Annotated in this window: 49 protein-coding genes, 1 tRNA gene and 1 pseudogene (1 of these 51 only partly in view); 25 read left to right on the forward strand and 26 right to left on the reverse strand. The window is 70.5% G+C overall.

Going from position 1 to position 56,589, the window contains the following annotated elements; all coding sequences use genetic code 11:
* Positions 1–632: 632 nt before the first annotated feature.
* Positions 633–1,259 (reverse strand): annotated as a pseudogene (locus ABH935_RS27035) (TetR family transcriptional regulator); the annotation flags it as partial.
* A gap of 110 nt (positions 1,260–1,369) precedes the next feature.
* Positions 1,370–2,332: an acyl-CoA desaturase gene (locus ABH935_RS27040; RefSeq protein ID WP_370380745.1), complete on the reverse strand. Its 963-nt coding sequence runs from the start codon at positions 2,330–2,332 to the stop codon at positions 1,370–1,372.
* A gap of 233 nt (positions 2,333–2,565) precedes the next feature.
* Between ABH935_RS27040 and ABH935_RS27045 the strand changes: the two genes are divergently transcribed.
* The 9 genes from ABH935_RS27045 (at position 2,566) to ABH935_RS27085 (ending at position 10,963) form a co-directional block, all read left to right on the forward strand.
* A tRNA-Gln gene (locus tag ABH935_RS27045) sits at positions 2,566–2,637 on the forward strand.
* 141 nt (positions 2,638–2,778) lie between these two features.
* Entirely contained in the window at positions 2,779–4,305 is a 1,527-nt protein-coding gene (gene glmU / locus ABH935_RS27050) for a bifunctional UDP-N-acetylglucosamine diphosphorylase/glucosamine-1-phosphate N-acetyltransferase GlmU (RefSeq protein ID WP_370380746.1), read from the forward strand.
* A gap of 63 nt (positions 4,306–4,368) precedes the next feature.
* Complete coding sequence (locus ABH935_RS27055; RefSeq protein ID WP_370346190.1) at positions 4,369–5,349, forward strand: ribose-phosphate diphosphokinase; 981 nt, start codon at positions 4,369–4,371, stop codon at positions 5,347–5,349.
* A gap of 137 nt (positions 5,350–5,486) precedes the next feature.
* Entirely contained in the window at positions 5,487–6,101 is a 615-nt protein-coding gene (locus ABH935_RS27060; protein ID WP_370380747.1) for a 50S ribosomal protein L25/general stress protein Ctc, read from the forward strand.
* A 29-nt stretch (positions 6,102–6,130) separates the two neighbouring features.
* Positions 6,131–6,745, forward strand: coding sequence for an aminoacyl-tRNA hydrolase (gene pth, locus ABH935_RS27065; protein WP_370380748.1), 615 nt, complete (start codon positions 6,131–6,133; stop codon positions 6,743–6,745).
* Positions 6,746–6,856: 111 nt separating this feature from the next.
* A complete protein-coding gene (locus ABH935_RS27070) occupies positions 6,857–7,834 on the forward strand; it encodes an ABC transporter ATP-binding protein (RefSeq protein WP_370380749.1) in 978 nt (325 codons plus the stop codon).
* Complete coding sequence (locus tag ABH935_RS27075) at positions 7,834–8,613, forward strand: ABC transporter permease (protein ID WP_370380750.1); 780 nt, start codon at positions 7,834–7,836, stop codon at positions 8,611–8,613. Before ABH935_RS27070 ends, ABH935_RS27075 begins: the two co-directional genes overlap by 1 nt.
* Positions 8,613–9,839, forward strand: a complete 1,227-nt coding sequence (locus ABH935_RS27080; RefSeq protein WP_370380751.1) for a sensor histidine kinase — start codon at positions 8,613–8,615, stop codon at positions 9,837–9,839. Before ABH935_RS27075 ends, ABH935_RS27080 begins: the two co-directional genes overlap by 1 nt.
* 479 nt (positions 9,840–10,318) lie before the next feature.
* A complete protein-coding gene (locus ABH935_RS27085; RefSeq protein ID WP_370380752.1) occupies positions 10,319–10,963 on the forward strand; it encodes a response regulator in 645 nt (214 codons plus the stop codon).
* Here the strand turns inward: ABH935_RS27085 and ABH935_RS27090 are convergent.
* From ABH935_RS27090 to ppc, 3 genes are all read right to left on the reverse strand, one after another.
* On the reverse strand, positions 10,956–11,294 hold the full coding sequence (locus tag ABH935_RS27090) for a DUF1330 domain-containing protein (protein ID WP_370380753.1): 339 nt from the start codon (positions 11,292–11,294) through the stop codon (positions 10,956–10,958). The genes ABH935_RS27085 and ABH935_RS27090 overlap by 8 nt on opposite strands.
* A gap of 99 nt (positions 11,295–11,393) precedes the next feature.
* Positions 11,394–11,552: a hypothetical protein gene (locus ABH935_RS27095; protein ID WP_370380754.1), complete on the reverse strand. Its 159-nt coding sequence runs from the start codon at positions 11,550–11,552 to the stop codon at positions 11,394–11,396.
* Between the two features lie 145 nt (positions 11,553–11,697).
* Positions 11,698–14,496, reverse strand: coding sequence for a phosphoenolpyruvate carboxylase (ppc, locus tag ABH935_RS27100; RefSeq protein ID WP_370380755.1), 2,799 nt, complete (start codon positions 14,494–14,496; stop codon positions 11,698–11,700).
* 171 nt (positions 14,497–14,667) lie between these two features.
* On the opposite strand from ppc, the gene lepB reads away from it, so the two are divergent.
* The 4 genes from lepB to ABH935_RS27120 all read left to right on the forward strand — a co-directional run bounded on the left by lepB (position 14,668) and on the right by ABH935_RS27120 (position 18,892).
* Positions 14,668–15,582, forward strand: coding sequence for a signal peptidase I (gene lepB / locus ABH935_RS27105; RefSeq protein ID WP_370380756.1), 915 nt, complete (start codon positions 14,668–14,670; stop codon positions 15,580–15,582).
* 99 nt (positions 15,583–15,681) lie between these two features.
* Positions 15,682–17,742, forward strand: a complete 2,061-nt coding sequence (locus tag ABH935_RS27110; RefSeq protein ID WP_370380757.1) for a phosphocholine-specific phospholipase C — start codon at positions 15,682–15,684, stop codon at positions 17,740–17,742.
* A gap of 103 nt (positions 17,743–17,845) precedes the next feature.
* The gene (locus ABH935_RS27115) at positions 17,846–18,145 is read left to right on the forward strand and encodes a hypothetical protein (protein ID WP_370380758.1); all 300 of its coding nucleotides are present in this window, start codon (positions 17,846–17,848) and stop codon (positions 18,143–18,145) included.
* Positions 18,146–18,154: 9 nt separating this feature from the next.
* The gene (locus tag ABH935_RS27120; RefSeq protein ID WP_370380759.1) at positions 18,155–18,892 is read left to right on the forward strand and encodes a hypothetical protein; all 738 of its coding nucleotides are present in this window, start codon (positions 18,155–18,157) and stop codon (positions 18,890–18,892) included.
* Positions 18,893–19,258: 366 nt separating this feature from the next.
* Here ABH935_RS27120 and ABH935_RS27125 read toward each other — a convergent pair whose 3' ends face one another.
* From ABH935_RS27125 to ABH935_RS27145, 5 genes are all read right to left on the reverse strand, one after another.
* Entirely contained in the window at positions 19,259–19,798 is a 540-nt protein-coding gene (locus ABH935_RS27125; protein ID WP_370380760.1) for a hypothetical protein, read from the reverse strand.
* A 408-nt stretch (positions 19,799–20,206) separates the two neighbouring features.
* Positions 20,207–20,653 (reverse strand): hypothetical protein, encoded by a 447-nt coding sequence (locus ABH935_RS27130; protein WP_370380761.1) that lies wholly within the window; start codon positions 20,651–20,653, stop codon positions 20,207–20,209.
* A 63-nt stretch (positions 20,654–20,716) separates the two neighbouring features.
* Positions 20,717–21,391, reverse strand: coding sequence for a hypothetical protein (locus tag ABH935_RS27135; protein ID WP_370380762.1), 675 nt, complete (start codon positions 21,389–21,391; stop codon positions 20,717–20,719).
* Positions 21,392–21,628: 237 nt separating this feature from the next.
* On the reverse strand, positions 21,629–22,108 hold the full coding sequence (locus ABH935_RS27140; RefSeq protein WP_370380763.1) for a carboxymuconolactone decarboxylase family protein: 480 nt from the start codon (positions 22,106–22,108) through the stop codon (positions 21,629–21,631).
* 126 nt (positions 22,109–22,234) lie between these two features.
* Positions 22,235–23,245 carry an SMI1/KNR4 family protein gene (locus ABH935_RS27145; protein ID WP_370380764.1) on the reverse strand — a complete coding sequence of 337 codons (1,011 nt, stop codon included), beginning with the start codon at positions 23,243–23,245 and terminating at the stop codon, positions 22,235–22,237.
* Positions 23,246–23,465: 220 nt separating this feature from the next.
* Here ABH935_RS27145 and mfd point away from each other — a divergent pair, with 220 nt between their 5' ends.
* From mfd to ABH935_RS27160, 3 genes are all read left to right on the forward strand, one after another.
* A complete protein-coding gene (mfd, locus tag ABH935_RS27150) occupies positions 23,466–27,014 on the forward strand; it encodes a transcription-repair coupling factor (protein WP_370380765.1) in 3,549 nt (1,182 codons plus the stop codon).
* A 104-nt stretch (positions 27,015–27,118) separates the two neighbouring features.
* Entirely contained in the window at positions 27,119–28,771 is a 1,653-nt protein-coding gene (locus ABH935_RS27155) for an MFS transporter (RefSeq protein WP_370380766.1), read from the forward strand.
* Between the two features lie 56 nt (positions 28,772–28,827).
* A complete protein-coding gene (locus ABH935_RS27160; RefSeq protein WP_370380767.1) occupies positions 28,828–29,577 on the forward strand; it encodes a hypothetical protein in 750 nt (249 codons plus the stop codon).
* Between the two features lie 76 nt (positions 29,578–29,653).
* On the opposite strand, the gene ABH935_RS27165 is transcribed toward ABH935_RS27160, so the two are convergent.
* Entirely contained in the window at positions 29,654–30,658 is a 1,005-nt protein-coding gene (locus tag ABH935_RS27165) for a hypothetical protein (protein ID WP_370380768.1), read from the reverse strand.
* 60 nt (positions 30,659–30,718) lie between these two features.
* On the reverse strand, positions 30,719–31,468 hold the full coding sequence (locus ABH935_RS27170; protein ID WP_370380769.1) for a VC0807 family protein: 750 nt from the start codon (positions 31,466–31,468) through the stop codon (positions 30,719–30,721).
* Positions 31,469–31,554: 86 nt separating this feature from the next.
* On the opposite strand from ABH935_RS27170, the gene ABH935_RS27175 reads away from it, so the two are divergent.
* From ABH935_RS27175 to tatA, 3 genes are all read left to right on the forward strand, one after another.
* The gene (locus ABH935_RS27175) at positions 31,555–32,202 is read left to right on the forward strand and encodes a TetR/AcrR family transcriptional regulator (protein ID WP_370380770.1); all 648 of its coding nucleotides are present in this window, start codon (positions 31,555–31,557) and stop codon (positions 32,200–32,202) included.
* Positions 32,199–33,245 (forward strand): nucleoside triphosphate pyrophosphohydrolase, encoded by a 1,047-nt coding sequence (locus ABH935_RS27180; protein ID WP_370380771.1) that lies wholly within the window; start codon positions 32,199–32,201, stop codon positions 33,243–33,245. Before ABH935_RS27175 ends, ABH935_RS27180 begins: the two co-directional genes overlap by 4 nt.
* A 90-nt stretch (positions 33,246–33,335) precedes the next feature.
* Entirely contained in the window at positions 33,336–33,602 is a 267-nt protein-coding gene (gene tatA, locus ABH935_RS27185; protein WP_370380772.1) for a Sec-independent protein translocase subunit TatA, read from the forward strand.
* Between the two features lie 108 nt (positions 33,603–33,710).
* On the opposite strand, the gene ABH935_RS27190 is transcribed toward tatA, so the two are convergent.
* The gene (locus ABH935_RS27190) at positions 33,711–34,823 is read right to left on the reverse strand and encodes a hypothetical protein (RefSeq protein ID WP_370380773.1); all 1,113 of its coding nucleotides are present in this window, start codon (positions 34,821–34,823) and stop codon (positions 33,711–33,713) included.
* A gap of 82 nt (positions 34,824–34,905) precedes the next feature.
* On the opposite strand from ABH935_RS27190, the gene ABH935_RS27195 reads away from it, so the two are divergent.
* On the forward strand, positions 34,906–36,615 hold the full coding sequence (locus ABH935_RS27195) for a DUF885 domain-containing protein (protein WP_370380774.1): 1,710 nt from the start codon (positions 34,906–34,908) through the stop codon (positions 36,613–36,615).
* Between the two features lie 21 nt (positions 36,616–36,636).
* Here ABH935_RS27195 and ABH935_RS27200 read toward each other — a convergent pair whose 3' ends face one another.
* Together ABH935_RS27200 and ABH935_RS27205 are read right to left on the reverse strand one after the other, a co-directional pair.
* Positions 36,637–37,293, reverse strand: coding sequence for a response regulator (locus ABH935_RS27200; RefSeq protein ID WP_370380775.1), 657 nt, complete (start codon positions 37,291–37,293; stop codon positions 36,637–36,639).
* Positions 37,269–38,627, reverse strand: a complete 1,359-nt coding sequence (locus ABH935_RS27205; RefSeq protein WP_370380776.1) for a sensor histidine kinase — start codon at positions 38,625–38,627, stop codon at positions 37,269–37,271. The genes ABH935_RS27200 and ABH935_RS27205 overlap by 25 nt, the downstream gene beginning before the upstream one ends.
* A 276-nt stretch (positions 38,628–38,903) precedes the next feature.
* Here ABH935_RS27205 and eno point away from each other — a divergent pair, with 276 nt between their 5' ends.
* Positions 38,904–40,190: a phosphopyruvate hydratase gene (gene eno, locus ABH935_RS27210; protein ID WP_370380777.1), complete on the forward strand. Its 1,287-nt coding sequence runs from the start codon at positions 38,904–38,906 to the stop codon at positions 40,188–40,190.
* Between the two features lie 77 nt (positions 40,191–40,267).
* Positions 40,268–40,864 (forward strand): septum formation initiator family protein, encoded by a 597-nt coding sequence (locus tag ABH935_RS27215; protein ID WP_370380778.1) that lies wholly within the window; start codon positions 40,268–40,270, stop codon positions 40,862–40,864.
* Positions 40,865–40,877: 13 nt separating this feature from the next.
* Here ABH935_RS27215 and ABH935_RS27220 read toward each other — a convergent pair whose 3' ends face one another.
* The 3 genes from ABH935_RS27220 to ABH935_RS27230 all read right to left on the reverse strand — a co-directional run bounded on the left by ABH935_RS27220 (position 40,878) and on the right by ABH935_RS27230 (position 43,288).
* Entirely contained in the window at positions 40,878–41,507 is a 630-nt protein-coding gene (locus ABH935_RS27220; protein ID WP_370380932.1) for a response regulator transcription factor, read from the reverse strand.
* Positions 41,508–41,631: 124 nt separating this feature from the next.
* A complete protein-coding gene (locus tag ABH935_RS27225; protein ID WP_370380779.1) occupies positions 41,632–42,936 on the reverse strand; it encodes a sensor histidine kinase in 1,305 nt (434 codons plus the stop codon).
* Positions 42,937–43,051: 115 nt separating this feature from the next.
* Positions 43,052–43,288, reverse strand: a complete 237-nt coding sequence (locus ABH935_RS27230; protein WP_370380780.1) for a hypothetical protein — start codon at positions 43,286–43,288, stop codon at positions 43,052–43,054.
* Positions 43,289–43,341: 53 nt separating this feature from the next.
* On the opposite strand from ABH935_RS27230, the gene ABH935_RS27235 reads away from it, so the two are divergent.
* Entirely contained in the window at positions 43,342–44,964 is a 1,623-nt protein-coding gene (locus tag ABH935_RS27235) for an AMP-binding protein (protein WP_370380781.1), read from the forward strand.
* Between the two features lie 439 nt (positions 44,965–45,403).
* Here ABH935_RS27235 and ABH935_RS27240 read toward each other — a convergent pair whose 3' ends face one another.
* The 6 genes from ABH935_RS27240 to ABH935_RS27265 all read right to left on the reverse strand — a co-directional run bounded on the left by ABH935_RS27240 (position 45,404) and on the right by ABH935_RS27265 (position 52,046).
* The gene (locus ABH935_RS27240; RefSeq protein ID WP_370380782.1) at positions 45,404–46,840 is read right to left on the reverse strand and encodes a sensor histidine kinase; all 1,437 of its coding nucleotides are present in this window, start codon (positions 46,838–46,840) and stop codon (positions 45,404–45,406) included.
* Positions 46,841–46,998: 158 nt separating this feature from the next.
* Positions 46,999–47,700 carry a response regulator transcription factor gene (locus ABH935_RS27245; RefSeq protein ID WP_370346264.1) on the reverse strand — a complete coding sequence of 234 codons (702 nt, stop codon included), beginning with the start codon at positions 47,698–47,700 and terminating at the stop codon, positions 46,999–47,001.
* Between the two features lie 11 nt (positions 47,701–47,711).
* Positions 47,712–48,347 (reverse strand): hypothetical protein, encoded by a 636-nt coding sequence (locus ABH935_RS27250; RefSeq protein ID WP_370380783.1) that lies wholly within the window; start codon positions 48,345–48,347, stop codon positions 47,712–47,714.
* Between the two features lie 50 nt (positions 48,348–48,397).
* On the reverse strand, positions 48,398–49,627 hold the full coding sequence (locus ABH935_RS27255) for an ABC transporter permease (RefSeq protein WP_370380784.1): 1,230 nt from the start codon (positions 49,625–49,627) through the stop codon (positions 48,398–48,400).
* Positions 49,627–50,379, reverse strand: coding sequence for an ABC transporter ATP-binding protein (locus ABH935_RS27260; protein ID WP_370380785.1), 753 nt, complete (start codon positions 50,377–50,379; stop codon positions 49,627–49,629). Before ABH935_RS27260 ends, ABH935_RS27255 begins: the two co-directional genes overlap by 1 nt.
* A 5-nt stretch (positions 50,380–50,384) precedes the next feature.
* Positions 50,385–52,046, reverse strand: a complete 1,662-nt coding sequence (locus tag ABH935_RS27265; RefSeq protein ID WP_370380786.1) for a biotin/lipoyl-binding protein — start codon at positions 52,044–52,046, stop codon at positions 50,385–50,387.
* A gap of 155 nt (positions 52,047–52,201) precedes the next feature.
* On the opposite strand from ABH935_RS27265, the gene ABH935_RS27270 reads away from it, so the two are divergent.
* Positions 52,202–52,882 (forward strand): hypothetical protein, encoded by a 681-nt coding sequence (locus ABH935_RS27270; protein WP_370380787.1) that lies wholly within the window; start codon positions 52,202–52,204, stop codon positions 52,880–52,882.
* An 82-nt stretch (positions 52,883–52,964) separates the two neighbouring features.
* Here the strand turns inward: ABH935_RS27270 and ABH935_RS27275 are convergent, their stop codons facing one another.
* Together ABH935_RS27275 and ABH935_RS27280 are read right to left on the reverse strand one after the other, a co-directional pair.
* Positions 52,965–53,723, reverse strand: coding sequence for an MBL fold metallo-hydrolase (locus tag ABH935_RS27275; protein WP_370380788.1), 759 nt, complete (start codon positions 53,721–53,723; stop codon positions 52,965–52,967).
* 66 nt (positions 53,724–53,789) lie between these two features.
* On the reverse strand, positions 53,790–55,154 hold the full coding sequence (locus tag ABH935_RS27280) for a serine hydrolase domain-containing protein (RefSeq protein ID WP_370380789.1): 1,365 nt from the start codon (positions 55,152–55,154) through the stop codon (positions 53,790–53,792).
* Between the two features lie 642 nt (positions 55,155–55,796).
* Between ABH935_RS27280 and ABH935_RS27285 the strand changes: the two genes are divergently transcribed.
* Positions 55,797–56,589: the 5' portion of a hypothetical protein gene (locus tag ABH935_RS27285; protein WP_370380790.1), read on the forward strand. 74 nt of this gene lie beyond the right edge of the window; 793 of the gene's 867 nt are visible here — the first part of the coding sequence; it begins with the start codon at positions 55,797–55,799; the stop codon falls past the right edge of the window.

Genomic DNA, 56,589 nt, shown 5'->3' on the forward strand with positions numbered 1-56,589 from the left:
GCGGAAACACACAGCATCACGGCAAGGCCGCCGCCTTGTCAGGGCAATGAGAAACCCCGACATGAAATGATCATGCCGAGGTTAAAGAACAAGCTCAGAGCCTGGAGTGCCCCCGCCGGAGGCGCCTGCTCTTGACTTCAGGCACCCACCACACGCGGCCGCCAGTCGCCCACCTGACGCATGCGCAGTGACCCGGACCCGCGCGCGGTCGTGCCCAGCACCACCGCCGGCCGCCAGCACGACGCCAGGCACACCACCGAACTGCGCCACCCAGCGGATCCTTCTTAAACCCGTGCGAAGCCGTCAGAAAACGCCCTTGACTGTCAACTCACAAACAAACCGCACCCGCCACCAGCACCCACACATAGGTCAGCAGCGCCGATTTTTACTGCTTCGCCAATGGTTGGACCAGCACCCATACTCGTGCCGGGGCGCCGGCGGTACTACTGCTTCGCCGCGGCCTTCTGCGCCCGCCCGCTGGTCTTCCGCGTACGCTCGGCGGTCTTCTGCGTGGGCCCGGGCGCGGCGGCGACCTGGTCGGCCCGCTCGCTCCGCTCTGCCCGCTCAACTTGCTCTGCCCGCTCCGTCTTCCGCGCAGCCCGCCGCACCTTCGCCTCGGCCTGTTCCTGCACGATCAGCCGGGGGTTGCCCTCCAGATGCGACAAGCCGTTCCAGGCGAGGTTCACCAGGTGCGCGGCGACCTCGGCCTTGGGTGGCTTGCGGACGTCGAGCCACCACTGGCCGGTGAGCGCGACCATGCCGACCAGCATCTGCGCGTACATCGGGGCGAGCTTGGGGTCGTAGCCGCGGTGCATGAAGTGCACCCCGAGCAGGTCCTCGACCTGGGAGGCGATGTCGGAGATCAGGGAGGCGAAGTTGCCGGTCGAGGTGGTGACCGGGGAGTCGCGGACCAGGATGCGGAAGCCGTCGGTGCTGGACTCGATGTAGTCCAGCAGCGCGAACGCGGCCTGTTCCAGCAGTTCGCGGGCGTGCTCGCCGGTCAGGCCGGTGGTCACCATCGACAGCAGCTTGGCCATCTCCCGGTCCACCACGACCGCGTACAGGCCTTCTTTGCCGCCGAAGTGCTCGTACACCACCGGCTTGGAGACGCCGGCCTTGGTCGCGATCTCCTCCACCGAGGTGGCGTCGAAGCCGCGCTCGGCGAACAGCGTCCTGCCGATCTCGATGAGTTGTTCCCGCCGTTCCTTGCCGCTCATCCGGGTGCGGGACGCCGGTGCGGTGGTTCGGGAAGTCACCAGGGCATTCTCTCAGGTTTCTCGCGACATGACGCGACCGGGGCGGAGGTTGCCTCCGATTATGCCGGAGAAGTGTCCGGGCATCCCGGCCCCGTGGTCGCGGTGGCGCCGCGTCACGGAGTCGCTTCGCTGCCCAGCTTCATGGCGATCCGCTCCTTGGACGGCCAGCGCACGTCGCGCACCCAGCCGAACTTCTCGAACACCCAGATGATCCGCGCCGAGGAGTCGATCTGCCCGCGCAGCACCCCGTGCCGCGCCGCGGTCGGGTCCGAGTGGTGCAGGTTGTGCCAGGACTCGCCCATCGACAGCACCGCCAGCCACCACACGTTCCCGGACCGGTCGCGGGAGCGGAACGGCCGCTCGCCGACGGCGTGGCAGATCGAGTTGATCGACCAGGTGGTGTGGTGCAGCAGGCTGATGCGGACCAGCGAGCCCCAGAAGAAGGCGGTCAGTATCCCCTGCCAGCTCCAGGTCACCAGGCCACCGACGACCGCCGGCACCAGCAGTGAGGCCAGCGCCAGGTACGGGAAGGCCCGCGAGACGCGCACGATCGCCCGGTCCTTGAGCAGGTCCGGGGCGTACTGCTGCTGGCTGGTCTGCTCCAGGTCGAACAGCCAGCCGATGTGCGCGTGCCACATGCCCTTGATCAGCGCCGGCATGGTCTCGCCGTAGCGCCACGGCGAGTGCGGGTCGCCGTCGCGGTCGCTGTAGCGGTGGTGCTTGCGGTGGTCGGCGACCCAGCGGATCACCGGGCCCTGGACCGCCAGCGAGCCGGCGATCGCCAGCCCCACGCGCAGTGCTTTCTTCGCTTTGAAGGAAGAGTGGGTGAACAGGCGGTGGAAGCCGACCGTGACACCGTGTCCGCTGATCGCGTACATCACCACCGCGATGATCAGATCGGTCCAGGTCAGCCCCCACCCCCAGACCACGGGGACGGCGGCCAACAGGGCCACGAACGGGACTCCGATGAACAGGCTCAGGGCGACCCGCTCCTTGAAGGATTGGGTTTCGCCCCCGAGCGTTCCCAGGGCAGGGGCTTCGGCGGTGGACTGCTGGGGCACTGAGGTTGCTGTCATCGCGATCATGCCTTGAGGGGGAAGCACCCTTGCGGGGCTGGCGGATCGGGCGGGAACTGAGGCGAAACTTACGCTGCCGTAGGTTGGGTGACAAGGATGACACGGCGGGTGACGCCTGGATGTCGGATCGGAGTACGTCTCGGCCGCGTCGGAATCGGACCGGAACCGGACCCGCGCCGACCCGAAACCGCGGCGCGCGAAGACCCCCGGATGTGGGAAACTGGCGGCGACGATCCGCCATGGGGTAATTGGCAGCCCAGCAGACTTTGGATCTGTTTGTCCAGGTTCGAGTCCTGGTGGCGGAGCTCTGGCGGCGTTTCGGACGCTTGGCCTGCTGCGCGATGAGAGCTTCTCGCGAACCCCCGCCCGCGATCGTTACCCTCCTAGGGAACCGACGCCGCCCCCGCGCGGCGCGCAGCATCGCACCCACCGCTAGGAGTCACTTCATGACCGACCAGCACGCGCCGACCGTCATCATCCTGGCCGCCGGCGAGGGCAAGCGGATGAAATCCGCGACGCCGAAGGTGCTGCACGAGCTGTGCGGGCGCACGATGCTCGGCCACGTGGTCGCCGCCGCGCAGGAGCTGGCGCCGCGCCGGCTCGCGGTGGTCGTGGGCAAGGGCCGCGATCTGGTCGCACCGCACGTCGAGGCCATCGCGCCGGAGGCGCGGATCGTCGTGCAGGACCCGCAGAACGGGACCGGGCAGGCAGCGCGGCTGGCGCTGGAGGCGCTGGCCGCCGGCGGCGAGGAGCCCGAGGGCACGGTGCTGGTGCTGCTCGGCGACGGCGCCATGGTCACCGGGGACACGCTGCGGCACCTGATCGCCGTGCACGAGCAGGCCGGGAACGCGGTCACCGACCTGACCGCCGTGGTGCCGGACCCGAAGGGGCTGGGCCGGATCCTGCGCGAGCCGGACGGCACGGCGGAGGGCCGTGTGCTCGGGATCGTGGAGGAGAAGGACTGCACGCCGATCCAGGCCACGATCCACGAGATCAACTCCGGGATCTTCGCCTTCGACGGCAAGATCCTGCGCGAGGCGCTCGGCCGGCTCACCACGGACAACGCGCAGGGCGAGGAGCTGCTGACCGACGTGCTGGCGATCGCCGTCGGGGACGGGCTTTCGGTCGGCGCCGTGGTCGCCGCCGACTACCACGAGGTGCTGGCCGCCAACGACCGCGCGCAGCTGGCCGACCTGCGGCGGCTGATGAACCAGCGGATCACCCGGCGCTGGATGGTCGAGGGCGCGACCATCGTCGACCCCGCGACTACGTGGATCGACGTGCACGTCACCCTGGAGCCGGATGCCACGATCCGTCCGAACACCCAGCTGGAGGGCGCGACCCGGATCGCCTCCGGAGCCGACGTCGGGCCGAACTGCACGCTGAAGGACACCGTCGTCGGCGAGCGCGCGCGGGTCACCAACGCCACGACCGACGGTGCCGAGATCGGCCCGGAGGCGAACGTCGGGCCGTACACCTACCTGCGCCCCGGGACCAAGCTCGGCCGCAAGTCGAAGGCCGGCGGCTTCGTGGAGATGAAGAAGTCGACGATCGGCGACGGCACGAAGGTTCCGCACCTGGCCTACATCGGCGACGCGACGATCGGCGAGGGCTGCAACATCGGCGCCGGCGTCATCACCGCCAACTACGACGGCTACGACAAGTTCCCGACGCGCATCGGGGACCACGCCTTCGTCGGCACCAACACCACGCTGATCGCGCCGGCGGAGGTCGCGGACGGCGCCTACATCGCGGCCGGCTCCGCGGTGAACATGCCGGTGGGTCCCGGCGAACTCGCGGTGGCTCGCGGACGGCAGCGGAACATCGCCGGCTACGTCGCGCGCAAGCGGCCGGGATCGGTCGCGGCGCAGGCGGCGGAGCGTGCGATCGAGCGCGCCGCGGAGTCGGTGCAGACGGCCGTTGAGACGAATCCCACAGGCAGCGAGGCGGAAGCGCAGGGGGACGCGGTCTGAACAGCTCGTTGCGTCTGAGAGTATGAAAGAGCTACGGCCCCTCGTCTCTTAGGAGAACCCACCGTGACCGGCCTCAAGACCACCGGTGAGAAGAAGCTCATGCTCTTCACCGGACGTGCCTACCCCGAGCTGGCCCAGGAAGTCGCCGAAGAGCTGGGGGTCGAGATCGCCCCCATGAAGGCGCACGACTTCGCGAACGGGGAGATCTACACCCGTTTCGAGGAGTCGGTGCGCGGCAGCGACGCCTTCGTGATCCAGTGCCACTCGGCTCCGATCAACCACTCGATCATGGAGCAGCTGATCATGGTGGACGCGCTCAAGCGCGCCTCCGCCAAGCGCATCACCGTCATCACGCCGTTCTACGGCTACGCGCGCCAGGACAAGAAGCACAAGGGCCGCGAGCCGATCTCGGCCCGTCTGATGGCGGACTTCTTCGCCACCGCCGGCGCCGACCGGCTGATGGCCGTGGACCTGCACACCGACCAGATCCAGGGCTACTTCGACGGCCCGGTGGACCACCTGTTCGCGCTGCCGCTGCTGGTGGACTACATCCGGGGCAAGTACGACACGTCGAAGCTGACGGTGGTCTCCCCCGACGCCGGCCGGGTGCGCACCGCCGACCGCTGGACCGACCGCCTGAACACGCCGCTGGCGATCGTGCACAAGCGCCGCGACCCGAACATCCCGAACACGGTCTCGGTCCACGAGATCGTCGGTGACGTCAAGGGCCGCACCTGTGTCCTGGTCGACGACATGGTGGACACCGCCGGCACCATCTGCGCCGCCGCCGAGGCGCTGTTCGAGAACGGCGCCGCCGAGGTCATCATCGCCGCGACGCACGCGGTGCTGTCGGACCCGGCCGTGGACCGGCTGAAGAACTCCCGGATCAGCGAGGTGATCTTCACCAACACGCTGCCGATCCCGGACGAGAAGCGGTTCGACAAGATGACGGTGCTGTCGATCGCGCCGATGCTGGCCCGGGCCATCCGCGAGGTGTTCGAGGACGGTTCGGTCACGTCGATGTTCGACGACCACAAGCACTGACGTTTTTCCCAGTGCTCCGGACCATGGCTGGACCGTGGTCCGGAGCACTGCCTTGTGCAGGCTAAGCTGGACCTTTGTCCGGCGAGGGCGTGGGACGGTCGTCCCGGCGCCGTTATCGACGAAACAAGGAGAACGAAATGGCTGAGATCCGCATAAGCGCAGAAGACCGCACCGAGTTCGGCAAGGGCTTCGCCCGCCGCGCCCGCGCTGCCGGCAAGATCCCGGGTGTCGTCTACGGCCACGGCGAGTCCGTGCGGCACGTGCTGCTGCCGGGCCACGACCTGATGATCGCGCTGCGGACCCCGAACGTCCTGCTGAACCTGGACTTCGGCGACGGCAAGGGCCAGATGGCGCTGCCGAAGGACGTGCAGAAGGACCCGGTCAAGCGGACCCTGGAGCACGTGGACCTGCTGCTGGTGCGCAGCGGCGAGAAGGTCACCGTGGACATCCCGATCACCATCGTCGGCGAAGTCGTCGGCGGCGCGGTCCTGGACCACTCGCTGAACAACCTGACCGTCACCGCCGAGGCCACGCACATCCCGACCGGCATCGAGGTCGACGTGGACCGCAAGGAGGAGGGCTTCCAGCTCTTCGTCCGCGACCTCCCGCTGCCCGCCGGCTCGGAGCTGGTCACCGACGGCGACCAGCTGGTCCTGCAGGTCGTCGTGACCCGCGCCGAGGCCGCCGCCGAGGGTGCCGAGAGCGCCGAGGGCGAGGCCGGCGAGTCCGCGTCCGAGGCGTCTGCGGAGTAAGTACTCCCAGCCCCGCTATTCTGGTCGTCATGACCACCGCCGAGGCCCGCGATCAGCTCTGGTTGATCGTGGGCCTCGGCAACCCCGGGCCCGGTTACGCCGGGAACCGGCACAACGCCGGCTTCATGGTCGTGGACCTGCTGGCCGCGCGCGTCGGCGGCAAGTTCAAGTCGCACAAGGCGCGGGCGGACGTCGTCGAGGGCCGGCTCGGTGTCGGCGGGCCGCGAGTGGTGCTGGCCAAGCCGAAGACGTTCATGAACCTGTCCGGCGGGCCGGTGAAGGCGCTGCGGGACTTCTACAAGATCGAGCCGGCGCAGCCTTTGAAGCCAGTACAGATCATCGTCGTGCACGACGAACTCGATGTGGACTACGGCACGCTGCGGCTGAAGCTCGGCGGCGGCGACAACGGCCACAACGGCCTGCGCTCCATCACCTCGGCGCTCGGGACGAAGGACTACTACCGCGTGCGCTTCGGCGTGGGACGGCCGCCGGGGCGGCAGGATCCCGCGGACTTCGTGCTGAAGGACTTCTCCTCGGTGGAGAAGAAGGAGCTGGACTACAACGTGGACCGGGCCGCGGACGCCGCTGAGGACCTGATCCGGCGCGGGCTCGTGGACGCGCAGAACATCTACCACGCGGCCTGACGGCTGACCCGCATCCACCGATCGGTGGATGCTCCTCCTCCACCGCATCGTCACTCAGGACGAGCTCGCCGGTCGATCCGCCGCAGGGCGTCCGACGGCGAATCTTGAGGCATGGCAGCGATCGAGGTACGGAACCTCACTAAGACCTACGGCGACACCACCGCCGTGGCCGACGTCTCCTTCGAGGTCGGCGCGGGGGAGATCTTCGGGATCCTCGGGCCGAACGGCGCCGGGAAGACGACGACCGTCGAGTGCATCAGTGGCCTGCGGATGCCCGACGGTGGCGAGGTCCGGGTGCTGGGCCTGGACCCGGGCCGGGACCGTGAGGAAGTCCGGCAGCTGCTCGGGGTGCAGCTGCAGGAGAGCCAGCTGCCGGCGAAGATCCAGGTGCGCGAGGCGCTGGAGCTGTACGCGTCGTTCTACCGCGAGCCGGCCGACGTGGGGCGGCTGCTGACGCAGTGGGACCTGACCGCCAAGGCCGGGGCGCGCTTCGGGAAGCTGTCCGGCGGGCAGAAGCAGCGGCTTGCCGTGGCGCTGGCGATGGTGGGCAATCCGCGGGTGGTGGTGCTGGACGAGCTGACCACAGGGCTGGACCCGCACGCGCGGCGGGTCGCGTGGGAGATGGTCGAGCAGGTGCGTGCGGCCGGCGTCACGGTGCTGCTGGTCACCCATTTCATGGAGGAGGCCGAGCGGCTCTGCGACCGGGTCGCGATCATCGACGCCGGGCGCGTGGTGGCCGTGGACACGCCGGCCGGGCTGGCGGCGCGCGGGCCGGCGGCCGGGCAGCGGATGCGGTTCCGGCCCTCGGTTCCGGTGGAGGACGCGCTGTTGTTGGCGCTGCCGGAGGTCCGCGGGGTCGAGCGGCACGGCGCGTACTTGGAGGTGACGGGCACCTCGGAAGTGATCGGCGCGGTCACCGCCTACCTGGCCAGGCGGCAGATCATCGCCGCCGAGCTGCGCGTCGAGCAGAGCAGCCTCGACGACGCCTTCATCGCCCTCACCACCCACACCGCCGCAGCCGCCACGGCCGACGCTGCCGCAGCCGCAGCCGCAGCCGCAGCCGCCAACGACACCGCCGAGGAGTCCTGATGACCACCGCGACCCACGCTCCACGCCTGCTGCCCGAATTCCGCATGACCGGCAACGGATTCCGCACCCTCGTCCGCACCCAGGCCCGCTTGCTGTGGCGGGAGCCGGCGGTGGTCCTGTCCGGGATCGTCCTGCCGATCGCGCTGATCACCGTCTTCGGCTTCATCCCGGCCTTCGGCAAGCCCTCGGCCGCGCTCGGCGGCCGGACGACGCTGGACGTCTACGTCCCCACGTTCGCGATGCTCTCCTCGGTCCTGACCGCGTTCACCGCGCTTCCGGTGACGTTCGCCGATCTGCGGGAGCGCGGGGTGCTGCGGCGTCTGGCGGTCTCGCCGGTGCCGGCCGCCGGACTGCTCGCCGCGCAGGTGGCCGTCATCGCCACGACCGCCGCCGCGACGGCGGCCTCGGTGGTGCTGATCGGCTGCGGCGGGTTCGGCGCCGCGCTGCCGGCCCACCCGCTGACGATGCTGGCGTCCTATGTCCTGGGCACCACCGCGCTGCTCGCGCTGGGCCTGCTGATCTCGGCCCTCGCGCCCTCGGCCGGGGTCGCCACCGGGATCGGAGTGCCCACGATGATCCTGAACTTCTTCTTCGCGGGGGTCTACGTCCCGCTCCAGACGCTCCCGCACGTGCTGCGCACGATCAGCGGATTCGTCCCGTACGGCGCGATCGTGGACACCTGGTCCGGCAGCGGCGCGGCCTGGCAGCATCTGACGGTGTTGGCGGCGTACACGGTCGTCGGCGCGTTGGCGGCGGCCCGAGTGTTCAAGTGGGAGTAATGGAAGCGGAGAAGGTCCAGCGGTGGGTCCCGTACGCGGGCCTGACCATTTCCCTGGTGCTGGCGCTGATCATCGGCCCCCGGACCGCGGTGTACTACGCCGTGGTTCTCGGGGGCTCGGCGGCCGCGGCCCTGTGGTTGCGCCGGGGTGCGTCTCTTGTGCGGCAGCCGGAGCCCCCGGTGGTGCGTGCGACGGTCTACTACGTCGTCTTGCTGGCGCTGCTCGCGATCCTGATCTTGTTCAGCCCGCTCTTCGGCATCTTCGGCTTCACCGGATATCTGCACTCCGTGGTACTGCCGGGCCGCACGAAACTGGCGGGCACCGCGGGTACGGCCGCCCTCATGGCCACCACGCAGATGGGCGGCATCGGCTACATCCATGGCTTCGGCGTCTATCTCTACCTCATCCTGCTCACGGTGAACGTGCTGATCGCCGGTGTCATGACCCTCTCCGGCACGGCCGAGGACGAGCACCGGCGCGAGCTGGCCGAGGCCAACGCGCGGCTGCAGGAGATGCTGGAGGAGAACGCCGGCCTGCACGCGCAGCTGGTCGCGCAGGCCCGCGAGGCCGGCGTCCTGGACGAGCGCCAGCGGCTCGCGGGGGAGATCCACGACACCATCGCGCAGGGTCTGACCGGCATCGTGCGGCAGCTGGAGGTCGTGGAGCGGTTCGACGACCACGCCGATGCCGACAAGCGGCGGCATCACCTCGCCCTGGCCCGGGAGCTGGCGCGCGAGAGCCTGGCCGAGGCGCGCCGCTCGGTGCAGGCGATGCGCCCGGGACCGCTGGCGGCGGCGCAGCTGCCGGAGGCGCTGACCGAGCTGACGGCGTCCTGGTCGCGCACCGCCGGGATCGAGGCGCGGGTCGAGATCAGCGGCGACGCCGTGGCCCTGGCGCCGGACATCGAAGTGGTCCTGTTCCGCGCCGCGCAGGAAGCGCTGGCCAACGCGGGCAAGTACTCCGGCGCCGGCCGCGTCGCGGTCACGCTGTCGTACACGAGCGACGTGGTGGTGTTGGACGTCGTGGACGACGGCGCGGGCTTCGACCCGGGGAACACCGCCGGGTCGGCGAACGGGACCGGCTACGGCCTGACGGCCATGCGGTCGCGGCTGCGACAGATCGGCGGCACGCTCACGATCGAGAGCGAGCCCGGGGACGGGACGACGATCAGTGCGGCGGTGCCGCTGGCAGCGACGGCGCCGATGCCGGTTGCGATCGCGAGCTGAGTGCGAGAGCTTGCTGGGCGGGTGCGAGCCGAGCCGTGCGTGATGGCGCCGATGCCAGTCGCGATCGCGAGCTGAGCGCGAGAGTCTGCCGGGCGGGTGCGAGCCGAGCTGTGCGTGATGGCGCCGATGTCAGTCGCGATCGCGAGCTGAGCGCGAGAGCCTGCCGCGCGCGTCATGTGGCCCGGGGCCCGGGGCCCGGGGCGAGCCGTTCCGGTTCGGGCCGTGGTCGCGAGCTGAGCGGGAGAGTCTGCCAGGCGGGTGTGAGCCGAGCTGTGCGTGATGGCGCTCATGCCGGTTGCGATCGCGAGCTGAGCGCGAGAGCCTGCCGCGCGGGTGCGAGCCGAGCCGTGCGTGATGGCGCCGATGCCAGTCGCCATTGCGAACTGAGCGCGAGAGCCTGCCGCGCGTTAAGGGGCCCGGGGCACAAGCCGAGCCGTTCCGGTTCGGGCCGCGGCCATGGTCGCGAGATGATGGCCAGCATGACGAGCATCCGCCTGCTGATCGTGGACGACCACCCGATCGTCCGCGACGGCCTGCGCGGCGTCTTCGACGGCGAGCCGGGCTTCGAGGTGGTCGGGGAGGCCGGCGACGGGGCGCAGGCGCTGGCCCGGTCCGCCGAGTCGGGTCCCGACGTGGTGCTGATGGATCTGCGGATGCCGACCATGGGCGGCGTCGACGCCATCCGGCGGCTGCGGGTCGAGCAGCCCGGCGTCAGGGTCCTAGTGCTGACCACGTACGACACCGAGTCCGACGTCCTGCCCGCGATCGAAGCCGGCGCCACCGGCTATCTGCTGAAGGACGCCCCGCGCGAAGACCTCATCCGGGCCGTGCGGGCCGCGGCGGCGGGGCAGCCGGTGCTGGCTCCGACGGTCGCGCGGCGCCTGATGACCCGGGTCCAGACTCCTCCCGCGGCCGCCGCGCCGGCCACCGACGTACTGACCGAGCGCGAGCTGGAAGTGCTCCGCCTCGTCGCCGCCGGCACCACGAACCGGGAGACCGCCCGCAGCCTGTTCATCTCCGAGGCCACGGTCAAGACCCATCTCCTGCATGCCTACGCCAAACTCGGCGTTCGTGACCGCGCGGCCGCGGTCTCCGAGGCGTACAAGCGCGGCCTGCTCACATGAGCTTCGCCAGCTTCGCGGCCGTCTCGCCGACCTGGTAGTCCCTCGGCAGCGTGTCGAAGAGCACGATGTCGGCCGCCATGTGGTCGGTCCGCAGGTGCTTGATCGCCTGGTACTCCGGCGAGGTCCACCAGCCGCGCACGGACTCCGTGTCGGGGAACTCGATGAGGATGAGGTCCTGGCTCCACGCCCCCTCGACAACCTCCTTCTCGCCGCCGTGGAACACGAAGCGTCCGCCGAAGGGATCCATCGTCCCCTGGATCCGTTCCAGGTACTCCACGATGTCCGGGCAGAGCTCGACGGAACGAACGTTTGCCAATGCGTAGGCAGTCATCTCGCTGGTCTCCTCAAGCTGTCGTATTCGCTGACGAGATCAAGCTTCGCAGGGCCGTGACTCCTGGCGCGATTACCCGCCAGGTAATAGATTCCTAGATCACGGGGCGGGCCGAAAACAGTGCTTAACCTGGGAGTTGCGGATGTCGTCGATGGGAATGGTCCTGAACGGTTTCATCGCCGCGGCGGTCGGCGGGATCTGTGTGTCGGGACTGTTCAAGCGCGGCAGGGAGCGCCGGGTGTCGCGGGTCAGCGGCACCGCCGAACGGTACGAAGCGCCCGTCAGATAACAGCGGCCGCACCGGCCTCATAGACCTCGACAAGAACACAAGACAAGAACACAAGAAGGCGGTGTCCGTATGGACGCCGCCCTCTGCTTTTCCTGCTGTTACCGCCGCATCCGCTCAGCCGGTGTTCTTCAACCCGGCGGCGATGCCGTTCACCGACAGCAGCAGCGCCCGCGCCAGGTCCGGGTCCACCGGCCGGCCCGCCTTCGCCGCCTCCCGCTGCCGCTTGAGCAGCGAGACCTGCAGGTACGAGATCGGGTCCAGGTACATGTCGCGCACCCGCAGTGTGCGGGCCAGCGTCGCGTTCTGCCCCAGCAGCTCCGACTCGCCGGTGACGCGCAGCACCTCGGCGACCGTGCGCTCGTACTCCTCGGTGATGGTGTCGAAGAAGTGGTGCAGCTCGCGCGGGACCAGGGTCTCGACGTAGTGCCGGGCGATCCGCAGGTCCGTCTTCGCCAGCGTCATCGAGACGTTGCTGAGGAAGTTGCGGAAGAAGTGCCAGCGCTCGTACATGTCCTGCCAGTCCACGCCGGCGAACTCAGGGTTCTGCCGGACCGCGGCCAGCCCGGTGCCGACGCCGAACCAGCCCGGCACGATCTGCCGCGACTGCGTCCAGCCGAACACCCACGGGATCGCGCGCAGGCCGTCGATGCCGGCCGAGGTGTCCGGGCGGCGCGAGGGCCGGGAGCCCAGGTGCAGGTCGCCGAGCAGGTCCACCGGCGTCGAGGCGAAGAAGTAGGCCGGCAGGTCCGGGTGCTCGACCAGCTCCCGGTAGCGGTCCTGGCCCGCCGCCGAGACGCCCTCCATGGTCGCCGACCACGTCGCCAGGTCCTCCGCGGACTGGCGCGGCGCCCGGTGCAGCACCGTGGCCTCCAGCGTCGCGGCGAGCGTCAGCTCCAGGTTCTCCCGGGCCAGCGCCGGGATCGCGTACTTGTCGGAGATGACCTCGCCCTGCTCGGTCACCTTGATCTCGCCGTCCAGCGTGCCCCAGGGCTGGGCCAGGATCGCGTCGTGCGACGGGCCGCCGCCGCGGCCGACGCTGCCGCCGCGGCCGTGGAACAGCCGGATCCGGATGCCGTGCCGCAGCGCGGTGTCGCGCAGCTCGCGCTGCGCGCGGTGGATCTCCCACTGCGAGGTGGAGATCCCGCCCATCTTGTTGGAGTCGCTGTAGCCGAGCATGACCTCCTGCACACCTCCGCGCGCCGCGACGATCGCCGCGTAGGAGGGGTCGGACAGCATCTCGTCCAGGATCGCCCCGGCGATCTTCAGCTCTTCCGGCGTCTCCAGCAGCGGCACGAACCCGATCGCGGCGGTGCGCGCGTGCACGTCCACCAGACCGGCCTCGCGCGCCAGCACCACGGCCGCGAACAGGTCGTCCACGCCGCGGGTCATCGACACGATGTAGGACTCGATGACGTCCGGGCCGTACTTCTCGAACGCCGTGCGGATCGCGGTGAACACCCCGAAGGTCTTCGCCCCGGCGGCGTCCAGGAGGGTCTCGGACGGTACCTGGCCCAGCGGCGACAGCGGCCGGGAGGAGGCCAACTCCTTGGCCAGCAGCCGGGTCCGGTAGTCGCGCGGCAGGTCGGCGTAGCGCCAGGGCTGGTCGCCGAGCCGGTCGAAGAGCTGCGCCAGCACGTGGTGGTGGGCGTCGGCGTGCTCGCGGACGTCCAGTACCGCGTGGTGCAGGCCGAACGCGGCGATGGTGCGGATCGCGGTCTCCAGCTCGCCGGTGGCGATCAGCTCGCCGCGGTCGGCGTGCAGCGAGTCGCGCATCAGGCTCAGGTCGCGCAGCAACTCCGAGGTGCCCAGGTAGTCCCGGCGCGGGTCGTGCCGGCGGCCCTCGGCGATCCGGGTCCGGGTGTTGAGAAGCTTCTGCCGGATCGTCGTCGCCTTGAGCCGGTAGGGCTCCTCGGCGTTGAGCCGCTTGTAGCGGTGCGGGATCTCCGGCAGCGCCTCCAGGTCGGCGTCCAGGGACGCCCGCAGCGCCTCGGTCGGCGCCGCGATCCGCTCGGAGGTGGACAGCAGGTCGCGCAGCGAGTCCATGGTGGCCAGCGCGGTGCGGATCGCGTGCTCGTGCTGGAGCTCCAGCACGTCCAGCGTCATCTGCGGCGTGACGTTCGGGTTGCCGTCCCGGTCGCCGCCGATCCACGAGCCGAAGCTCAGCGGCCGCGCGGACAGCGGCAGCTCGACGCCCAGCCGCCGCAGCTCGAAGGCCAGCTCCTCCAGCACCTCCGGGGCGGCGTGCGCGGCCAGCTCGTCCAGGTAGTAGACGGCGTTGCGGGCCTCGTCGACCGGTTCGGGCCGGGTGATCCGGAGCTCGTCGGTCTGCCACAGCTGCTCGACCGTCTCGGCCAGGCGGCGCTCGTTGTACGCGGTCTGCGGCGCTTCCAGCAGCTCGGCGACCTTGCGCAGCTTGGCGAGCACGGTGCGTCGTGCGGCCTCGGTCGGGTGCGCGGTGAAGACCGGCCGGACCGACAGGTGCGACACCGCGTCGGCGGCCGTGCCGGCCAGCCCGGCGGCCTGGATCCGGTCCACCGCCTGGCCCAGCCACGAGCCCTCGGCGGCCCGGGTGGCGGCCAGCTCGCGCCCGCGGTGCACCTGCTCGGCGGTGTTGGCCAGGTTGAAGTACGCGGTGAACGCCCGGACCAGCATGATGGCCTGCTCGGGGGCCACCGCGGCGAGCAGTTCGGACACGTCCGCGCCCTGCTTGCCCAGCGCGCGCACCGCCTCGACCTGCTCCAGCAGGTCCGGACCGTGCTGGCGGACCAGGGTCTGGCCCAGCAGGTCCCCCAAGCGGCGGATCGCGGCACGCAGCTCGGCGTCGTCGGCCGGGCGCGGGGAATTCTCGGTCGGATGATCTGTCGGGGTCTCTACGGCGGCGTCGTCGTTCTGGGGCGACGGTACGGCGGACACAAGAGCCTCCTGATGCCTGGCTGGATCGTCCCGATTGCTGCCCACTCTAAGCTGGGGTGCGGTTCTTGCCGATCTCCGTCCGGTTACTGGACTGAACCAGTGGGCTCTTCCTAGACCCGGAGATCGGCCATAAAGTGAACCGATATCCCAGGACTGGAAACGGGGGCGCACGTGGCCGCTACTGATCCCGGCGCGGCCGTGGGCTCCCAGCCCGCGGAACCGCCTTTCGGCGACGGCAACGGCTATGGCGGCGGCAACGGCTACGGGAACGGCTATGGCGGCGGCAACGGCTATCGCTACGGTGAGTCAGGCGACATCCACGCGACGTCCGAGGACCTGGTGCCCCAGACCGATCCGGTCGGGGCCGGCGGGGACCCCGGGGACCTCACGACCCCGAGCCGCGGCGGCGGCCGGCGCGCGGCCCGGCAGACGAAGCGCCGCCGGATCCCGGCCTGGCTGGAGATCGTCGGCTATGTGGTCATCTCGCTCACGCTGACCTCGCTGATCAAGACGTTCCTGGTCCAGATGTACTACATCCCCTCGCCGTCGATGGAGCCGACGACGTACAAGGGCGACCGCGTCTTCGTCGACAAGCTGTCCACCTGGGTCGGCGGCGCCCCGGCACGCGACCAGGTGATCGTCTTCCACGACCCGCACAACTGGCTGATGAGCTCGGCCGGCAGCACCGGCGGCGCGATCAACCTGCCGGACGTCCTGGCCGCCGTGGGCATCCTGCCGGACCAGCACGACGACCTGCTCATCAAGCGGATCATCGGCGTGGCCGGCGACACCATCGAGTGCAAGACGCAGGACGGCCCGGTCTACCGCAACGGCGTCGCGCTGGATGAGTCCTCTTTCATCATGAACGGCAAGCAGGGGATGCCCTGTTACAACGGCGTTTACAAGGTGACGGTGCCGGCCGGAAACCTGTGGGTGCTCGGCGACAACCGGGAGCACTCCGGCGACTCGTCGTGGAACTACCTCAAGAAGGGCGGCGACGCGGGCTTCGTGCCGACCAAGAACGTGGTCGGACATGTCGTCGGAGTCGTGTCCTGGCTGCGTGCCGATCATCCCGCGGGTTCGTAGGCCTTTCGGCGAAGTTTTCCCTTGCGGTTGTTGAGTGTTCGTTCGGCTGCACGGACACTTTGGGAGCCCTCCCCTTGAATCGCAAGGAGCTCCGCCCCCATGACCGCAGTGAATCGTCGCAGGTTCCTCCAGATCACCGGCGGTACCGCCGCCGCGACCTCGATGCCGATGCTCACGGCGAGCATCGCCCGCGCCGCCGCCGTGCAGCCCGCCCGGCGCACCGGCACCATCAAGGACATCGAGCACGTGGTGATCCTCATGCAGGAGAACCGCAGCTTCGACCACTACTTCGGCACCCTGCGCGGGGTCCGCGGCTTCGGCGACCCGCGTCCGGCGCGGCTGCCCGACGGCAAGGCGGTCTGGCATCAGAAAGACGCCTCCGGCAACGAGATCCTGCCCTGGCGCCCAGCTGGCGTGCCGGACCTCGGCCTGAAGTTCCTGGACGGCCTGGACCACAGCTGGAACGGCGGCCACCAGGCCTGGAACCACGGCAACTACGACCAGTGGATCCCGGCCAAGGGCCCGGGCACGATGGCGCACTTCGAGCGCGACGACATCCCGTTCCACTTCGCGCTGGCCGACGCCTTCACGGTCTGCGACGCGTACCACTGCTCGCTGATGACCTCGACCGACCCGAACCGCTACTACCTGTGGACCGGCTTCACAGGCAACGACGGCAAGGGCGGCGGCCCGGTCCTGAACAACGCCGAGGCCGGCTACGACTGGACCACCTACCCCGAGCGGCTGCAGGCGGCCGGCGTCTCCTGGAAGATCTACCAGGACATCGGCACCGGCCTGGACGCCCAGGGCTCGTGGGGCTGGACCAACGACGCGTACATCGGCAACTACGGCGACACCTCGGTGCTGTACTTCCACCAGTACCAGAACGCCAAGCCCGGCGACCCGCTGTACGACAACGCCCGTACCGGCACCAACGCCGCGGCCGGGCAGAGCTACTTCGACGTGCTGGCCCAGGACGTGAAGAACGGGAAACTGCCGCAGGTCTCCTGGATCACCGCGCCGGAGGCGTTCAGCGAGCACCCGAACTGGCCGGTGAACTACGGCGCCTGGTACGTCTCGCAGGTCCTGGACATCCTGTCCTCGGACGAGGACCTGTGGAGCAAGACCGCGCTGTTCATCATGTACGACGAGAACGACGGCTTCTTCGACCACGTGGTCCCGCCCTTCGTGCCCGGCGGCCCGGTCGGCGGCGCCTCCACGGTGGACACCTCGACCGAGTACTACTCGGCCGGCGCCGGCTTCGAGGAGGGCTCCTACGGCCTGGGCCTGCGGGTGCCGATGTTCGTGGTCTCGCCCTGGAGCAAGGGTGGCTGGGTCGACTCCGAGACCTTCGACCACACCTCGGTGATCCGCTTCCTGGAGAAGCGGTTCGGCGTGCACGAGCCCAACATCTCGCCCTGGCGCCGCGCCGTCTGCGGCGACCTGACCAGCGCCTTCGACTTCGGGCTGCGCGAGACCGAGGTCCCGGAGCTGCCGAGCACCGCCTTCTACGTGCCGCCGGACCACGCCCGGCACAACAGCTACCCCGTGACCCTGCCGGCGAGCACGGCGCTGCCCAAGCAGGAGGCCGGCCGGCGCCCCGCCCGCCCGTTGCCGTACGACCTGGCGGCGGACGGCCGGATCACGGGCGGGGCGCTGCGGATCGCCTTCGCCAGCCACAGCTCGGCCGGTGCGGCGTTCGTGGTCACCTCGACCACGGACAAGACCGGCCCGTGGAGCTACACGGTCGGCGCCCGGCAGGGGATCGACGGCTCCTGGAAGCTGGCCGGCGCGTACGACTACGACGTGCGTGGCGCCAACGGCTTCCTGCGCGAGTTCAAGGGCGACGCCGCCAAGGCCGGGCTGGAGGTCGTCGCGGAGCACGTCGGCACCAGCCGGAACCTGAAGCTCACGCTGACCAACAACGGCCGGTCCGACGTCACGGTGACCGTCACCGACTCCTACGGCTGCGACGAGCGGGCCACGCACCGGATCCGCGCGGGCAAGCACGTCACGCACGTCGTGAACGCCGGCGAGTCCGACGGCTGGTACGACGCCACGGTCACCTCCGACCACGACGCGGCGTACGTGCGGCGCTTCGCCGGCCACGTGGAGAACGGCCGGCCCAGCGCCAGCGACCCGGCGATCATCACGGGCTGAACGGCATAGAAGACCACACTGAACGCCCCGGGAGATATCTCCCGGGGCGTTTACTTATCCCTTATTGATCGAGGGCTTACCGCGCCCCGGCGACCATCGAGGCATGAAGTCGAGAATCGCTTCGGCCCTGGCCGTCCTGGCCTGTGTGGGCGCCCTGGCCGCGTGCTCGGGCAAAGGCTCGGCCGGCACGGGCGGCACCGCCCCGGCCGGCGCGGGCGTGACAGCCACCACCACCGCTCCGGGCGCGTCGGGAGCATCCAGCGAGAGCAGTGTCGGCCGCACTGACTCGCAAGGGGTGGCAGGCGACCCGGACGGCGATCTGTCGTCGATCGACCAACAGCTGTCGGACATCAACGGTGCGCTGAGCTCGGCCGAGCCGACTCAGACCGCCGGTGACAACTAGGAGATCCCCATGTCTTTCCGTACCCGCCTGAGTGCCGCAGCCGTCGGCGCTCTCATCGCCGTCGGCGCCGTCGCGCTGCCCGCCAACGCCGCCACCACCACCTCGTCCGGCGCCGCCGACACCCCCGCCGCGCTGACCAAGGCGAAGACCACGGTCACCGACGGCATCACCGACCGCCTGACCACGCTGGGCAAGCTCCAGACGGCGCTGGCCGCCTACAAGGACGTGCCGGACGCCACGCGGACCACGCTCTCCCAGGTCCTCTCCTCCGATGTCAGCGGCCTGACGGCGCTGAAGACGAAGGTGGCCGGCGAGACGACGGTGGCCGCGGTCCGCGCGGACGGCAAGGCGATGGTCGACGACTACCGTGTCTACGTCCTGGTCGCGCCGAAGGTCCACCTCACGCACGTGCTGGACGTCGAGACCACCGCGCTGGCCCGCCTGGTGAAGGTGCACGACGCGCTGGCCGACCGGCTGGCCAAGGACCCGGCCGCGGACACCGCGGCGAACAAGGACCTGCTGGCCGACATGACCACGGTGATCCAGGCGGCGGACGCCCGGATCGACGGCAAGGCCGCCGCGCTGCTGGCGCTCACGCCCGGCCCGGACGGCAAGGCCCTGACGGCGTCGGTGAAGGACGTCAGCGGCGCCGCCAAGGACGCTCGGGACGACATCAAGAAGGCCGTGACGGACGCCAAGACGGTGCGGGCCGCGCTGAAGAACGCCCCGAAGGCCGCCAACGGCTGACGGCGGTTGACGGCGCCGTCCGCACGGCTGGCAGTGCCTCGTGAGAGTCTCCGCGGTGAGCCGGGTCGGGACGCCCGGCACGCCGTACGAGTGCGGAGTCACCAGGGAACGGCCGTGCGTGACAACTGAATCAGTGAACTGAGCACCGCGCTCGCCGGACCTCCGGCCGGCGGAGACGATGCCAGAGCATGGAAAAGGCCCCGCGGTACGCGTCCCGCGGGGCCTTTCATACGGTGAGAATCACTCCGGCGAGCGATATCGGACTTTCGTCCGATCGAGCGACGAGGGGAGATCAGTCCCCGTCGCTGCCCGCCGGGGCGTGCCGGAGCGGACTCCGGCACGCTTCATCAAAGCAGGAGCGTGGACTTAGAGGTCCAGGCCGCCCTTGCCCAGGATGCCCGAGGAGCCGATCAGGCCGCCCGCGCCGGCACCCGCGCCGTTGTTCTGCGAGCCGGCGCCGTTGCCGGTGGCGTGCGAGCTGCTGCTGTCGCCCGCGCCGACCGAGCCGTGGCTGTTGTTGCCGGCCTGCGACGAACCCTGGTTCGAGGTGCAGGAGTTGTCGTAGGTGTCGGTGGTGATGTTGCCGTTGCTCAGCACGTTCAGGTTCGCGTGCTCCAGCAGGTGGTTCAGGCTCACGCCGACCGGCACGACGCCGACCAGGCCCTGCGCGGTCAGGTCCGGCACGGTGTGGTCCGCCAGGCAGCCCAGGTTCGGGGCGACGTTGACGTTGTTCAGCGCGTTGACCGGGATCAGACCGCCCTGGCCGACGTTGTTGTCGCCGGCCTTGTGGTGCTCGCTGCCGCCGTTCCAGGCGTCGTCGGCCGCCGCGGAGGCGATGCCGGCCATGCCCACGACACCCGCGCTGGCCAGCGCGGCGATAACGGTGGCGTGCTTCAGAAATGCCATGTTGATCGTTCTTCCTTGTCGATGTGGATCGATGGTGACCTGACGGGCGAGGAATCCAAAGCCCGCCACCTTGTTGCTTTGAACCATACTGCCATTCGCGAAGAATCGTATATCAAGTCGGGAGGCGCGCGGCCCAAGACACTGACGAGTGATTGATTGGACGTCATTCTTCGTACTTTCCACGATGACTGAGCAAGGCATCCAAGCAGGTCAGACGAACCTTTGGCATCTCACTGGTGGTGCAGATCAATGCCGTCGAAGGGTGGTCGGCCGACGATATTCCGTCTTTGTCGACCCGTTGGAGGGCCTAGGACGGGACCGCTGACCGGCGGATTCGGTGTGACTAACGATTCGCCTGACAAAATGCATTGGCCCGGACGGAGTGGAAGGTGGAAGGAATTGCGGCGTTCAGAACGTGGCCTGAACGCCCGCGACGGACACGTTGCGCAGGATCTCGAAACCGGGTCCCGCCGCGCCCGCGTTCTGGCACGGTCTGGCAGGCGTCGTCCCGGAACCCAGCGGGTCGTCAATCGAGATCGGCGCGATACACAGATCGCTGAGAACGTGGACGCCGCCTGTGGTGCCGGGGTGCCGGCAGGCGTCGCCTGGATTCGGGAAGGGGTCGGAGACCAGCGGTCCGGACCAGTGCATGGGAGCGACGCACCAGTTGTTGGCGAACTCCAGCGCGTTCTCGACAGCCAGGACGCCCGGTGTCGGGGCGGCCTTCGGAGCTGTCGGAGGTGTCGGAGTCGTCAGTGGTGCGGTCGTCGCCGCAGCGGTGCCGGCCGAGGCCAGGACGCCACCGAGCGTGGCCGCGGCCGTGGCCGCCGCCGTGAGGATTGCCCGGGAACGCAACGTGGTACTCCCTTGACTTCGAAGCGCGGGCCCGGCGGTTCGTGCCGGGCCCGCACGGTCCGGCTAGAGCAGGCCGCCGAGCGCGCTGCCGATGATCGGCAGGCCCGCGGTGGTGTTGCCGGCGGCCGGAGCCGTCTGGCCGGCCGCGGCCTGGTCGGCCGCCCAGCCGTGCTCCTCACCCGGAGGGCAGGGGTTCGGGACCGGGGGCGGGCACGGAACCGGCGGCGGGGGCGGAGGCGTGACCGGCGGGGGGCACGGAACCGGCGGGCACGGCACCGGCGGCGGCGGGGGCACCGGCGGGCACGGCGGCGGCGGGGGCGGGCACGGCTGGGTCACCGGCGGCGGCGGGGGAACCGGCGGGGTGGGGGGCGTGGGCGGGGTGGGCGGGGTCCACGTCGAGGGCGGGCAGACCACGGTGCACGGGGGCGGGTTGCCCATCGGCGGCGGGCCGGGCACCGGCGGCGTCTGGTCCATGTCGCCGGTCCCGGCGCACAGCTTCTGGACCAGGTCGCTGCTGACGGTGCCGGCGACGGTCTTGTCGCGCTGCATCCCGCACAGCCCGGACATGGTGTCCTGGTGGTCGAACGGCATGCCGTGCACTGCCACCGGGCTGGAGGCCAGCCACGGGGCGGCGCGCCAGTTGTCGTTGGCGGTGGTCGCGTGGGCCGCGCCGGCGGCAGCGATGAACGCGCCACCGGAGGACAAGGCCACGGCGGCGAAGGACAGGTACTTGCGCATCGCCGACTCCTTTCGTTGCGTTGGGTGTGTAGTGGAACTGGCCCCTCAACGCGGCAGAAGATCGGCAGGTCACGCGCAAGACAGCATTCGGGTGGCGTGCGGGCGTACAGAACAAAAAGCAAGCGCACCGGCGCCCGTCTGGGGCACCGGTGCAAGAGGGCTGACAACTGGTGGAGGAGGTTGTCGGACGAGGCTGTGCGGCAGCGGTCTTTTTGGGCGATGACCTGCCGCGTCGCGCTACTGGATCGCGTCGAACTGGCCGGGCGTGTAGTCGCCGGCCGGCTGCCGGGTGATGACGTTCATCCGGTTGAACGCGTTGATCAGCCCGATCTGGGCCACCAGGGTGACCAGTTGGTCCTCGTCGTAGTGCTTGGCGGCGTTCGCCCAGACCTCGTCGGCCACCCCGGAGCCGTCGGCCAGCCGGGTGCCGGCCTCGGCCAGCTCCAGCGCGGCGCGCTCGGCCTCGGTGAAGCAGCCCGCCTCGCGCCAGGCGGCGACCAGGTTCAGCCGGGCCGGTGTCTCGCCGGCGGCCGTGGCGTCCTTGGTGTGCATGTCCAGGCAGAAGCCGCAGCCGTTGATCTGGCTGGCGCGGATCTCGACGAGGTGCAGGGTCGCAGGCGGCACGCTCGACTCGCGGAGCACGCGGCCGGCCGCGATCAGGTACTTGGTGAGCTTGCCGCCGGTCGGGGTGGCGAAGGCGTTCACGCGGGCTTCCATGGTGTGCTCCCTCGTTCTTCGGGCTGGTTACACCCATAGGACGGGGAAGCGCTGAATCCTGTGACGTGCTCCGGTGTGACGTGTGCCACGGATCGCCGGCGCCCGGCCGGCGCGGCCCGGCCGGTGTCAGCGCCGCGGCGCCTTCAGCCTCTCCGGCAGCGCGGCCCCGAGGTGCTCGATGTCGGTGACCGCGTTGGCGTGCCCGGAGTCCACCGCGGAGCGCGCGATGTCCACGATCTGCTGCGGCAGCGCGACCAGGTGCCGCGCGAAGTCGTCGAAGTCGTTGCCGATCTTCTTCAGCAGCTCGGCGCACACGCTGGCGGCGTCGCGGCTCTCGGAGTCGCGCGGGTCGTCGTCGTCGAACAGCCAGACCGAGCCCTGCTCCGCGCCGCGGATCTTCAGGGCCAGCATGCCGCCCTGGACGTAGCCGATCCCCAGGAACTCCTCGGTGAACCGGTCGTACAGCGCCTGGTTGGCGTACACCAGGTCCTGGTGCGGGTCCTCGCGGCGCAGCCCGAACAGCCACTGGTCGGCGATGAAGCCGCCGGCCAGGTTCACCGCCGGGCTGATCGGCCGGCCGCCGTCGGTGCCGGCCAGGAAACGCCGGTAGGACGGCGGCAGCGCGAAGCCCAGGTGCTGCTCCAGCTGCGCCATCGCGTCCTCGGGGACCGAGCCGCTGCGCTCGAAGGCGACCGGCTCCAGCATGCCCTCGGTGAACAGCCCGGAGCGGTTGCGGTCGGCCTTGAGCGTGGCCATGCCGCCGTGGTGCCGGAAGGCGCCGTGCAGCTCGATGGGCACGCAGTGCAGCATCCGGGACTCGGCGGCGTGCGCCCAGGTCCAGCCCTGCGGCGTGGCGGTGTTCTGCCGCGCCTCCCACAGCGGGTCGCCGGAGGCCGCGGCCAGCAGGTTGGCGGCGATGACGTCGGTGACCCGGATCTCGTCTACGGACAGGCCGGAGGGCGGGTCCGCGATCTGCACCGTGTGGCGGGCGTAGACGGCGAACTCCGGGTAGCCGTGCATGGTCAGGTAGATGCCGTGCGGGAACTTCCGGTCGAGTTCGGGGTCGCTGAACTCGATGATCCGTCCGGCGAACTGGCCGTTCGGTATGCCGTGCCGCTGTGCGGATGCCTGTGCCATCTGAGGTCTCGCTCCGGCCTTCTCACTTCTGTGGTGTCCGGTAGAAAGGTACCGGCTCCACACCGGTGGCGGGTATGTCGCCTGCCCACCTCGCCCCACCGGGGTGAACTTCGTCCCGTTTGGTCCGCAATAAGTCTGTCGGAGGACCGGCGTACTCTAGGGATATCCCGACGCCGACGCATGGCTTCGGGCTGTTCGTCGTGCGCGAAGGGTGGCCCCTGTGAGCCTGTCCGGACTTCTTGACGCCGTAACCGACGACCGGGGGATCGCCGCGCTGCTGGAAGCGTCGGCGACCGCCGGCCGAACCTCCTTCGACCTGGCCGCGCCGCGCTCGGTCCGGCCGTTCGCGCTGGCCGCGCTGGCCCGCGCGCAGAGCTCGTCCGGCCGGCCGGTGCTGGCCGTCACCGCCACCGGCCGCGAGGCCGAGGACCTGGTCGCGGCGCTGCGCGGGCTGCTCGACCCGGACACGGTCGTGGACTTCCCGTCCTGGGAGACGCTGCCGCACGAGCGGCTGTCCCCGCGCAGCGACACCGTCGGCCGCCGGCTGGCCGTGCTGCGCCGCCTGGTCCACCCGGACGCCGCCACCGAGGGTGCCGGCCGGCTGCAGGTGGTCGTGGCGCCGATCCGCTCGGTGCTCCAGCCGCAGGTCAAGGGCCTGGCCGACCTGGTCCCGGTGGCCGCGCGCAGCGGCGAGGAGGTCGACCTGGACGAGCTGGTGAACCGGCTCGCCGCCGCCGCGTACACCCGGACGGACCTGGTCGACAAGCGCGGCGAGTTCGCGGTCCGCGGCGGCATCGTGGACGTCTTCCCGCCCACCGAGGAGCACCCGCTGCGGCTGGAGTTCTGGGGCGACCAGATCGAGGAGATCCGCTACTTCAAGGTCGCCGACCAGCGCTCGCTGGAGGTGGCCGAGCACGGGCTGTGGGCTCCGCCGTGCCGCGAGCTGCTGCTCACCGACGAGGTGCGCAAGCGGGCCGCGGCGCTGGTGGAAGAGCACCCGGACCTGGCCGACATCCTCGGCAAGGTCTCCGAGGGCATCGGCGTGGAGGGCATGGAGGCGCTGGCGCCGGTGCTGGTCGACGAGATGGAGTTGTTGATCGACCTGCTGCCGGCCGGCTCGCCGATCGTGCTGTGCGACCCCGAGCGCGTGCGCACCCGCGCCTCCGACCTGGCCGCCACCTCCGCGGAGTTCCTGGACGCGTCCTGGGCCGCCACGGCCGGGGGCGGCAAGACTCCCATCGACCTCGGCGCGGCCTCGCTGAAGGACCTCGCGTCGGTCCGCGAGCACGCCATCACCCTGGGCCTGCCCTGGTGGTCGCTGACGCCCTTCGCCCCGGACCTGGAGCTGCTGCCGGAGGACGACGCCACCGAGGTCAGCCAGATCCACGACGCCGAGCAGTACGGCGGCGACACCGGCCGTGCGCTTGCCGACGTCAGGGCCCGGATCTCAGAGGGCTGGCGGGTGGTGCTGGTGACCCAGGGCCACGGCTCGGCCGAGCGCCTGGTCGAGGTGTTGAAGGGCGCTGACATCGGCGCCCGCTACGTCCCGGAGCTGGAGACCGTCCCGGATCCGGCGCTGGCGACGGTCGCCACGGGCACCATCGAGCACGGCTTCATCGCCCCGGAGCAGCAGCTCTGGGTGATCACCGAGCAGGACGTGTCCGGCCAGCGGGTGACGACCAAGGACATGTCCCGCATGCCCTCGCGGCGCCGTAACGTCATCGACCCACTGCAGCTCAAGGCCGGCGACCCGGTCGTGCACGAGCAGCACGGCGTGGGCCGCTACGTGGAGATGGCGCAGCGCACCGTCGCCGGCGCCACCCGCGAGTACCTGGTGATCGAGTACGCCGCGGCCAAGCGCGGCCAGCCCGGCGACCGGCTCTTCGTCCCCACCGACCAGCTGGACCAGGTGACCAAGTACGTCGGCGGCGAGGCGCCCTCGCTGCACCGGCTGGGCGGCGCGGACTGGCAGAAGGCGAAGTCCCGGGCCCGCAAGGCGGTCCGGGAGATCGCCGGCGACCTGGTGAAGCTGTACAGCGCGCGGATGGCCGCGCCGGGGCACGCGTTCGCCGCGGACACACCCTGGCAGCGGGAGCTGGAGGACGCGTTCCCCTACGTCGAGACGCCGGACCAGCTGGCATGCATCGACGAGGTGAAGGCGGACATGGAGAAGCCGGTCCCGATGGACCGGCTGATCTGCGGCGACGTCGGCTACGGCAAGACCGAGATCGCGGTGCGCGCGGCGTTCAAGGCGGTGCAGGACGGCAAGCAGGTGGCGGTGCTGGTGCCGACCACGCTGCTGGTGCAGCAGCACTTCTCGACCTTCGCCGAGCGGTACTCGCAGTTCCCGGTGACGCTCAAGGCCCTGTCCCGGTTCCAGACCGACAAGGAGGCCGAGGAGGTGCTGCGCGGCGTCGCCGACGGCTCGGTCGACGTGGTCATCGGCACCCACCGGCTGCTGGCGAACTCGGTGCGGTTCAAGCGTCTGGGCCTGGTGATCGTGGACGAGGAGCAGCGCTTCGGCGTCGAGCACAAGGAGCAGCTGAAGCAGGCGCGGGCCAACGTGGACGTGCTCACCATGTCCGCCACCCCGATCCCGCGCACCCTGGAGATGGCGGTCACCGGCATCCGCGAGATGTCGACGATCCAGACCCCGCCGGAGGAGCGGCACCCGGTGCTGACCTTCGTCGGGCCGTACGAGGAGAAGCAGATCGGCGCCGCGATCCGCCGCGAGCTGCTGCGCGAGGGGCAGGCGTTCTACATCCACAACCGCGTGGAGTCCATCGACCGCGCGGCCTCGCGGCTGCGCGCGATGGTGCCCGAGGCACGCATCGCGACCGCGCACGGCCAGATGAACGAGCACGTGCTGGAGAAGCTGATCGTCGACTTCTGGAACAAGGAGTACGACGTCCTGGTCTGCACCACGATCGTGGAGTCCGGCATCGACGTCACCAACGCCAACACGCTGATCGTGGAGCGCGCCGACAACTTCGGCCTGTCCCAGCTGCACCAGCTGCGCGGCCGGGTGGGGCGCGGCCGCGAGCGCGCGTACTCGTACTTCACGTACCCGCCGGAGAAGCCGCTGACCGAGACCGCGCACGAGCGCCTGGCGACCATCGCCCAGCACACCGACCTCGGCGCCGGCATGTACGTGGCGATGAAGGACCTGGAGATCCGCGGCGCCGGCAACCTGCTCGGCGGCGAGCAGTCCGGCCACATCGAGGGCGTCGGCTTCGACCTCTACATCCACATGGTCGGCGAGGCGGTCGAGCAGTACCGGGCCCAGGCCGAGGGCCGCGAAATCGAGGAGCAGGTGGAGATCCGCGTGGACCTCCCGGTCGACGCCCACCTCCCGCACGACTACATCCCCGGCGAACGCCTCCGCCTGGAGGCGTACAAGCGCATCGCCGGCGCCGCCGGCCACGAGGACCTGGCCGAGGTCCGCCAGGAGCTCGTCGACCGCTACGGACGTTTTCCACAGCCTGTGGAAAACCTTCTCGCGGTGGCGGCGTTCCGCATCGACGCCCGCGCGGCCGGGCTCGCGGAGGTCGCGATCCAGGGCAACTTCGTGAAGTTCGGCCCGGTGAAGCTGCGCGAGTCGCAGGAGCTGCGGCTGATGCGGCTGTACCCGAAGACGCTGGTGAAGGCGGCCACGGACACCATGCTGGTGCCCAAGCCGATGACGGCGCGGGTCGGCGGGCAGCCGCTGCGCGATCAGGAGCTGCTGGGGTGGGCTCGGGACCTGATCGACGCTGTGCTGAAGATGTAGCAGCAGATGTAGGAGCCGACTGTCAGTGGGGCCTGGTTGGCTATTTGCGAACTACTCGCAACTGCTAGTCCTTCGCAAACCAGGGGCGGCGACAGGGGGCTCGGATGAGTGCGACATCGGCGCTGCCGAAGCAGATCAGGGCACTGCTCGTGGCGCGCGCGGTGAACCAGCTGGGCGGTTTCTCGCTGGCGTTCCTGACAGTGCTGCTGACGCGGAGCTTCGGCGCGAGCCTGACAGCCGCGGGCATCGTGTCGGCGGCGTTCGGACTGGCGACGATCCCGAGCCGCCTCGCCGGCGGACGCCTGGCCGACCGGTGGGGCCGCCGGCGGACCATCGTGGCCGGCCTGGTCGGCTGCGCGGTGGCACAACTGGGACTCGCGACGGCGCCGGGCCTGGTCGCCGCCACGGTGTGCGCGGTGCTGCTCGGCCTGGCCTTCGAGCTCTTCGAACCGCCCAGCCAGGCCGCCATCGCCGACGCGGTGCCCCCGGCCGGCCGCGCCTCGGCCTTCGAGCTCTTCGCCACGGCCCTGGCCGCAGGGAGCCTGGCCGCCGGACTGATCGCCGACGTGGTCGGGCGGTGGAGCCTGCGCTGGCTGTTCGTGGTCGACGCCGGGACCGGACTGGTCTGCGCGGTGATCGTGTGGCTGGCCTTGGCGCCGGATCATCTGCGATCGACAGACCAGCAGTCGGAGCCAGAACTCGCCGCCGCAGCCGACAATCTGCTGCCCGACCAGCCATGCGAGTCAGGTCTCGCCGCAACTGCCGCTAGCAGCCTGCCGCCTGCCCAGTCGCCTGCGCCAGGTCTCGCCGCAACCGCCGCTCGCAGCCTGCTGCCCGACCAGCCATCCGCGCCAGGTCTCGCCGTCACCGTGCCGCCTGCCCGGTCGTTCGCACCAGGTCTCGTCGCAACTGCCGCCGACAGCGTGCCGCCCGCCCGGTTGCTCGCGCCAGATCTTGCCGCAACTGCCGCAGGCAGCGCGCCGCCTGGCCAGTCGCCTGCGCCAGGTCTCGCCGCAACTGCCGCCGACAGTGTGCCTGTGCCCGTGGTCGCTGCCGCAGAAGGCGTGCTGCCGGCCGACCAGCCATCCGCAATCGCCGCCCTGCCGGTCGCCCCACCATCCATCTCCCCCTGGCGCGACCGAGCTCTCCTCCTCGTGACCGCTGCTGGCACCGTCTTCGCCCTCGTCTCCATGCTGATGCTCACCGGCCTCCCGCTCTCGCTCGCCGCGCTCGGCCTGAACCCCGCGGCCGCCGGGCTGATCATGGCCGCCTCCACCGCCACCCTCGTCCTCGCGCGTCCTGTTCTGCGGCGCCGGCGGCTGGCGGGCCTGCCGCATGCCGCCACCTTCGTCCTCGGCTACGTCCTGATGGCCGCGGGCTTCGGCGGCTACGCCCTGGCACACACCTTGCCCACCCTCCTCGTGCCGACGGCGCTCTACAGCCTCGGCAATGTGCTCGTCATGGGGCGCTCGTTCGCCCTTGTCAGTGAGCTGGCTCCGGCTGAGGCCTCCGCGCGGTACCTTGCGATCTACGGGAGCAGTTGGGGTGTGGCCACGTTGCTCGCGCCGCTCGTGGTGACCTGGTTGATCGGTGTCTCCGGGCCCGCGTTGCTGTGGGGGGCGAGTGCTGTGGTCTGCGCGGGGATGGCGGTCGGGCAGCCGTGGGTGGTGCGGCGGGTGCGGGGTGCGGTAAGGGATCTTGGTGTGATCCACTCCACAAAGGCCGTGGCGGAACGCTACGATGCGGTGTCGATCTGAGTTGATCCGCATTCGCTGATGAAGCTCTGTGTGTGCCACCAGGAAGGTTCAGCGCCATGATCCACGCCCGCTCCGTCCGACTCGCCGCCGTCATGGTCCTCGGCGGGGCCGTCGCCCTCGCCACCTCCGCGTGCGGTGGTCCGATGCAGGCCGGGGCCGCGGCGGTGGTGCAGGGCCAGCGGACCACCGACGCCACCGTGCAGGACCAGGTCGCCTCGATCGTCTCCCTGGTCCAGCACAACAACCTGCAGCAGGGCGACATCACCGACGCGCAGCGCGCCTCGCTGGCCAAGGCCCAGATCAGCCTGCTGGTGCAGCAGGCGGTGTGGCAGCGCGTCGCCGACGACCACGGCGTCACCGTCACCGCGGCCGACGACGCCAAGGAGCACGCCAGCCTGGTCGAGCAGGCCCGGGCCTCGCTCGGCGGCGCGCAGTTCACCGGCAGCGACGACGAGGCGGTGGCGCTGGCCGACGCCGAGTCGCAGAGCTCCTCGGGCCTGGCGCCCAGCACCGTGCCGATCTACACCCACGTCCAGTCCCTGGTCACCGCGGTGATCGACGACCAGGCCGGCAAGCTGCACGTGAACCCGAACGACCAGAACAGCCTGCCCGCCCTGCAGGCCGCGATCCTGCCGATGCTCTCCAAGGCCGCCACCGAGATCAACGTCAAGATCTCGCCGCGCTACGGCAGCTTCGACCCGGCCACCCGGCAGATCGTCGCGGCGCAGGCCTCGTGGATCCGGCCGACCGCGGCCCAGATCGCGGCCGCTGCCGCCGCCCAGCAGCAGCAACAGCCGCAGCAGTAGAACGCGGCGTTAGAACGCAGCGGAACAACGCAGCAGGAGAAAAACCGCGGGCCGGTTCGCACCGGCCCGCGACGCCTCAGGACGCCGCGTACCGCTCGGCGATGGTGTGGAACACCTTCTTGGGCTCCCAGTTCAGCTCCGGGGAGTCCGGCCCGGTCATCTTCACCGCGCCGTACGCCGCCAGGTCCAGGTCCCGGCGCGGATCCGTGGCGTGGTGCAGGGCCTGGAACGTCGCGAACGTGAACCAGAACGCCGAGTCGACCCCGGCCTTCTCGAAGACGTCGTAAAGCTCTGTGAAGTACGCAGTCTGCTCGTCCTCGCTGCGGAGGTAGTCGCCGTTCACGACCGGCGGCTCGACCGAGCTGTCGAGGATCGCCCAGGCCATCCCGCCCCGGTCCCCGGACCCGACGTACGGCGTGCAGCCGAACTCGGTGGCCACCACCGGCTTGCCGTGCTTGAAGTGCTCCCGGATCTCCTCGGCGAACTTGTCCCGGTTCTCCGCCGAGCGGTAGGCGTCCACCGACACGAAGTCGAACGGCTGCCAGTCGATGAACTCCCACGGCCCGGCGGCGTACGTCACCTTCCCCCCGAAGTGTGAGCGCACCGTCGCGGCGGCCTCGGCCAGATAGCCGTTGAATTCGCCCATGATCTCCCCGAGCCGGCTCCACAGCTCCATCCCGCCCCCGCCGAGCGTCGCGATGCGGGCGTAGGAGTCGTCGCCGTCGAAGTAGCCGGGGCAGAACAGCGAGGTCTCACAGCCCGCCACGAACACCACCTCGGTGCCGGCCGCGCGAATCTGCTCGGCACGCCGCGCGCAGTCGGCCAGCAGTTCCAGCAGGTCCTCCCGCGACGCCTCGCAGGGGAACGGCGCGAACCACACCTCCAGCCCGGCGTCCGCCGCGGCCTGCGCCGCCGCCTCCAGCCGGTCCGGCAGCGCCCCGGAGATCCGGACCGCGGTGCAGTGCAGGTCGTCGGCGATGACGCGCAGCTCCCGCCGGGCCGTCTCCGGGTCGAAGTCCGGTCGCGAGTCCTTGCCGCCCGGGAAGAATCCGGTGTCGTAGTTGATGCCCTTGCCGCGCATAGCGCTCTCCCCCTCCTTTGTGCCGCGTCCGTGCGGGTGCCCCAGACGCGATATAACGTATCAGCGCTCTTCGGCGGAGACGGTCTCGGCGTGTGCCTCGACGTGCGCCGCGATCAGCTTCTCCAGCGGCTCGACCGCGGCCCCGCCAGTGACGCAGGCCCCGGCGATCGCGACGATCAGCACCACGGTGCCCAGCCAGGCCATCGTGGACACCGGCAGCACGAACGCCCCGACCAGCCGGGCCACGCACTCGGCCAGCAGCCACCCGCCCCAGATGACGCTGAACAGGTTCTCCTTGGCGCGGAACTTGGCACTCTCCGCCCTGAGCGCGTCCCACGCTGCGGTCCGCGCCGCGTCCCCCTTGGTGACGAACGGCTTCAGCCCGGCGGTCATCATCGGCTTACCGCCGCGCACCGACCACAGGATCCCGAGCGCGATCGTGCTGCTCACCGCAGAGTCCTTGGCGAGCATCAGGCGGGCGTTCCCCGAGACGAAGGTCAGCGCGATGGCGACGATGTTCACCGTCAGCATCAGCAGCGCCAGCGCGTTCGCCTCGCGCTTGACCACCGCGGCGAAGATCGAGCGCGCCGCCGGCACCACGCTGGCCACGCCCAGGGCGGCGGCGGTGCCGAGGCCGAGCGCGGAGTGCAGGACGTAGTAGCCGCCGAGCGGGACCGCGATGTCGACGGCCAGCGGCGCCAGCGCCTGCTTGAGCGGATGGGTCTGCTCGGCGCTGGTCATGGCGGGGGTGCTCTCCGTGGATATGGCGGCGGATACGGCGGTCGCTGTGGTTGCTGTCGCGGTGGTCATCGCGGTTCCTCTCCCCGAACGAACTGCTTAGGTCTGACCCAACTTTAGGCTGGACCTATTCATTAGGTCAAGCCTAAGATGGAGCCATGGAGAAGCAGGGACTGCGCGAGCGCAAGAAGCAGCAGACTCGCGAGGAGATCGCCAACGTCGCGACGGCGATGTTCGCCGAACGCGGCTTCGAGAACGTGACCATCGCCGAGGTCGCCCACGCCGCGGGCGTGGCGAAGATGACCGTCACCAACCACTTCCCGCTCAAGGAAGACCTCGTCTTCGATCGCGCGGAGCACCTCATCCGCGAACTCCCCGCCACGCTGGTCGCGCGTCCCGAGGGCGAATCCGTCCTGGCCGCGGCCCGGCGCGGCTACGCCCAGCGGCTGGCCGCGCACGACCCGACGCTCGGGCACCTCGGGGTGCGCTTCGCCCGCATGGTCATGGACAGCCCGGCGCTCACCGCCCGGGAACGGCAGATCCAGGTCGAGGCCGAGCAGGTGCTGGCCGACGAACTCGTGGCGCTGGTCGAGCCGGGCGACGAGCTGACGGCGCGCGTGGTGGCCGCGCAGATCTCCGGCGTCTACCGGATCCTGTACTTCACGGCCCGGAAGCTGTTGTTGGACGGCTTGCAGGGCCTGGAGATGGTCGAAACCCTCGGCGCCGCCGCGCAGCGCGCCTTCGCCCTCCTCGAAGCCGATCTCAGCGGCTTCGACCCGCGGCCCCGCCTACGATCTACTCCATGACCGAAGCCCCGCCGCCGGCCGGCCGCATCGTCTTCCTCGCCACCTCCCCGCGCGTCGCGCTCGGCCTGCTGTCCTGGCCGGCCTGGGAGGTGTTGCGCGAGGCGGACGTGGTCTTCGCCGGCGACGCCGACCATCCGCACATCCCCTACGTGGAACAGGCCACCGGCGCCGTGGTGGCGCTCCCGGACCACAGCCCGGCGATGGCGGCCGAACGCCTCCTGGAGGCCGCTACGCCTGCCCGCACGGTCGTCTGGCTCGCCGAGGACGAGGAATTCGACGAGGAGATGGCGGTGGCGCTGGGGAACCGTCTGGTGCAGGCGCCGGCCTCTTCGGTGCCCGACCTGGAGGTCCTGCCCGGCTCCTACGACCTGCCCGGCGCGCATCTGCTCGACCTCGTGGACGTCATGAACCGGCTGCGCTCCCCGGGCGGCTGCCCCTGGGACGCCGAACAGACCCACGCCTCGCTGGTGAAGTACCTCCTGGAGGAGGCCTACGAGACCGTCGAGACGATCGAGGACGGCGACCCCCTGACCCCCGGCCCCGGCCGCGACGCGCTGCGCGAAGAGCTCGGCGACGTCCTGCTGCAGGTGATGTTCCACTCGCGGATCGCCGAAGAGCATGAATCCGATCCGTTCTCCGTCGACGACGTCGCCGACGGCATCGTGGCCAAGCTGATCCGGCGGCACCCGCACGTGTTCGGCGACGTGGAAGTTTCCGACGCCGAGGAGGTCGCGGCGAACTGGGAGCGGAACAAGGCCGAGGAGAAGCAGCGCGACTCGGTGACCGAGGGTGTTCCGATGTCCCAGCCGGCGCTGGCGCTGGTCGCCAAGTTGGCCGGCCGGGTCCGCAAAACCGGGCTCGACGTCCCGGTCGGACAACCGCAAGAGCTCCCGGACACCGTCGATGAGCTGGGCGAGCGACTCCTTGTGACGGCGATCGCGGCGGCTTCGGAGGGGTGGGATCCGGAAGAAGCTCTGCGAACGGCTGCGCGACGGTACCGTGACCGGATCATTACGGCCGAGGCGGAGCTAGCCAGGGGGTAGGGGTGCCGGGTTACTCTGAGCGTGGTAGGCGAAGCGGACCGGCCGACTTCTCCTCAGACTCGTTCGCTAACCGGGAGAAGAGAATCCACCATGTTCGGTGAACTCCAGCCGTGGCACGTGATTGTGCTGCTCGTAATTCTGTTCCTGCTGTTCGGGGCGAAGAAGATGCCGGACATGGCCCGCTCGGTGGGTCAGTCGCTGCGGATCTTCAAGTCCGAGATGCGGCAGAGCCAGAAGGAGACCGAGGAGGTCGCCAAGCAGGCCAGTGACGCGGCGCGCGTGACGCCCGCGGTCGAGAACGTCGGCAGCACGTCTTCCGTCGCCGACGAGACTCACAAGCAGGCCAACGCCAGCTGAGCGGTCCGCAGCGCGCCGCGCCTGAAAGCCCCGGGGCCTCCCGCAGTCGGCGAGAGGCCCTTCAGTGCTGTCTGCTTTCGGTGACCACGCCGGGTTGGTCGCGCGGGATCACTGCCCCGGCAGGGTGTTCTGGAAAGCGCCGTGCGCGGCCGAAGTCAGCCAGTCCTTCTGGGCGCTGTCGTTACGCAGGTCGGCGTAGACCGCCGTGGTGATCAGCACGTAGCGGTGGAAACTGCCGAACTTGCCCTCGCGGGTGAAGGTGCCGCCCTTGGCGAGCTTGGTGCACGTGTCGGCGCCGGGCTGGCCGGCCGGCGGGCACCACTGCGCGTAGTCGCCGGTGTGCGTGGCGCTCAGCTTCTTGTAGATCGCCGTGGCCGTGGCGGCGTCCGGGTACGGGATCACCATCGCGCTGACGACGATCCGGTTGTTGGCCGGGTCGATCCAGGACGCGGCCATGAAATCCGTGCAGGCCGCGGAGCGCACGATGTTCTGCACCACCGCGTCGCCGATCTTGGCGCACGGCTGCGACTGGGCGAACTTGAGCGCGTAGGTCACCTTCTTGTCGTCCGTGAACGACTTGGCCACCAGGGCGTCCGCGGTGAACGGGGTCTTGTCGGTGGTCGCGTTGTCCAGGCCCGCGCCGACGGCCGACGAGGAGGCCGAGGCCGGCGGGGCCGCCGAACCGGTGTAGCTGTTGTCCGGGAACGACGCGGTGCCCGACGACGCGGGAGTCGTCGTCGGGGTCGACGTGGCCGAGGTGGCCGCGGTCGAGGCCGTCTGCGCCTTGGGGGTGCTCTTGCCGCCCTTGGTCAGCAGGTAGATGCCGCCGACGCCGCCGACGAGCAGGATGACCCCGAGCACGATCGCGACGACCCGGACAGCGGGGTTCTTCTTCGGCGGTGGCGCGTCGCCCGGGAACGGCACGCCGGGCATCTGCGGCGGCGTGAACTGCGGAGGCGGCGGCTGCATCGTGAACTGAGGGGGCGGCGGCTGCATGGTGAACTGCGGGTACTGGCCCGGACCCGGCTGCGGTACCGACGGAGGGCCCTGCTGCGGCACCGGCTGCGGCATCGGCTGCTGCTGCGGCGGCGTGTAAGGACCCTGGTTCCAGCCACCGCCCTGCGGGGGCTGCTGCGGCGCTTGCTGCGGCTGCTCCGGAGGCTGAGGCTGGGATCCCCAGCCCGGCTGGATCTGGGTCTCCCAAGGCGGCTGAGAAGACATGGTCACAGCATATGCAGTACTGATGACAGACGGGCAGACTCTCAGCCGATCTCAAAGGTGAACGGTCCTCTATCGTCGGAGAATGGCAGATACCCCTGACGCACGCTTCGAGGCCCTCGCCGCCGACATCCTGGACGGTCTGTGCCGCCGGAATCCGGACTGGGCCGGGAGCCTCGGCCTGCACGAGTACGACGCGGAGTTGCGGGACCGGTCGGCCGGCGGGCTGGCGGCCGAGTCGGCGTGGCTGGCCGGCCGGGCCGAGGACCTGGCCGAGCTCGTCGAGCGGGACGGCGCCGGGATGTCGGCGGCGAACCGGGTGGACGCCGCGATCCTGGCCAATCACGTGGCGGGGCAACGGTTTCTGATCGACGAGCTGCGCGAGGACGAGTGGAAGCCGGCCGCCGCGAATCCCGGGGTCGCGTTGTACACGCTGCTCGCCCGCGACTACGCTCCGGCGGCGCAGCGGCTGACGGCGTTCGCGAGCCGGTTGGAGCAGGTGGCCTCGACGCTCGCCGACAACCGTTCTCTGCTCGCGGGCAAGCCGCTGTCGCGGATCCACGTGGAGCTGGCGATCGGGCAGTTCGAGGGGACCGTCGATCTGATCGGCGGCGAGCTGGACGCGGCGATCGAGGCGGCGTCGGGGGACGTTTCCGAGGCGCGAGCGGCGATCGACGCCGTGCGCCCGGCCGCCGTGAAGGCGCTTCAGGAACACATCGCGTGGCTCAAGGAGCGGCTGGCGGCCGGAGACGCCGGGAAGGAGGAGTTCCGCGACCCGCGCATCGGCGCGGAGCTGTTCGCTCGCAAGCTGTCGCTGAGCCTCGATGCGGAGTCCGACGCGGCCGCGATCCTGGCTCGGGCCGAGGCCGATCTGGACCGGGTCTCCGCGGAGATCGTTGAGGCTGCGGCGGACTATGAGGGCGTCGCAGTGCCCTCAGACGCTGCAGAACGCTCGGAGCTTGTGCGGCGCGTGCTGAACCGCCTCGCCGAGGCCGCGCCGGACAACGAGACCATCCTCGAATACAGCCGACAGGCGTTGCTGAAGCAGTTCGACTTCGTGCGGGAGCACGAGCTGGTCACCGTGTATTCGGACCCTTATGAAGTCTCCGCGATGCCGGAAGTGCAGCGGGGCGTGGCGGTGGCCTACTGCGATCCGCCGGGGCCGCTGGAGCAGGCGGACGTGCAGACGATCCTGGCGATCTCCCCGACGCCCGCGGACTGGACGCAGGAGCGCGTCGACTCCTTCTTCCGCGAGTACAACCTGCACATGCTGCACAACCTGATGGTCCACGAGGCGATGCCGGGGCACCTGTTGCAGTTGCAGCACTCGCGGCGGCAGCAGGCGCCGACCCCGGTGCGCGCGGCGCTGTGGTCGGGGTCGTTCGTCGAGGGCTGGGCCGTGTACGCCGAGGAGCTGATGGCGCGCCACGGCTATCCCGGCGACGGCGACCCGCGCGCGGTGCGGATGCAGCAGCTGAAGATGCAGCTCCGGATGATCATCAACACCATCCTGGACGGCCGCGTCCACTGCCACGGCATGACCCAGGACGAGGCCATGGCGCTGATGACGGAGCGCGGGTTCCAGGAGGACGGCGAGGCCGCGGGCAAGTGGCGGCGGGCCCTGCTGACCAGTTCGCAGCTGTCCACGTACTACGTGGGCTACGTCGAGGTCTCCGACCTGGTCCGCGATCTGCGGGCGGAGCATCCCGGATGGTCGGAGCGGGAGCTGCACGACGCAGTGCTGGGGCACGGTTCGCCCGCCGTGCGGTATCTCAGGGAACTGATTGCGGTGTAGCCCGCGGCTTCCCCGGATCCCCTAGACGTTCAGGTAGCGCAGGACCGCCATCACCCGACGGTGGTCCTCCGCCGCCGGAGTGAGGTCCAGCTTGGTGAAGATGCTCGACGTGTGCTTCTCCACGGCCTTCTCGGTCACGAACAGCCCGGAGGCGATCGCCGAGTTGGACCGGCCCTCGGCCATCAGGCCCAGCACCTCGCGCTCGCGCGGCGTGAGCGTCTCCAGCGGGTCGTTCTTCTTGCGGCGGCCGAGGAGCTGCGCCACGACCTCCGGGTCCAGGGCCGTGCCGCCAGCCGCGACGCGCTTGAGGGCGTCCACGAACTCCTCGACCTCGGCCACGCGCTCCTTCAGGAGGTAGCCGAGACCGTTGGCGCTGCTGGAGAACAGCTCCTGGGCGTAGGCGGCCTCGACGGCCTGGCTGAAGACCAGTACTGCCATGTTCGGGTACTTGGCCCGGACCTCCACCGCCGCGCGCAGGCCCTCGTCGGTGAAGCTCGGCGGCATGCGGACGTCGGCGACGATCACGTCCGGCTTCAGGGCGTCGGCCGCCTCGACCATGCCCTTGCCGTCGTCCACCTTGGCCACGATGTCGAACCCCGAATCCGCGAGGAGCCTGGCCAGGCCTTCGCGGAGCAGGACCGCGTCTTCGGCGATCAGGACGCGGATGGCTTCGGGCATGGCATCTCCATGAGGATCTGGGTCGGTCCGCCTATAGGGCTGCTCACCGACAGGATGCCATCAAGGGGCGCGATGCGGTCGGACAGGCCGGCCAGGCCGCCGCCGGGATTGGCAGCGGCACCGCCGACGCCGTTGTCGCCGATGGTCATCTGGAGTCGGCCGTCGCGCAGGTGCACGTCGATCCAGGCGCGGGTGGCGTCGGCGTGCTTGGCCATGTTGGCCAGGGCTTCGGAGGCGACGAAGTAGGCCGCGGACTCCACTTCCGGGCTGGGGCGCCAGGGCAGGGCGGCGTCCACCTCCACCGGGATCGGGGAGCGGCCGGCCAGCGCGGACAGCGCCGCGTCCAGGCCGCGGTCGGTCAGCACCGCGGGGTGGATGCCGCGGGCCAGGTCGCGCAGTTCGCTCAGGGCCAGCTTCACGCCCTCGTGCGCCTCGGCGACCAGTTGCGCGGCGGCTGCGGAATCGGCCTCGTCGCCGGACTTCAGCTTCGACTTGGCCCGGCCCAGGTCCATCGCCAGGGCGACCAGGCGCTGCTGGGCGCCGTCGTGCAGATCGCGTTCGATGCGGCGGCGCTCGGCCTCCGCGGCGCTGACGGCCTGGCTGCGGGTGGTGCGCAGGGCCGCCTCCCGGCGGTCCAGCTCGGGGCGGCTCAGGCCGAGCAGCGCCCGGCCCAGGCCGGTCTGCGCCCGGGTCCCCAGCTCCAGCAGGATCGGGCCGACGAACCAGGCGAAGACCACCGAGACGCCGGCGAGGGTGACGATGGCCGGCAGGGTGCTGATGTAGTACTGGCTGCCGTTGACGTGCATCAGCGGTACGCGGTGGTGCGGCAGGGCGGTGTACCAGAAGGGCAGGGACAGGCCGCCGAGGATCATCGCCCAGGTGGTCACGATGACGGTGAACCAGCCGCCGCCGAGGGCCGCCGAGATCACCAGGTGGACCAGATCGCGCCAGGTCGCCGGGTCGGAGACGTGGCCGAGCAGCCGCTGCAGCACGTTGCCGGACGGCCCGGGCTCCCGGTACGGGGTCGGCACGCGCTCGCCGGTGAGGTTCAGGATCCGCAGCCGCTCCCTGCGGCTGGCCCGGCGCAGGCCCGTCATCCCGGCCAGCAGCAGCGGCAGGCCGATGAAGACCAGGACGAGCGGGCCGCCGACGGCCAGCGCCACGGTCATCCACAGCACCTGGAAGAAGGCGACGGCGAACGAGCCGAGCAGGTAGCCCTGCTGGCGCAGGGCGCGGCCGGTGAAGGGGCCCTTCAGCAGTTCCCCGGGGCCGAGTACCGGCGCGGGGTCGTCATCGCGTCGGCTGGCGACCTTGGCTCCCACAGGCGTGATCATAGGTCCAGCATCGGGGAATCGGTTCGGGATTCCGATGGGGGTGACCCTACTGTTCGGGCGGATGGTGGCCCGAGTAGATGCCGGCTTTTAGCACGTCCGTTCGGTATGCCCGCGGCCCGGAACACGTCTGCCGGGTACCAGCCAGGGGAACTGGCGGCGAACGCTGCGCGCCGTGTGCTTTCCGTCTCACCCCTTGACCCTGCTGAGCAAGGACCTCTGCCTGCCGAGGGATAGGCTCTGGAGGCGAAACCATCAGAGCTGAAGGAGAGATGAGACGTGGCGTCCATCGAAGCCATCAACGCGCGGGAGATCCTGGACTCGCGCGGCAACCCGACCGTCGAGGTCGAGGTGCTCCTCGAAGACGGCAGCTTCGCCCGCGCGGCGGTCCCCTCGGGTGCCTCCACCGGCGCCTTCGAGGCCGTCGAGCTGCGCGACGGCGACCCGGCCCGCTACGGCGGCAAGGGCGTCGAGCACGCCGTGCAGGGAGTACTGGACGAGATCTACCCCGCCGTGGTCGGCGAGGACGCCTCCGACCAGCGGCTGATCGACCAGGCGATGATCGACCTGGACGCCACGCCGAACAAGGCCCGCCTGGGCGCCAACGCGATCCTCGGCGTCTCGCTGGCCGTGGCCAAGGCCGCCGCGGAGTCCGCCGAGCTGCCGCTGTTCCGCTACCTCGGCGGGCCGAACGCGCACACGCTGCCGGTGCCGATGATGAACATCCTCAACGGCGGCGCGCACGCCGACTCCAACGTGGACATCCAGGAGTTCATGATCGCGCCGATCGGCGCGGGCAGCTTCCGCGAGGCGCTGCGCTGGGGCGCGGAGGTCTACCACGCGCTGAAGTCGGTGCTGAAGGAGCGGGGCCTGAACACCGGCCTGGGCGACGAGGGCGGCTTCGCGCCGGACCTGCCGTCCAACCGCGACGCGCTGGACCTGATCAAGGTCGCGATCGAGAAGGCCGGCTACGTCCCCGGCCGGGACATCGCGCTGGCGCTGGACGTCGCGGCGTCGGAGTTCTACAAGGACGGCGCGTACCAGTTCGAGGGCAAGACCCGCACCGCCACGGAGATGACCGAGTACTACGCCGAGCTGGTCGACGCCTACCCGCTGGTGTCCATCGAGGACCCGCTGTTCGAGGACGACTGGGAGGGCTGGAAGATCCTCACCGACCGCCTGGGCGCCAAGGTCCAGATCGTCGGCGACGACCTGTTCGTCACCAACCCCGAGCGGCTGGCCCGCGGCATCGCCGGAGGCCAGGCCAACGCGCTGCTGGTGAAGGTGAACCAGATCGGCACCCTGACCGAGACCTTCGACGCCGTGCAGCTGGCGCACCGCAACGGCTACCGCTGCATGATGTCGCACCGCTCCGGCGAGACCGAGGACACCACGATCGCCGACCTGGCCGTCGCGGTGGACTGCGGCCAGATCAAGACCGGCGCCCCGGCCCGCTCGGACCGCGTCGCCAAGTACAACCAGCTGCTGCGCATCGAGGAGGAGCTGGACGACGCCGCACGCTACGCGGGCCGCTCGGCCTTCCCGCGCTTCACGCACGAGGGCTGACGGGGCTGACAGGGCCTGACACCCGGGCCGCCCGGCGGTACCGCCCGCTCTGACCGGCAGGCGGTATCGTCGCAGGCATGAAGTCGGCAGGCTCAGGGCCGGCGCCTCGGCGCTTGAGCGCGGTCCCGACGCAGCGGCAGGACGCTGCGTCGGGATCTTCGCGTTCCTTCGGCGACGGCGGCTCGGGGTCGGGTGGCTCCGGCGGCTCCGGCGGTTCTGCAGGCTCCGGCAAGAAGCGCACGCGGTACACGGCGCGTGCCGCGATCCTGATGCTCGTGCTCTGCGCGCTGGTCCTGGCGCTGGCGTACCCGCTGCAGCAGTACTTCTCGCAGAGCTCGCAGATCGACCAGCTCAAGCAGCAGAACTCGGAGAAGCGCGCCGAGGTCGAGCAGCTGCGGCAGCAGCTCGCGGAGTGGCAGGACCCGGACTACGTCAAGATCCAGGCCCGGCTCCGGCTGCACTACGTGTTCCCCGGGGAGACCGGCCTGCGCCTGCTCGGTGCGGGCGACGCGGCGACCGGCGGGCCCGACGGGACGCTGGGTCCCTCGGAGGGCTCCAGCGCGTGGTACGCGCAGCTGTGGAGCTCGGTGACGGCTGCGACCGGGGCGCCGCCGCCTTCTTCGACGCCTTCGGTGACTGCGGGGCCCACGCCGTCCTCGGCGACCGACCACTGAGGTCGCGTCGCCCCTACCGCGTCACCCCGAGGTACTTCAGCACCGCCAGCACCCGCCGGTGGTCCTCGTCCGCCGGCGGCAGCCCGAGCTTCGTGAAGATGTTGCTGATGTGCTTCTCCACCGAGCTGTCGGCGAGCACCAGTTGCTTGCCGATCGCGGCGTTCGAGCGCCCCTCGGCCATCAGTCCGAGTACCTCCCGTTCGCGGGCGGTCAGGGCGTCGGTGGGCCGGGAGCCGAGGAGTTGGACCACGACCTCCGGGTCGAGGACCGTGCCGCCGGCCGCGATCTTGGTCAGCGCCTCGACGAACTCGCTGACGTCGGCGACCCGCTCCTTGAGCAGGTAGCCGACGCCGGAGACCTTGCCGCCGAACAGGTCGCGGGCGTAGCGGGTCTCCACGTACTGCGAGAACAGGAGTACGCCGACCTTCGGGTGGCTCTTGCGCAGCTCCAGCGCGGCGCGCAGGCCCTCGTCGGTGTGCGTCGGCGGCATCCGGATGTCCATGACGACCGCGTCCGGTACGTCGGTGGCGAGCGCGGCCAGCAGCTCGTCGGCGTTCGGGACGGCCGCCGGGACGTCGTGGCCGCGCTTGGTGAGGATCTGGACCAGACCGTCCCGCAGGATTGCGGAGTCTTCGGCGATCATGATGCGCACGGGGGTCTTCTCCTTCGGCGGTGGTCCTGGACCACCCCGAAGATAGCCGAAGCGTGCGGCGGCGGCGGACCTCGTCAGGTCGGCCGCCGCGCCTCAGACGTGCGCCACACGTGCGCTACACGTGCATCGGTAGCTTCACGATCACCAGCGTCGGGCCCCCCACCGGGCTGTCCACGGCCAGCGAGCCGTCCACGGTGCGCACCCGGTCCAGCAGCCCGGCCAGCCCGCCGCCGTAGCCGACCTGCGCGCCGCCGCGACCGTCGTCCTCAACGGTGAGCGTCAGCTTGCCGTCCTCCTGCACCACCGACAGCGCGGCCCGGGTCGGCGCGCCGTGCTTGGCGGCGTTCGTCAGCAGCTCGGCGGCGCAGAAGTAGGCGATGGTCTCGATCGCCCGGTCCGGCCGCTCGCCCAGCGCGACGTTCACCGTCACCGGCATCGCCGAGCGCGCGGCCAGCGTGCCCAGGGCGTCCCGCAGGCCGTTGTCCAGCGCCGCCGGGTGGATGCCGCGGGCCAGGTCGCGCAGCTCGTTGATGGCCTGCTTGGCGTTGCGGTGCGCGGTGTCGATCAGCGCCCGGGTCTCGATCAGGTCCAGCTCGCCGCCCCCTCCGGTGGCGTCCAGGTTCTCCTTCGCCTCGCCGAGCTGCATCGCCAGCGCGACCAGCTGGGCCTGTGCGCCGTCGTGCAGGTCGCGTTCGATCCGGCGCAGCCGCGCCGCGGAGTCGTCCACGGCGTGCGCGCGGCTCACGGTCAGCTCCTCCACCCGGAGCTCGCTGCTGGTCGGGCCGAGCAGCGCCTTCATCAGCAGGGTGTCGAGCCAGATCCAGAACTTCAGGATCCAGACCGCGGCGAGGACCCACACCAGGCCGATCGCCGAGACGATCAGCGCCCGGGGCCAGGTCTCGATGTAGAAGCCGTCGCCGAGCTGCATGGCCGCGTGGTGGTAGTGGCCTTTGCTGTCCTTGTCCCGGGGGTCGAACAGCGACCACCAGATCGGGTAGGCGGCGAGGACCACGCCCTCGACCACGCCCAGGCCCAGCGTCATGATGTACGCGACGCCCAGGGGCGCGCGCACGAGCAGGTAGGCCTGCGACCGCCAGGCCGCCAGGTCGCCGAGGGCCGCGCCGAGCTTGGCCAGCAGCCCGTGCGCGGTGTGCCAGCGGGTGTTCGGGTGCGGCGGCTCAATCTCGACGCCGAGCAGCCTGCGCGCCAGGCCGCGCTGGAAGCCGCCGTACTTCTTGGCCAGGAAGATCGCGGAGGCGATCAGGGGCAGGCCGATGAACGTGAAGGACAACGCGCCGCCTACGGCGAGCGTGGCCACCACATAGGCGAAGCCCGCGATCCCGAGCGGGGAGCACACCAGGGCGTACAGGTACTGGCGGGCGGTGCGCCCCGACACCGGGCTCAACAGGAAACGCTTCATGGGAAAAGCTTCGCCGATGCAGCCTGCGCGGCCCACGGTGCGGCCACGGAAGTTCAACCCCCGGTTATCCCTACCATCATCGCCCAGCCGGTGGGGCGGCACGGGGGCGACAGGTTCAGGAGGGAAGTGCGGGGCTGGTGGTGGACGCCGTCCAGGTCAGTTTCTCGACCCAGGTCTGTCCGCCGGCCTCGTCCACCTCGGGCACCAGATCGGAGAAGCGCTCCAGCGCGTCGCTCAGCGCGGTGGCCAGAGATGCGCCGGCCTGCAGCGCCTCTACGCCGCTGGCCGCCGCCCACTTCTCGGCATCGACCGTGACTCGGACTTTGACCGTTGCCGATACGTTCACGTCCACGCACTCAGGGTAACCTCTTGCGGCCTCACGCGGGATGGCCTTCTATACGCGGCATGTCCACGGTCGCGGAGTTGGTCGGCGTTCAGTCCCAACAGGACGGTCTCGGGCTGCTCGGCCCGGACGGCCTGCGGTATCAGCATGCGGAGATCGCGGCGCAGGCCGCCACCAGGGCCGCGCTGTTCACCGACCGGCACCGGCCGGGCATGCAGCCGCATATCGGGGTGCTGCTGGGCAACACCGACGAGTTCGTGTTCTGGCTCTCCGCCGCCGCGCTCGCCGGGGCGGCGCTGGTCGGCGTGAACCCCACGCGGCGTGGCGCCGAGTTGGCGCGCGACGTCCGGCACGCGGAGTGCGAGCTGTTGGTGACGTCGCGCTCGCACCTTCCGCTGCTGGCCGGACTTGGCCTGGAGACGCTGCCGCTGCTGGTCGTGGACGAGCCGGACTACCGGGAGGCGCTGGAGCCGTACCGGGGCGTGACCGTCGCGGACGTCAAGCCGGTCGCCCCGGTCACCGAGGACACCCGGCTGCTGCTGTACTTCACGTCCGGCTCGACCGGCGTGCCGAAGGCGGTGACGTGCGTGCAGGGGCGGGTCGCGGCGTCCGGCAGAGCGATGGCCGAGCGCTACGAGCTGACGGCCTCGGACGTCTGCTACATCCCGATGCCGATGTTCCACGGCAACGCGATCCTGGCGAACTGGGGCCCCGCACTGGTCGCCGGCGCCGCCGTGGCGCTGCGCGAGCGCTTCTCGGCCTCCGGCTTCCTGCCCGACGTGCGCGAGTACCAGGCCACGTACTTCACCTACGTCGGCCGCGCGATCTCCTACATCCTGGCCACCCCGCAGCACCCCGACGACGCCGACAACCCCCTCCGCGCCGGCTTCGGCACCGAGGCCGGCCCCCTGGACCGCGAGCGCTTCGAACGCCGCTTCGGCTGCCCCCTGTCCGAGGGCTACGGCGCCTCCGAAGGCGGCATCAACATCGTCGCCCCCCGCACCTTCCCACCCGCGGTCCTGGCCCGCGGCGCAGCGGTCGGCCGCACCGACGAGACCCTGTCGATCGTGGACCTGGAGACCGGCGCCCCCTGCCCACCGGCCGAATTCGACGCAGCAGGCCGCCTCCTGAACGGCGCCACCGCGATCGGCGAACTCATCGGCACCGGCCCCGGCGCCTTCACCGGCTACTGGAACAACCCCGCCGCCGACGCCGAACGCTACGCCGAAGGCCACTACCGCAGCGGCGACCTGTTCTACGCCGACACCGACGGCTGGCTCTACTTCGCCGCCCGCAAAGCCGACCGCATGCGCATCGACGGCGAGAACATCTCGGTGGCGCTCCTAGAAGCGATCCTCGCCCGCTGGACCCCCGCCGAGGCGGTCGCCGCCTACGCGGTCCCCGACGAGGTCACCGGCGACGCGGTCATGTGCACCCTGGTGCTAAGGCAAGGCGCCGCCTTCGACCCGGCGTCCTTCGCGGACTTCCTGGCCGCACAAGAGGACCTGGGCACCAAGATGGCCCCCCGCTTCATCCGCATCACCGCCGCCCTGACGACCACCGCCACCGAGAAGGTCTCGCGCTACACACTGCGCGAGCAGGGATGGTGGGCAGTCGGCGACGACGCGGTGTGGGCACGGCCGGCGCGGGGGACCGGGTACGAGCTGGTTGACCGAAGCCGATAGCACTGCACCGCCGTACCGCAACACAAGCCACTCCGCGCAGAACCGCCGCACACCGCAGCAGCACTGCACCGCCGCCGGCTAGAACCGCCGAATGCCGCCGCACCGCCGCCGCACAGAACCGTCGCATGCCGCCGCACAGCGCCGCACCGGAGCAGCACAGCACCACACAAGCTGCTCCGCACAGCACCGCACCGCGGCAGCACGGCATCGCCGCTGCGCCGCGCCGCAACAGAAGCCGCTCCGCACAGAACCGCAGCACCGAACCGCTGCATGCCGCCGCGCAGCAGCACCGCCGGGCAGCATTGCCGGGTCAAGCTGTCGCACCGCGCCCGCAAGGCAGCATCACGCACCGCAGAGCGTCGCCAAAGTCCGGCCTACAGCGGCCCGCCGCCACCGGCAGCAGCAACCGCCGCACCGCAACAACCGCCGCCCTACCGCCCTACCGCCAAGCAGCCGCCACCGGCAGCGTCAGCCGGAACTCCGCGCCCCCGCCCTGGGCCCCGGCGGCCGTCACGCCGCCGCCGTGGCCGACGGCCACCTGGGCCACTATCGCCAGTCCGAGGCCGGAGCCCGGGAGGTCGCGGGAGCTGGCGGCGCGGTAGAAGCGGTCGAAGACGTGCGGGAGGTCGGCTTCGGGGATGCCGGGGCCGTGGTCGCGGACGGTCAGGGTCACCATGCCGTCGGGTCCGGTGGCGGTGCCGACTTCGACCAGGCCGCCGTCGGGGGAGAACTTCGCGGCGTTGTCCAGCAGGTTGCGGACGGCCTTGGCCAGGCGGTCGGTGACGCCCACGACCACGCTGTCGTCCAGATCCGTCTTGAACGCCGCCTTCGGCCAGTGTGCGGCGGCGCGGTCCACGCAGCGCTGGACCAGCAGGTCGAAGCGCAGCTCCTCGAACAGCGCGGCCTGCTCCTCGCCGCGGGCCAGCTCGACCGTGTCGCTGACCAGCGTGGTCAGGTCGTCCAGGCCGGACATGATGCCGGACACCAGGGCCTCGCGGTCCTCCGGGCCCAGCCGCTGCGCGTAGGCCAGGACCTCGACGTTGGTGCGCAGCGAGGTCAGCGGGGTGCGCAGCTCGTGCGAGGCGTCGGCGACCAGCTGGCGCTGGCGGTCGGTGGCCTCCTGGACCGCGTCCAGCATGCTGTTGAAGGTCGCGGCCAGCCGGCCGAGCTCGTCGCGGGGCTCGCCGGGCGTTCCGTCTATCGGGATGCGGTGCGCCAGGTCGTGGGTGGCGGCGATGCGTTCGGCGGTGCTGGTCAGCTCCGCCACCGGACGCAGCGCGGTGCGCGTCACCAGCCAGCCCAGGCCCGCCGCCAGGACGATGCCCGCGGCGCCGGCGCCGAACAGCTGCCAGCCGAGCGCGGACAGCTGCTTGTCCATCGCGGTCAGCGGGGCGTCGAACTGGATCGCCTGCCCGTTGTTGATCGACAGTGTCAGGACCCGGACACGCTGGCCGTTCATGTGGCCGGAGTACAGGGCGCTGTCCATGGATCCGGCGGCGACCTGGATGTCCTGTTGGGAGATCGGTATCACCAGGGACGAGGCCGGGAGGAGCGCGTAGACGGGAGGCTGGCGAAGCGTCGCGGGCCGCACCTGCTGGGGCTGCAGCGGCTGTCCCGTGGAGTCGAGATACTGGACATTGGTCGTGGTGTCGCCGAACTTCCGGCTCCGGACCCCCTCGTAGTGGGGCAGGCGGTGGTTGGTCAGCAGCGTCTTCTGCGCACTCGTGCCCTGGTCCTGCAAACCGTCGTCGACCTGCTGGATCAGCGAGTGCCGTACCGCCACATAGGCGAACCCCACGCCCCCGCCGACGCCGGCCGCCACAGCGATCGTGGCCGCCAGGGCCAGCCGCGCACGCAGCGGAGTGCGGTGCCACACGGCCAGGGGGGAACGGCGCCGAGGCTTCTCGGCGGGACCGGTCCCGACACTCTCGGCGCTCTCGGCTCTCTCAGTGCCCTGATCGCGGCGATCCGCACCCGCGAACTGGGCCCCGGCCTCAGCCCCGGCGCCCTTCCCCCGACGTAACCGCTCCCACTTCACCCCGACACCCGCAACGTGTACCCGAACCCCCGCACGGTCTGCACCAGCCGCGCCTCGCCTCCCGCCTCCGTCTTCCGCCGGATGCAGGACACGAACACCTCCAGCGAGTTCGACTCCGGCCCGAGCTCGTAGCCCCAGATCCGGTCGGAGATCACCTCGCGCGGCAACACCCGCCCGGCGTTGCGCATCAACAGCTCCAGCAGCGCGAACTCGGTCCGGGTGAGCTCGATCGTGCGCCCGCTCCGGTACGCCAGCCGGGACTCGGGGTCCAGCTCCAGGTCCTCGAACACCAGCCGCTCCGACTCGGGCACCGGCTCGTACTCGGCGCGCCGCAGCAGGGCCCGCATCCGAGCGTGCAGCTCGGCCAGCGCGAACGGCTTCACCAGGTAGTCGTCGGCGCCGGCGTCCAGCCCGGCCACCCGGTCCCCGACCGCGTCGCGCGCGGTCAGCAGCAGCACCGGGGTGTGGTCGCCGACGCCGCGCAGGCGCCGGCACACCTCCACCCCGTCGAGCTCCGGCATCATCACGTCGAGCACGATCGCGTCCGGCGGGTCGGCCGCGATCTGCTCCAGGGCGGCCAGGCCGCCGGCCGCGGTGCGCACGCGATAGCCCTGCAGGCGGAAGGCCCGGGCGATCGCGTCACGGATCTCGGTGTCGTCGTCGACGACCAGCAGGCTGCGGGATTCTCGGGTGTCCATCCCGTCCAGTATCACCCGTTTGACCCACCCGGCGAAGACGGCGTGGCACCCGGAGTGCGGTTTCCGCCGCGTCCGCCGAACCCGAGACCTGTGATACCACTCACAACCGAACGGGCCGTGATGGTCCCGCTACTGTCCGGAGTGCCCAGCACGGTCACCTGAGATCCGGTCGTGAGGTCCGCGACCGTACCGGTCTTGCCGATCGTCACGGTCGTCTGCGGGCTGGTGTCCACCGTCACCGACTTGCCGGTGCTGTCGGTGATGGTGATGGTCGTGCCGCTGACCGCGCTGACGGTGCCGGTGACGGCCCCGCCCCGGGTGCCGCCGGTCCCGGTGCCCCCGGTCCCGCCGGTCGCGCCGCCGGTCCCGAAGCCGCCGGCGTACCCGCCGGTCCGGGTCCGGTTCGTGCCCGTGGCGGTGTTCGTGGAGGTCGAGGAGCTGTTGTGCTTGCCCACCGCGATCCCGCCGACGAACCCGCCGGCCAGCAGCACCGCGCCGATCAGGCCCAGCGTCACCTTCGGGATCCCGCCGCCGCCGCTGCGGGCGGGCTTGAGCTGTCCGCTGATGTCCGGTGCGGACGGCGCCTGGGAAAGGAGTTCGAACTCTGCGTTGTTGTCAGCGGGCTGGCCGCCGGGGTTCTCAGACATCTGTGACTTCCGAATCTTCCTGCTCGTGGACTTCTGGCTCGTCAGGGGGCTTACTCGTGCCGCAGCGCCTGGATGGGATGCAGCTTGGCCGCGCGGTTGGCCGGGAACGACCCGAAGAACAGACCGATCAGCGCCGACACCGCGAAGGCCAGCGCGATCGAGGCCGGCACGATCACCGGTTTCACCCCGGCCACCGTGAACCTGGTGCCGATCAGCCCGGCGGCCACCCCCAGCGCCCCGCCGATCAGCGACAGCATCACCGCCTCGATGAGGAACTGGCCCAGGATCGCCGCGCGCGGGGCGCCCAGCGCCTTGCGGATGCCGATCTCCCGGGTCCGCTCGGTCACCGTGACCAGCATGATGTTGGTGATCCCGATCCCGCCGACCAGCAGCGAGATGGCCGCGACCGCGCCCAGCAGCACCGTGAAGGTGTGCGTGGTGGAGCTGGAGGTGGCCAGCAGCGACTGCTGGTTCAGCACCCGGAAGTCCGGCGAGGCGGTGGCCGCCAGGTGGTGCCGCGCGGTGAGGATCGAGGTGATCTCGTCCTGCGCCGCGGTGGTCGCGTCGGCCGACTTGGCCTGGACCACGATCTGGTTCAGCGACCCGAAGCCGCTCAGCGAGTCCTGCACGGTGGTCAGCGGCGCGATCGCGAAGTCGTCGGCGTCCTGCAGGCCGCTGGAGCCCTTGGCCTGCAACACGCCCTCGACGCTGTACGGGACGCTGTTGATCATCACCTGCTGGCCGACCGGGTCCGCGGTGCCGAACAGGTCGGTGGCCACCGTCTGCCCGATCACGATCACCTTGCGGGCCTGGCTCACGTCGTCGTCGGTGATCGACGAGCCCTCGGCGATCTGCCAGTTGGTCGCCGTCAGGTACGCCGGGTAGGTGCCGACCAGCTGCGCGATCGGGTGTGTGGCGCCCTGGTAGGTGGCGGTCGGTGAGGCGGTCACCACCGGGGCCTCGTCCAGCACGTCCGGGGCGTTCACCGGGTCCACCAGCGCCTGCGCGTCGGCCAGGGTGAGCGCCGAGACAGTGCTCTGCGTCCCGGTGTTGCGGGACGCGCGCGCGCCGAAGCCGCCGGCCTGCCGGGAGACCTCCAGCAGGTTCGTGCCCAGCTTGTCGATGTTCGCCTGCACCTGCGCGCCGGAGCCCTTGCCGACCGCGACCAGCAGGATGACCGCGCCGACCCCGATCAGGATGCCGAGCGTGGTCAGCGCCGAGCGCAGTTTGTTGGCCTTCAGCCCGGCGAAGGCGAACCGGAAGACTTCGCGGAATCTCATCAGACGCTCCCGTGCTGCACTCGGTGCTGTTCGGAGATCCAGCCGCGCTCGCCGTTGCGCTCGTCGGAGACGATCTGCCCGTCCATCAACCGGATCGCGCGCTCGGCGTGCTCGGCGATGTCGTGCTCGTGGGTGATCAGGACGATGGTGCGCCCGGCCTGGTGCAACCGGTCGAACAGCGCCATCACGTCGGCCGAGGAGGTGCTGTCCAGGTTGCCGGTGGGTTCGTCGGCCAGGATCAGGCTGGGCGCGGTGACCAGCGCCCGGGCCACGGCCACGCGCTGCTGCTGGCCGCCGGAGAGCTCCTGCGGCTTGTGGTTGAGGCGCTCGCCGAGGCCGACCAGCTCCAGCGCCGCGCGGGCCCGCCGGCGCCGCTCAGTGGTGCCGACGCCGGCGTAGATCAGCGGCAGCTCCACGTTGTCCAGCGCGGTGGTGCGCGGCAGCAGGTTGAAGGACTGGAAGACGAAGCCGATCTTGCGGTTGCGGACCAGCGCGAGCTGGCGGTCCGACAGGTGCTCGACCTCGATGCCGTCCAGCAGATACCGGCCGGAGGTGGGGACGTCGAGGCAGCCGACGATGTTCATCATCGTCGACTTGCCCGAGCCCGAGGCGCCCATGATCGCGACGTAGTCGCCGGCCGGGACGGTCAGGCTGACGCCGCGCAGGGCGTGGACGGCGGTGCCGTCCATGCCGTAGGTCTTGTGGATGTCGGCGAGCTCGATGACCGGCTTCGGACCGTTCGAACCGCTCATGCCGGTCACCCGCCGAACCCGCCCCGGCCGCCGCCGGTGCCCAGACCGCCGCCGCCGGCCCCGCCGGTCCCGCCGCCGAAGCCGCCGCCGGTCAGGCCGCCGCCCCGGGTGCCGGTGGTGCTGCTGCTGCCGGTGCGCGAGGACAGCAGGACCTGGTCGCCCTCGTTCACCCCGGAGGCGATCTCGGTGGTGGTGTCGCCGACCACGCCGACCTGGACCGGCGTCTGCGTCTGGGTCTTGCCGCTGACCACCGTGACGTAGCTCTGGCCGCCGAGCGTGGTGACCGAGGAGGACGGCACGTACAGCACGTTGGTCACGTTGTCGGTGACCACCGAGACCGACGCGGTCTGGCCCGGCTTCAGGGACGCCAGGTCCTGCTGGCCGGAGGTGAACTGGAGCGTGACGCCGTACTCGACGACGTTCGACACCACGGTCGAGGTCGGGTCCACGGACTGCACGGTCGCGGTGAGCGAGGAGCCCGGGATGGCGTTGATCGCGACCTGCGCGCTCTCGCCGGCCTTGAGCTTGGAGGCGTCGGTCTCGGCGAACTCGGCGCGCACCGTCAGGCTGCTCATGTTGCCGAGCACCACGAAGCTGCTGCCGGACTTGGCGCTGCTGGAGGACGACGAGCTCGACGATCCCGAGGAACCGCCGGCCGAACCTCCAGAGGAACCCCCAGTAGATCCGCCGGACGAGGACGACGCCGCCGAGGTCGAGGAGGCGGACCCGGCGCTCACCGAGTCGCCCACCGAACCGCCGACCGACAGGACCGTCCCGGCCTGCGGCGCGGTGATGACGGTGCCGGCGACGCCCTTCTGGGCGGCGGCGAGCGAGTTCTGGGCGTTGACCACGGACTGGTTGGCCGCGGCTATCTGGTCCGGGGTGGCCGGCGCGGCGGAGACCGCCTGCTGGTCCACCGCCGTGTTGTAGGAGTTCTGAGCCTGCGTCATCGAGGCCTGCGCCTGGTGCAGGGACTGGGTGTCCTTCTGCGCGCCGGACTTCTGGGCGTTCTCGGCGGACGTGACCGCGTTGGTGTCCTGCGCGACCTTGGTGGTGTCCTGCGTGCAGGCGGCGGCCTTGGCCGTTCCGCCGGCGCAGTCCGAGGTCTGCAGCGCCTGGTCAGCGGACAGGTTGTTCTGCGCCGTCGTGACCGCCGAGGCCAGCGTCTGCGCGTCGATCGCGATGCTGTTCTGCGCGTCGGAGTACGAGGTCTTCGCGGCGCTCAGCGAGTCCGCGGCCGTGGTCAGCTGCTGCTGGCTCAGCGCCGCCTGCTGCGGCGTCTGGCCCTGCTGCAGTTTGGCCAGCTGGGCCTGTGCGGTGGTCAGCTGGGCCTGCGCCGAGGCCAGCTGCTGGTTGGCTTCGGTGGTGTCGATCTTTGCCAGCACCTGGCCGGTCTTCACCACGTCGCCGGGCTTCACGTCGATCTCGGTCACCGTGCCCGAGGCGGTGAACGCGAGGTCCAACTCGGTCGGCAGGGTGACGTTGCCGGAGGCCGAGACCTGGGCGGTCACGTTGCCACGCTGTACAGCGACGGTACGGCCGGTGGTGGACTTGCCGGAGTTCGACGAGCCGAGCAGCGCCCAGGCGCCCGCTCCACCGGCGGCTACCACCACGGCGAGCGAGGTGTTTATCCAGACTCCTTTTTGGAGTCGCGGGCTATCGGTCATGGCGCCAGAGGTTGTCGTTCGTAACTGAAGCGAAGGTGAAGGGGTACGTTCAGTCTCATCTGGCTCTCATAATCGAGCGTTCTGCATGCATCCGAGAGGTGTCCGCCGTATTGACTCCCTGGTGAATATCCGCTGTCCGGCGATAGGTTTTCCCCGTGCCGAAGATTGACTGGAATCCGGGTGGGGGCCGGCGCGGCCGGCCGTTGCGCCGGGTGCTGGGCATGGGGCAGCAACAGGGCCTGTTGGTGATGTACGGGATAGCCGCGGTGGCCGTCGTATTCGCCCTGGCCGCCGCGTTCGGCGCCTTCGACGGCTCCAGCCCGAAGTCGGCCGGCGGCACGAGCGGCGGCGCGAATACGAACTCTGACGGTTCCGGCGGCGGCACCGCGCCCGCCGTTCCCAAGGACTCGTCGAAGAGCACCCAGATCCTGCTGGCCTCGGTCCAGCACTACGCGGACCTGCTGGCGTCAGGACAGAAGATCGTGGGGCACACGCCCTACCCGGGCATCGCAGCATACGGACAAGCCTTCAGCGACCCGAAGTCGCCGGCCGCGCAGTTCGCGAAGTTCCGCACCTCGCCGAATCCCGAGAGCGACACGACGTATGTGGACGCCGAGCGCCAAGCCGCCGCGGCCTACGGCGGCGACCACGGCGGCACCCTCGACCAGTGGATGAACGACATGGCGAAGGCCAAGTCCGACCTCGGCGACTGGGTCGCCACCGCGGCGCAGTATCAACAGGGAGCGGCTACGCAGGCGACTCTCGACTCGGCGGCGGCCACGGTGACTCAGGACCTTGCGACGGCCAAGTCCGCCGCCTCCTCGCTCTCCAGCTGAGCCGGGCCGATACGGGATTCTCCTTAAGCCGGACCAGAACTGCGCCCGCGGGCCCGGGATGCCGCTTCGCGGTGCCGCCGTGCTACCCGCGCTCCCGCACCAGCTTGACGGCGTCCCGCACCGAGCCGCGGTACACCGGTCCGTGCCCGGGAACCAGCACCTCGGCGTCGGTGTCCTCCAGCACGCTCAACCCCGCCAGCGCGCTGTCCCGGTCCTTGTGGAACATGGCGGGCAGCAGTTGAGGGCCCTTGACCCGGGACGTCGGATGCCCGGTCCCGATCGCGTCCCCGCCCACCACGATCCCGCCGGCCGGCAACAGATACGCGCAGTGCCCCGCGGTGTGTCCGGGGATGTGCAGCGGCACCGGAGAGCCGGGCAGGTCGAGCGCGCCGGGAGCGGGGAAGGCCTGCGGCTCAGCGACCGCGGCATCCGCCGTGCCACCGTTGCGCACCGCCCGCAGAGCCCACGGCACCACGCCCGGCCGCCACGCGTTCGCGGCCACCTTCCCGACGGACACCTGGTCCAGGAAGTCGCGCCGCGCGTGCGGCACCTCCTCGGCGTGCATCAGGACCGGAACGCCGTACGTCGCGCGCAGCCACTGCGCCGAGCCGAGGTGGTCGTTGTGCGCGTGCGTGATCAGAACCGCGCTCAGCGCCTCCGGCGCCACCTTCAGCAGCTCCAGCGACGCGAGCAGATTCGCCCGGTCGCCCGGGTAACCGGTGTCGATCAGGGTGGCGCTGTCGCCGTCCTTCACGACCACCCACGCGACGTCGCTGCCGAAGACGGCGTGGACACCGTCCTCGACCTGGACGACGTCCTCCTGGCGGAACTGCTTCGTCATCATCGGCACCTTGCTGTTCTGGCGGAGGATGGGGGATTCGGACTCAAGATTCTGTTTCCAGCGGTTTCAACCGACCTTCGGTATCGAACGCACCGCGCAATAGAGGTACGGCGTCCCATCAGGGAGATGATAGAAGGTCATCGGCGTCCAGTCGGACTCCCCGGGCCACTGGATGACGAAGGCGTCGGGCCCGAGGGGCCGCATCTCGCAGATCTCGGGTTCGGGCGACAGGTCGGCGAGTTCGCCGGTGGCGGTGAAGACCGCGGACAGGACGCCTTCGTTGTCGCCGATCTCGATGCGGTCCCCGGCCTTCTCATAGACGCCTACGAAGTCCGCTGGATCGAAGGGCAGCGGCTCAGCAGCCGGCATCGGCGCCGCCTTCATCGTGACGCCGGCCAGTTCCCCGGCGATCTCGCCGAAGACGGCACCTCGGAACGCGTGCACGTCGCCACCGTTGGTCACCAGGCAGATCGCGAGCCCGTGCTCCGGAAGGATCGACAGGAAGGCGTTCTGTCCTATCGTCGCGCCGTTGTGGCCGACGACCGGCGTGCCGTCCCACTCGTCCAGCATCCAGCCCAGGCCCCAGCCGGTGGCGCCGTACCGGCCCGGCAGCTCGATCTGGCGCCGCTGCATCGCGGCGGCGCTCTCCGGTGACAGGATCTTGACGCCCTCGGCGGTCGTCCCGCCGTCCAGGTGCAGTTTGGCGAAGGCCAGCACCTCGCGCGGCGTCGAGCAGATCAGCCCGGCCGGGCCGGTCGAGCGCATCGGGCCCCAGCGCGGCACCACCTTGAGCGCTTTGCCGTGCTGACTCTCGTGCCCGACGGCGGTCCGGAAGAGCAACGCCTCCTCGGGCAGCGTGACCGTGTGCGTCAGCCCGAGCGGGCGGAACAGGCGCTCCCGCATCAGTTCATCCCACTGCACGCCGGTCACGACCTCCAGGACCCGGCCGAGCAGGACGAAGCCGGCGTTGCAGTACGACATGGTCGCGCCGAGCGGGTGGACCACCGCGGCATCGGCCAGGAGCGCCACGTACTTCTCCAGGCAGTCGTCGCCCCGGCCGGTGTCGACGAACAGGTCACCGTCGATTCCGCTGGTGTGGGTCAGCAGGTGGCGGATCGTGACGCCCGCGGTCAGCTCGTCGGTCTTCAGCCGCAACTCCGGCAGTACGGAGACCACCGGCGCGTCCAGATCGAGGACTCCCTCATCGACCAGGGCCATGACCATGGTCGCGACCCACACCTTGGTGATCGAGCCGATCTGGAAGAGCGTCTCGGTGGTGACCTCGACGCCGGTGGCGAGGTTCGTCACCCCGGCGGCCGCCTCGACGACGATCTCGTCGCGGTGCAGGACGGCCAGCGAAGCACCGACGATGCCGTGCTCCCGCGCGAGGTCGGCGAGGCGATCGGGCCAGGAGGTCGTACGGTCGGTCATCTGCCACTCACTTCCGGTCGGCGGAACGGTGTCAGAGGCCTGCGAGAAGTACGGCCTCACGAGAACACCCCTTCGCACCGTACCGGCCGGAATCCCGGTGCGGGGAACCGATTTTTGGCGGGGGTGCAGTGCGCGGTGCCGCCGGCGGGGTCCCGGGATCCGGTCCCACTGGGCTTCCGCCCCGACCGCTGAGCCGGTCTGTACTGCGAAGCCAGGACTCAAGATTCTGCCTGGGTTTTGCCTGGCCAGTGCCTTGACTTCGATGAAGCGTGTCGTTTCGCGGCGCCTGGATGCCGTTCGGCGCCGCCTCGCGACCAGGGGTGCTGCAAAATGCAGCACGGATGGCACCTTGCTGGTGGTGACGTCACCAGTTTCGCCCACCCGCCGGGCGACGACGCCGCGTCCCTGAGCTCCCGGTAGATCTTCCGGGCGTGGCGGAGCCCTGCGGTGGGGGGTCTCCGGCTTCGCTTCCTCGGCTCGGAGACGTTCGTCGCGACTTGGGCCATGACCCAACTGTAGATCGGACGAATCGGCCCGGGACTCTCGTTCTGTTTGAGCAACGCGACGGCTGGGGGCGCAAGAGATACGCTCGCTGCGGGCGGGATGTGGGCCACAAGAGCCCTTCGCGTAAGGGGTGGGCGAGTGACGCCGCTGGTAGTGGTTCACGGGGTCTTCAATCATGTGCGAGGGGCCACGCCGGAGCAGGCGGCGAAACGTAAAGCGGCGGAATGGCGGCCGAGGCTGGCCTCTGGATTCGGAAAGCTGTCGGCGGCGGCGCCGGAGCTGGCGGTGGCCTATTACGCGGATTTGCTGCGCCGTCAGGTGCAGGATCAGGCACAGGCCGCGGATGATGACAACCGGTTCGATGTTCTTTCCCGTGCTGAGCGAGTCCTGGCGGCCGAGTGGCTGGCAGCGGCTGGCGCGATGCTGCCTGCGGATCCGCAAAATGTCGGTCTGGCGCCGCTCAGGCAGTTGCTGGGCTGGCTGATCGATGCTCGCGGCGGCATACCCGGGACGATGCGGGAGCAGACGATCGGGCGGCTTGAGCGCACCGTGGTGGCGAATCTTCGGGAGGTGGAGGCCTACACCACGTGGCCGGACCGGCGACGCCTGGTGCGGGAGCGGGTGGCCGAGACGATCCGGCGCGAGCAGCCGAAGGTTGTGGTCGCACACTCGCTGGGCTCGTATGTCACCTATGAGACTCTGCATGCCTTCCCGGATCTGACGGTGGATTTGCTGGTGACCCTGGGGTCGCCGCTCCGGGTACCCTCGCTGGCGCGTCGGCTGGACCCGGGCCTGCGCGCCGAGCGGGGTGCCCGGCCGGCCGGCGTGGGGCGGTGGGTGAATATCGCCGATGTCGGCGACTTGGTCGCGGTGCCGCCTGGGCTGGGGAAGGTGTTCCCGGTGGATGTCGACGAGAGCTGCGATACCGGGC

It is taken from the genome of Catenulispora sp. GAS73 (assembly GCF_041262085.1).
In the GTDB taxonomy this organism is placed as follows: domain Bacteria; phylum Actinomycetota; class Actinomycetes; order Streptomycetales; family Catenulisporaceae; genus Catenulispora.

Bases quoted from the DNA above. Each gene is read 5' to 3' on its own strand.
- ABH935_RS27040 (WP_370380745.1), bottom strand. From the start codon at position 2,332: ATGACAGCAACCTCAGTGCCCCAGCAGTCCACCGCCGAAGCCCCTGCC.
- glmU (WP_370380746.1), top strand. From the start codon at position 2,779: ATGACCGACCAGCACGCGCCGACCGTCATCATCCTGGCCGCCGGCGAG.
- ABH935_RS27060 (WP_370380747.1), top strand. From the start codon at position 5,487: ATGGCTGAGATCCGCATAAGCGCAGAAGACCGCACCGAGTTCGGCAAG.
- pth (WP_370380748.1), top strand. From the start codon at position 6,131: ATGACCACCGCCGAGGCCCGCGATCAGCTCTGGTTGATCGTGGGCCTC.
- ABH935_RS27070 (WP_370380749.1), top strand. From the start codon at position 6,857: ATGGCAGCGATCGAGGTACGGAACCTCACTAAGACCTACGGCGACACC.
- ABH935_RS27075 (WP_370380750.1), top strand. From the start codon at position 7,834: ATGACCACCGCGACCCACGCTCCACGCCTGCTGCCCGAATTCCGCATG.
- ABH935_RS27080 (WP_370380751.1), top strand. From the start codon at position 8,613: ATGGAAGCGGAGAAGGTCCAGCGGTGGGTCCCGTACGCGGGCCTGACC.
- ABH935_RS27085 (WP_370380752.1), top strand. From the start codon at position 10,319: ATGACGAGCATCCGCCTGCTGATCGTGGACGACCACCCGATCGTCCGC.
- ABH935_RS27090 (WP_370380753.1), bottom strand. From the start codon at position 11,294: ATGACTGCCTACGCATTGGCAAACGTTCGTTCCGTCGAGCTCTGCCCG.
- ABH935_RS27110 (WP_370380757.1), top strand. From the start codon at position 15,682: ATGACCGCAGTGAATCGTCGCAGGTTCCTCCAGATCACCGGCGGTACC.
- ABH935_RS27115 (WP_370380758.1), top strand. From the start codon at position 17,846: ATGAAGTCGAGAATCGCTTCGGCCCTGGCCGTCCTGGCCTGTGTGGGC.
- ABH935_RS27120 (WP_370380759.1), top strand. From the start codon at position 18,155: ATGTCTTTCCGTACCCGCCTGAGTGCCGCAGCCGTCGGCGCTCTCATC.
- ABH935_RS27125 (WP_370380760.1), bottom strand. From the start codon at position 19,798: ATGGCATTTCTGAAGCACGCCACCGTTATCGCCGCGCTGGCCAGCGCG.
- ABH935_RS27135 (WP_370380762.1), bottom strand. From the start codon at position 21,391: ATGCGCAAGTACCTGTCCTTCGCCGCCGTGGCCTTGTCCTCCGGTGGC.
- ABH935_RS27140 (WP_370380763.1), bottom strand. From the start codon at position 22,108: ATGGAAGCCCGCGTGAACGCCTTCGCCACCCCGACCGGCGGCAAGCTC.
- ABH935_RS27145 (WP_370380764.1), bottom strand. From the start codon at position 23,245: ATGGCACAGGCATCCGCACAGCGGCACGGCATACCGAACGGCCAGTTC.
- ABH935_RS27155 (WP_370380766.1), top strand. From the start codon at position 27,119: ATGAGTGCGACATCGGCGCTGCCGAAGCAGATCAGGGCACTGCTCGTG.
- ABH935_RS27160 (WP_370380767.1), top strand. From the start codon at position 28,828: ATGATCCACGCCCGCTCCGTCCGACTCGCCGCCGTCATGGTCCTCGGC.
- ABH935_RS27165 (WP_370380768.1), bottom strand. From the start codon at position 30,658: ATGCGCGGCAAGGGCATCAACTACGACACCGGATTCTTCCCGGGCGGC.
- ABH935_RS27170 (WP_370380769.1), bottom strand. From the start codon at position 31,468: ATGACCACCGCGACAGCAACCACAGCGACCGCCGTATCCGCCGCCATA.
- ABH935_RS27175 (WP_370380770.1), top strand. From the start codon at position 31,555: ATGGAGAAGCAGGGACTGCGCGAGCGCAAGAAGCAGCAGACTCGCGAG.
- ABH935_RS27180 (WP_370380771.1), top strand. From the start codon at position 32,199: ATGACCGAAGCCCCGCCGCCGGCCGGCCGCATCGTCTTCCTCGCCACC.
- tatA (WP_370380772.1), top strand. From the start codon at position 33,336: ATGTTCGGTGAACTCCAGCCGTGGCACGTGATTGTGCTGCTCGTAATT.
- ABH935_RS27190 (WP_370380773.1), bottom strand. From the start codon at position 34,823: ATGTCTTCTCAGCCGCCTTGGGAGACCCAGATCCAGCCGGGCTGGGGA.
- ABH935_RS27195 (WP_370380774.1), top strand. From the start codon at position 34,906: ATGGCAGATACCCCTGACGCACGCTTCGAGGCCCTCGCCGCCGACATC.
- ABH935_RS27200 (WP_370380775.1), bottom strand. From the start codon at position 37,293: ATGCCCGAAGCCATCCGCGTCCTGATCGCCGAAGACGCGGTCCTGCTC.
- ABH935_RS27205 (WP_370380776.1), bottom strand. From the start codon at position 38,627: ATGATCACGCCTGTGGGAGCCAAGGTCGCCAGCCGACGCGATGACGAC.
- ABH935_RS27215 (WP_370380778.1), top strand. From the start codon at position 40,268: ATGAAGTCGGCAGGCTCAGGGCCGGCGCCTCGGCGCTTGAGCGCGGTC.
- ABH935_RS27220 (WP_370380932.1), bottom strand. From the start codon at position 41,507: ATGATCGCCGAAGACTCCGCAATCCTGCGGGACGGTCTGGTCCAGATC.
- ABH935_RS27225 (WP_370380779.1), bottom strand. From the start codon at position 42,936: ATGAAGCGTTTCCTGTTGAGCCCGGTGTCGGGGCGCACCGCCCGCCAG.
- ABH935_RS27235 (WP_370380781.1), top strand. From the start codon at position 43,342: ATGTCCACGGTCGCGGAGTTGGTCGGCGTTCAGTCCCAACAGGACGGT.
- ABH935_RS27245 (WP_370346264.1), bottom strand. From the start codon at position 47,700: ATGGACACCCGAGAATCCCGCAGCCTGCTGGTCGTCGACGACGACACC.
- ABH935_RS27250 (WP_370380783.1), bottom strand. From the start codon at position 48,347: ATGTCTGAGAACCCCGGCGGCCAGCCCGCTGACAACAACGCAGAGTTC.
- ABH935_RS27255 (WP_370380784.1), bottom strand. From the start codon at position 49,627: ATGAGATTCCGCGAAGTCTTCCGGTTCGCCTTCGCCGGGCTGAAGGCC.
- ABH935_RS27260 (WP_370380785.1), bottom strand. From the start codon at position 50,379: ATGAGCGGTTCGAACGGTCCGAAGCCGGTCATCGAGCTCGCCGACATC.
- ABH935_RS27265 (WP_370380786.1), bottom strand. From the start codon at position 52,046: ATGACCGATAGCCCGCGACTCCAAAAAGGAGTCTGGATAAACACCTCG.
- ABH935_RS27275 (WP_370380788.1), bottom strand. From the start codon at position 53,723: ATGACGAAGCAGTTCCGCCAGGAGGACGTCGTCCAGGTCGAGGACGGT.
- ABH935_RS27280 (WP_370380789.1), bottom strand. From the start codon at position 55,154: ATGACCGACCGTACGACCTCCTGGCCCGATCGCCTCGCCGACCTCGCG.